Source organism: Vibrio orientalis CIP 102891 = ATCC 33934 (assembly GCF_000176235.1).
Classification (GTDB): Bacteria; Pseudomonadota; Gammaproteobacteria; order Enterobacterales; family Vibrionaceae; genus Vibrio; species Vibrio orientalis.
The window spans coordinates 115343-173013 of sequence record NZ_ACZV01000004.1 but is presented as its reverse complement, the minus strand read 5'-3'; the positions used below and the strand labels follow the sequence as shown (position 1 = coordinate 173013).

Annotated in this window: 49 protein-coding genes (2 of these 49 running past the window's edge); 18 read left to right on the top strand and 31 right to left on the bottom strand. The window is 45.1% G+C overall.

Features of this window, described 5'->3' with window-relative positions; translation table 11 throughout:
- From malG to malE, 3 genes are all read right to left on the bottom strand, one after another.
- A protein-coding gene (malG, locus tag VIA_RS04335) for a maltose ABC transporter permease MalG (RefSeq protein ID WP_004411345.1) crosses the window boundary here: on the bottom strand, positions 1-95 show its start. Its footprint begins 796 nt before the window's first position; only the first 95 of its 891 coding nucleotides appear in the window; the start codon lies at positions 93-95; the stop codon falls past the left edge of the window.
- Positions 96-107: 12 nt separating this feature from the next.
- Positions 108-1682, bottom strand: coding sequence for a maltose ABC transporter permease MalF (gene malF, locus VIA_RS04330; RefSeq protein WP_004417098.1), 1575 nt, complete (start codon positions 1680-1682; stop codon positions 108-110).
- A 74-nt stretch (positions 1683-1756) separates the two neighbouring features.
- Complete coding sequence (gene malE, locus VIA_RS04325; RefSeq protein ID WP_004411343.1) at positions 1757-2938, bottom strand: maltose/maltodextrin ABC transporter substrate-binding protein MalE; 1182 nt, start codon at positions 2936-2938, stop codon at positions 1757-1759.
- A gap of 650 nt (positions 2939-3588) precedes the next feature.
- Between malE and malK the strand changes: the two genes are divergently transcribed.
- A complete protein-coding gene (malK, locus tag VIA_RS04320) occupies positions 3589-4704 on the top strand; it encodes a maltose/maltodextrin ABC transporter ATP-binding protein MalK (RefSeq protein ID WP_004411342.1) in 1116 nt (371 codons plus the stop codon).
- Positions 4705-4751: 47 nt separating this feature from the next.
- Here malK and melR read toward each other — a convergent pair whose 3' ends face one another.
- On the bottom strand, positions 4752-5768 hold the full coding sequence (gene melR, locus VIA_RS04315; RefSeq protein WP_004411341.1) for a transcriptional regulator MelR: 1017 nt from the start codon (positions 5766-5768) through the stop codon (positions 4752-4754).
- Positions 5769-6072: 304 nt separating this feature from the next.
- On the opposite strand from melR, the gene melA reads away from it, so the two are divergent.
- The 3 genes from melA to VIA_RS04300 all read left to right on the top strand — a co-directional run bounded on the left by melA (position 6073) and on the right by VIA_RS04300 (position 11262).
- Positions 6073-7431: an alpha-glucosidase/alpha-galactosidase gene (gene melA / locus VIA_RS04310; protein WP_004411340.1), complete on the top strand. Its 1359-nt coding sequence runs from the start codon at positions 6073-6075 to the stop codon at positions 7429-7431.
- A 103-nt stretch (positions 7432-7534) separates the two neighbouring features.
- Positions 7535-8962, top strand: a complete 1428-nt coding sequence (gene melB, locus VIA_RS04305) for a melibiose:sodium transporter MelB (RefSeq protein ID WP_004411339.1) — start codon at positions 7535-7537, stop codon at positions 8960-8962.
- Between the two features lie 89 nt (positions 8963-9051).
- Entirely contained in the window at positions 9052-11262 is a 2211-nt protein-coding gene (locus tag VIA_RS04300) for a glucosidase family protein (RefSeq protein ID WP_004411338.1), read from the top strand.
- 61 nt (positions 11263-11323) lie between these two features.
- Here the strand turns inward: VIA_RS04300 and VIA_RS04295 are convergent, their stop codons facing one another.
- Genes VIA_RS04295 through VIA_RS04285 form a run of 3 tightly spaced genes read right to left on the bottom strand, consistent with a single transcriptional unit; the run spans position 11324 to position 13806 of the window.
- Positions 11324-12118, bottom strand: a complete 795-nt coding sequence (locus tag VIA_RS04295; RefSeq protein WP_004411337.1) for a slipin family protein — start codon at positions 12116-12118, stop codon at positions 11324-11326.
- 1 nt (position 12119) lies between these two features.
- Entirely contained in the window at positions 12120-13466 is a 1347-nt protein-coding gene (locus VIA_RS04290) for an NfeD family protein (protein ID WP_004411336.1), read from the bottom strand.
- A gap of 58 nt (positions 13467-13524) precedes the next feature.
- Positions 13525-13806: a DUF5522 domain-containing protein gene (locus tag VIA_RS04285; protein WP_004411335.1), complete on the bottom strand. Its 282-nt coding sequence runs from the start codon at positions 13804-13806 to the stop codon at positions 13525-13527.
- Positions 13807-13966: 160 nt separating this feature from the next.
- Between VIA_RS04285 and VIA_RS04280 the strand changes: the two genes are divergently transcribed.
- From VIA_RS04280 to VIA_RS04265, 4 genes are all read left to right on the top strand, one after another.
- The gene (locus tag VIA_RS04280; RefSeq protein ID WP_004411334.1) at positions 13967-14839 is read left to right on the top strand and encodes a sensor histidine kinase; all 873 of its coding nucleotides are present in this window, start codon (positions 13967-13969) and stop codon (positions 14837-14839) included.
- Between the two features lie 12 nt (positions 14840-14851).
- Positions 14852-16666 (top strand): MtaA/CmuA family methyltransferase, encoded by a 1815-nt coding sequence (locus VIA_RS04275; protein WP_004417100.1) that lies wholly within the window; start codon positions 14852-14854, stop codon positions 16664-16666.
- A gap of 90 nt (positions 16667-16756) precedes the next feature.
- Positions 16757-18277: a response regulator gene (locus VIA_RS04270; protein ID WP_004411332.1), complete on the top strand. Its 1521-nt coding sequence runs from the start codon at positions 16757-16759 to the stop codon at positions 18275-18277.
- The gene (locus VIA_RS04265) at positions 18261-19085 is read left to right on the top strand and encodes a sensor histidine kinase (RefSeq protein ID WP_004411331.1); all 825 of its coding nucleotides are present in this window, start codon (positions 18261-18263) and stop codon (positions 19083-19085) included. Before VIA_RS04270 ends, VIA_RS04265 begins: the two co-directional genes overlap by 17 nt.
- A 36-nt stretch (positions 19086-19121) precedes the next feature.
- Here the strand turns inward: VIA_RS04265 and VIA_RS04260 are convergent, their stop codons facing one another.
- Positions 19122-19943 (bottom strand): phosphate ABC transporter substrate-binding protein, encoded by an 822-nt coding sequence (locus tag VIA_RS04260; RefSeq protein ID WP_004411330.1) that lies wholly within the window; start codon positions 19941-19943, stop codon positions 19122-19124.
- A gap of 156 nt (positions 19944-20099) precedes the next feature.
- Here VIA_RS04260 and VIA_RS04255 point away from each other — a divergent pair, with 156 nt between their 5' ends.
- Positions 20100-20453 carry a DUF3024 domain-containing protein gene (locus VIA_RS04255; RefSeq protein ID WP_004411329.1) on the top strand — a complete coding sequence of 118 codons (354 nt, stop codon included), beginning with the start codon at positions 20100-20102 and terminating at the stop codon, positions 20451-20453.
- A gap of 66 nt (positions 20454-20519) precedes the next feature.
- On the opposite strand, the gene rnb is transcribed toward VIA_RS04255, so the two are convergent.
- On the bottom strand, positions 20520-22523 hold the full coding sequence (gene rnb, locus VIA_RS04250; RefSeq protein ID WP_004411328.1) for an exoribonuclease II: 2004 nt from the start codon (positions 22521-22523) through the stop codon (positions 20520-20522).
- A 443-nt stretch (positions 22524-22966) separates the two neighbouring features.
- On the opposite strand from rnb, the gene VIA_RS04245 reads away from it, so the two are divergent.
- Entirely contained in the window at positions 22967-24949 is a 1983-nt protein-coding gene (locus tag VIA_RS04245; RefSeq protein ID WP_004411327.1) for a DEAD/DEAH box helicase, read from the top strand.
- A gap of 81 nt (positions 24950-25030) precedes the next feature.
- On the opposite strand, the gene VIA_RS04240 is transcribed toward VIA_RS04245, so the two are convergent.
- Both VIA_RS04240 and VIA_RS04235 read right to left on the bottom strand, forming a co-directional pair.
- Positions 25031-26002 (bottom strand): chemotaxis protein, encoded by a 972-nt coding sequence (locus VIA_RS04240; protein ID WP_004411326.1) that lies wholly within the window; start codon positions 26000-26002, stop codon positions 25031-25033.
- A 119-nt stretch (positions 26003-26121) separates the two neighbouring features.
- Positions 26122-27090 carry an ABC transporter substrate-binding protein gene (locus tag VIA_RS04235; protein ID WP_004411325.1) on the bottom strand — a complete coding sequence of 323 codons (969 nt, stop codon included), beginning with the start codon at positions 27088-27090 and terminating at the stop codon, positions 26122-26124.
- A gap of 118 nt (positions 27091-27208) precedes the next feature.
- Here VIA_RS04235 and VIA_RS04230 point away from each other — a divergent pair, with 118 nt between their 5' ends.
- On the top strand, positions 27209-29158 hold the full coding sequence (locus VIA_RS04230; protein ID WP_004411324.1) for a sensor histidine kinase: 1950 nt from the start codon (positions 27209-27211) through the stop codon (positions 29156-29158).
- Here VIA_RS04230 and VIA_RS04225 read toward each other — a convergent pair.
- The 7 genes from VIA_RS04225 to rbsD all read right to left on the bottom strand — a co-directional run bounded on the left by VIA_RS04225 (position 29140) and on the right by rbsD (position 36784).
- On the bottom strand, positions 29140-30684 hold the full coding sequence (locus tag VIA_RS04225) for a DUF3369 domain-containing protein (protein WP_004411323.1): 1545 nt from the start codon (positions 30682-30684) through the stop codon (positions 29140-29142). The two genes, VIA_RS04230 and VIA_RS04225, sit on opposite strands and share 19 nt — an antisense overlap.
- Before the next feature lie 123 nt (positions 30685-30807).
- Positions 30808-31812, bottom strand: coding sequence for a substrate-binding domain-containing protein (locus VIA_RS04220; protein WP_004411322.1), 1005 nt, complete (start codon positions 31810-31812; stop codon positions 30808-30810).
- A gap of 28 nt (positions 31813-31840) precedes the next feature.
- A complete protein-coding gene (rbsK, locus tag VIA_RS04215; protein WP_004411321.1) occupies positions 31841-32761 on the bottom strand; it encodes a ribokinase in 921 nt (306 codons plus the stop codon).
- Between the two features lie 143 nt (positions 32762-32904).
- Positions 32905-33783, bottom strand: a complete 879-nt coding sequence (gene rbsB / locus VIA_RS04210) for a ribose ABC transporter substrate-binding protein RbsB (RefSeq protein WP_004411320.1) — start codon at positions 33781-33783, stop codon at positions 32905-32907.
- Between the two features lie 71 nt (positions 33784-33854).
- Positions 33855-34838 carry a ribose ABC transporter permease gene (gene rbsC, locus VIA_RS04205; RefSeq protein ID WP_004411319.1) on the bottom strand — a complete coding sequence of 328 codons (984 nt, stop codon included), beginning with the start codon at positions 34836-34838 and terminating at the stop codon, positions 33855-33857.
- Positions 34835-36340 (bottom strand): ribose ABC transporter ATP-binding protein RbsA, encoded by a 1506-nt coding sequence (gene rbsA / locus VIA_RS04200; protein WP_004411318.1) that lies wholly within the window; start codon positions 36338-36340, stop codon positions 34835-34837. The genes rbsC and rbsA overlap by 4 nt, the downstream gene beginning before the upstream one ends.
- 24 nt (positions 36341-36364) lie before the next feature.
- A complete protein-coding gene (rbsD, locus tag VIA_RS04195; protein ID WP_004411317.1) occupies positions 36365-36784 on the bottom strand; it encodes a D-ribose pyranase in 420 nt (139 codons plus the stop codon).
- A gap of 307 nt (positions 36785-37091) precedes the next feature.
- Here rbsD and VIA_RS04190 point away from each other — a divergent pair, with 307 nt between their 5' ends.
- Positions 37092-37355, top strand: coding sequence for a DUF3012 domain-containing protein (locus VIA_RS04190; protein WP_004411316.1), 264 nt, complete (start codon positions 37092-37094; stop codon positions 37353-37355).
- A gap of 60 nt (positions 37356-37415) precedes the next feature.
- On the opposite strand, the gene VIA_RS04185 is transcribed toward VIA_RS04190, so the two are convergent.
- The 5 genes from VIA_RS04185 to VIA_RS04165 form a co-directional block, all read right to left on the bottom strand.
- Positions 37416-38084 carry a LuxR C-terminal-related transcriptional regulator gene (locus VIA_RS04185; RefSeq protein WP_004411315.1) on the bottom strand — a complete coding sequence of 223 codons (669 nt, stop codon included), beginning with the start codon at positions 38082-38084 and terminating at the stop codon, positions 37416-37418.
- Positions 38085-38237: 153 nt separating this feature from the next.
- A complete protein-coding gene (locus VIA_RS04180) occupies positions 38238-39263 on the bottom strand; it encodes a S1 family peptidase (RefSeq protein ID WP_004411314.1) in 1026 nt (341 codons plus the stop codon).
- A gap of 63 nt (positions 39264-39326) precedes the next feature.
- Positions 39327-40310, bottom strand: coding sequence for a S1 family peptidase (locus VIA_RS04175; RefSeq protein ID WP_004411313.1), 984 nt, complete (start codon positions 40308-40310; stop codon positions 39327-39329).
- Positions 40311-40417: 107 nt separating this feature from the next.
- On the bottom strand, positions 40418-41536 hold the full coding sequence (gene gcvT, locus VIA_RS04170; RefSeq protein WP_004411312.1) for a glycine cleavage system aminomethyltransferase GcvT: 1119 nt from the start codon (positions 41534-41536) through the stop codon (positions 40418-40420).
- Positions 41537-41793: 257 nt separating this feature from the next.
- Entirely contained in the window at positions 41794-42417 is a 624-nt protein-coding gene (locus VIA_RS04165; protein WP_004411311.1) for a helix-turn-helix domain-containing protein, read from the bottom strand.
- Between the two features lie 370 nt (positions 42418-42787).
- Between VIA_RS04165 and VIA_RS04160 the strand changes: the two genes are divergently transcribed.
- The 5 genes from VIA_RS04160 (at position 42788) to VIA_RS04140 (ending at position 49950) form a co-directional block, all read left to right on the top strand.
- Positions 42788-44083, top strand: coding sequence for a serine hydroxymethyltransferase (locus VIA_RS04160; protein WP_004411310.1), 1296 nt, complete (start codon positions 42788-42790; stop codon positions 44081-44083).
- Between the two features lie 36 nt (positions 44084-44119).
- On the top strand, positions 44120-44500 hold the full coding sequence (gcvH, locus tag VIA_RS04155) for a glycine cleavage system protein GcvH (RefSeq protein ID WP_004411309.1): 381 nt from the start codon (positions 44120-44122) through the stop codon (positions 44498-44500).
- 121 nt (positions 44501-44621) lie between these two features.
- Entirely contained in the window at positions 44622-47486 is a 2865-nt protein-coding gene (gene gcvP, locus VIA_RS04150; RefSeq protein ID WP_004411308.1) for an aminomethyl-transferring glycine dehydrogenase, read from the top strand.
- 360 nt (positions 47487-47846) lie between these two features.
- Positions 47847-48437: a hypothetical protein gene (locus tag VIA_RS04145; RefSeq protein WP_004418467.1), complete on the top strand. Its 591-nt coding sequence runs from the start codon at positions 47847-47849 to the stop codon at positions 48435-48437.
- A gap of 16 nt (positions 48438-48453) precedes the next feature.
- Positions 48454-49950, top strand: coding sequence for a hypothetical protein (locus VIA_RS04140; RefSeq protein ID WP_412774859.1), 1497 nt, complete (start codon positions 48454-48456; stop codon positions 49948-49950).
- Positions 49951-50177: 227 nt separating this feature from the next.
- Here VIA_RS04140 and VIA_RS04135 read toward each other — a convergent pair whose 3' ends face one another.
- Positions 50178-50660: an Lrp/AsnC family transcriptional regulator gene (locus VIA_RS04135; RefSeq protein WP_004411304.1), complete on the bottom strand. Its 483-nt coding sequence runs from the start codon at positions 50658-50660 to the stop codon at positions 50178-50180.
- Positions 50661-50782: 122 nt separating this feature from the next.
- Between VIA_RS04135 and VIA_RS04130 the strand changes: the two genes are divergently transcribed.
- A complete protein-coding gene (locus tag VIA_RS04130; RefSeq protein ID WP_004411302.1) occupies positions 50783-51388 on the top strand; it encodes a LysE family translocator in 606 nt (201 codons plus the stop codon).
- A 61-nt stretch (positions 51389-51449) separates the two neighbouring features.
- Here the strand turns inward: VIA_RS04130 and VIA_RS04125 are convergent, their stop codons facing one another.
- The 7 genes from VIA_RS04125 to VIA_RS04095 form a co-directional block, all read right to left on the bottom strand.
- On the bottom strand, positions 51450-52196 hold the full coding sequence (locus VIA_RS04125; RefSeq protein WP_004411300.1) for a phosphatase: 747 nt from the start codon (positions 52194-52196) through the stop codon (positions 51450-51452).
- Between the two features lie 18 nt (positions 52197-52214).
- A complete protein-coding gene (locus VIA_RS04120) occupies positions 52215-52949 on the bottom strand; it encodes a nucleoside/nucleotide kinase family protein (protein WP_004411299.1) in 735 nt (244 codons plus the stop codon).
- A 10-nt stretch (positions 52950-52959) separates the two neighbouring features.
- On the bottom strand, positions 52960-53478 hold the full coding sequence (locus VIA_RS04115) for an MltR family transcriptional regulator (RefSeq protein ID WP_038211542.1): 519 nt from the start codon (positions 53476-53478) through the stop codon (positions 52960-52962).
- A 56-nt stretch (positions 53479-53534) separates the two neighbouring features.
- Complete coding sequence (locus VIA_RS04110) at positions 53535-54806, bottom strand: zinc-binding dehydrogenase (RefSeq protein ID WP_004411294.1); 1272 nt, start codon at positions 54804-54806, stop codon at positions 53535-53537.
- 49 nt (positions 54807-54855) lie between these two features.
- Entirely contained in the window at positions 54856-56262 is a 1407-nt protein-coding gene (locus VIA_RS04105) for a PTS mannitol transporter subunit IIBC (protein ID WP_004418471.1), read from the bottom strand.
- Between the two features lie 58 nt (positions 56263-56320).
- Positions 56321-56764 (bottom strand): PTS sugar transporter subunit IIA, encoded by a 444-nt coding sequence (locus VIA_RS04100; RefSeq protein ID WP_004411290.1) that lies wholly within the window; start codon positions 56762-56764, stop codon positions 56321-56323.
- A gap of 491 nt (positions 56765-57255) precedes the next feature.
- On the bottom strand, positions 57256-57671 hold the end of the coding sequence (locus VIA_RS04095; protein WP_004411288.1) for an SLC13 family permease. 973 nt of this gene lie beyond the right edge of the window; 416 of the gene's 1389 nt are visible here — the last part of the coding sequence; its start codon lies beyond the right edge, outside the window; the stop codon is at positions 57256-57258.

The following is a 57671-nucleotide window of genomic DNA, read 5'->3' as shown; positions in this document are numbered from 1 at the left end:
AACAATGGGAAGATGATTGACGCTAAGAACAACCACATCATGATATGCGTTGCCCATACACGGTATTTAAGTGATTTACCTTGTACCATTGCCATTGGAAACTCTCCTTAATCCTGAGACAACTTAGTGAAACGTAGGTTGATAAGCGCAAGCGCACCAACCAACAGGAAGATAAGTGTCGCAATCGCACTTGCCAAACCGAAGTCTTGGCCACCAGCACCTTCAAACGCAATGCGGTAGGTGTAGCTTACCAATAAGTCGGTGTAACCTGCAGGTTCAGAAGTACCAATCATATTCGGACCGCCTTGGGTCAACAGCTGAATCAGTACGAAGTTGTTAAAGTTAAATGCAAAGGCAGCAATCAATAACGGCGTTAGCGGTTTGATCATCAGCGGCATCGTAATCGTACGGAAGTTATCGATGAAGTTCGCACCATCAATCGCAGAAGCTTCATATAAATCTTCAGGAATCGCCTTAAGCAAGCCCATACATAGAATCATCATGTAAGGGAAGCCAAGCCAAACGTTCACGATAAGTACCATGGTTTTGGCTAAGATTGGCTCAGAGAACCACGCAGGACTGATACCAAACAGTGATTCAAGCACCATATTGATCTCACCAAAGCTTTGGTTAAACAAACCTTTAAAGATCAAAATAGAAATGAACGCAGGAACCGCATAAGGAAGAATCAACAGTACTCGGTAGATGGCACGCCCTTTCAGCTCTTCCCACTGCACGACACTCGCGAGAACAAGACCGATAACAACCGTTAAACCCACCGTTAAAGCAGAGAACACCACGGTCCAGATAAAAATACTGACAAACGGCTCTTTGATGCCTTCATCTTTCCACACACGTTCAAAGTTATGGGTGCCGATATCAACAATAAAGCCTGGTGAAACCGTAGAGCCGGTAAACTGACCATTGTCATCAACGGGCTGATAGAAGCCCACGTCCATATTTGGCTTGAGTAATTCACCAGTACGGTTGTTATAAAGTGACAGACCATCGTCTTGCAACGTATACAGCGGAACGACTGCGGCAAATTTACGTAAGCCACTCATGCGGATGTCATCACCCGAAGGTAAGTGCAGGTCAATAGCACCTAGTGTGACCTTGTTCTTGATGATGGTTTTGATTTTTTCTTTGTCGCCAGATACAGAGTCAACTCGACTTAGATCCATATCCGTTGCCGTTGTTGAAGCAATATCGAATTCTTGAGTCGCGAACAGTTGGTCGCCTTTTTTGATCGCTAATCGGTGACCATTGTCAGTTTTATAAAGGGTAAACGGGTAGCTGTCGCCACTTTGATAGGTGCGATCCATTAAGACGGTTTGCGCACGCTCATAAGAAAGTTGGTTTTTCGCACTGTAGTTTGTGAAGGCAAGACCAACGGTATACGCCAAAGGGAATAGGATAAACAGGATCATGCCTGCAATACCCGGGTAAATATAACGGTGGGCGTAAGTCTTTTTACTACCGAAAATGAATAATGCGAGTGCGGTTAAAATCAGGGTAAGTAGGGCAAATGCCAACTCACCACGAGAATACATTAGAATAGTCGCGTAACCATTAAGAATACCGATAGAGCCGAGCAGCCCCCACTTAATGAACACTTTCTTACTAGATGGCAAGCTCGCTGTTTGAGATGTCATAACATCTGTACCTTGAACTGACTGCATAAAAGAACCTGCTAACGATGATAGTACTTAGAAACGAAGGAGGGGTTACCCCCTCCTTAAAAGTGAGGAAAAAATTATTTAGTCATCTGTTTTTCAGCGTCAGCTAGAGCAGCGTCCACTGTTTGGCGACCATCAACGATGTTGATGATTGCATTTTTCGCGCTACCCCAGAAAGCGTTCATCTGAGGGATGTTTGGCATGATTTCGCCATTCATTGCGTTGTCCATTGTCGCTGCAATGCGCTTGTCTGCATCCAGTTCACGTTGGAATGAGTTCAGCGCTACCGCACCTAGTGGCTTGTCGTTATTTACTTTACGTAAACCATCGTTTGTTAGTAGGTAGTTCTCGATAAACTCAACCGCTAGATCTTTGTTTGGTGATGCTGTGCTGATACCCGCAGTCAATACGCCAACGAAAGGCTTAGAAGATTGACCATTAAACTTAGGCAGAGTCGTTACGCCGTAGTTGATACCAGACTTCTCGATGTTGCCCCACGCCCAAGGACCGTTGATCGTCATCGCTGTCTTACCTTGGTTAAACGCAGACTCAGACACTGAGTAGTCCATATCTGAAGAAATCACGCCTTTATCAACCAAACCTTTTACAAAGTTCATTGCGTCTTTAACGCCGTCAGCTGCGATACCAGCGTCTTTTACATCATAGCCAGCTGAGCCATATTTAAATGCATAACCACCGTCAGCAGCCATTAGAGGCCATGTGAAGTACGGTTCTTTCAGGTTCCACATGATTGCAGACTTGCCATCCGCTTTTAGCTTGGCATCCATCGCTGCCACTTCTTCCCAGCTTTTCGGTGGATTAGGAACAAGATCTTTGTTGTAGATAAGTGATAGTGATTCAACCGCAATTGGGTAACCAATCGTCTTACCATTGTATTTCACCGCGTCCCAAGCAAAATCAACAATGCCGTCTTTCAGCTCTTGTGAAGGGTTTACTTCAGCAAGTAGGCCAGCTTCTGCGTAACCACCGAAACGGTCGTGTGCCCAGAAAACAATATCAGGACCATCACCTGTAGCCGCTGTTTGTGGGAACTTGTCTTGAAGCGCATCAGGGTGAGCAACTGTCACTTTAATACCTGTGTCTTCTTCAAATTGCTTACCTACTTCTGCAAGTCCGTTATAGCCTTTATCGCCATTAATCCAGATCGTAAGTTGACCTTCTTCGATAGCAGCATTTGCACCAAATGAGCCAAGAGCAACAAGTGTTCCGAGCGCGACTGTGCTTAGGGCGTTTTTCATGTTTATATCCTTTTTATATTTGTGTTGTAGGGTTCGACCGGTGGTTTCGCCTTATTTCATCGCTTATTTTCAGCCAAACTGACAAATGACTCATCCTCCTACTCCCTACGCCCTTGCTATTATGTACTATTTTCGTGATCCTCATCGTGACGGGTTAGCGATTGGAGTCACAAAACCGCCCCCGAATGTGATTAACTTCACTTAGAAAGCGTAATTTTTTTTGAGCTCTGTCTCTCTACTCTCTCTACTCCTCCGCTCTGCTCCTCCCTAACTACTCCCCCTTTAAATTATTTAGCTAGGAGGATGTCGCGTCACGCCTATTTAAGCAGAATAAAGCTATCCAAGAGTGGATGGTAAGAACCCTTTCCAGTAGTACCCGTTTAAGGTAACTGGTTACAATGCCGCAGGGTTTGCACAGAGACATTGAGCGACGTAGGTAATTAGGTGACTGATTCTTTCGGGGGAGAAGCTCAATGGACACGGGGGAAGCAAACCTGAATTTGGCTTGATGGGTGTTGAAACAGTTCTTCACCCATATTTTCTTACTGTTTGGTAGAATCCAATCTCTTATCAAATTCCTACTATTATTGCCGCCAATACAATTCATATAATGAAGGGCAGTAAAATAACATCGATCGAGGGCGAGCTAGATGGCGAGTGTCACGTTAAAAAATGTATGTAAAGCATATGGCGACGTACTAATTTCTAAAAATGTAGATTTAGATATCCAGGAAGGTGAGTTTGTTGTCTTCGTCGGTCCATCAGGTTGTGGTAAGTCTACGCTATTGCGCTGTATTGCAGGTCTAGAAGATATTACTTCAGGCGACCTTTACATCGGCAATGAACGCATGAATGATGTTGAGCCCTCTAAACGCGGGGTTGGCATGGTATTCCAATCGTACGCGCTATACCCACACCTAAACCTATACGACAACATGTCGTTTGGCCTTAAACTGGCGAAAGCGGATAAGAAAGAGGTCGATCAACGCGTCGAACATGCCGCTGAAATTCTTCAGTTAAGCCACCTGTTAGAGCGTCAGCCTAAAGCCTTGTCTGGTGGACAGCGTCAACGTGTTGCAATCGGTCGTACACTGGTGTCGCAACCCAATGTATTCCTACTTGATGAGCCGCTTTCTAACCTAGATGCCGCACTTCGTGTACAGATGCGCTCAGAAATCACTAAGCTGCAACGCAAACTTGGCTGCACCATGATCTACGTTACGCACGATCAAGTAGAAGCGATGACCATGGCGGATAAGATTGTGGTTCTCGATGCTGGTTTCGTTTCACAAGTAGGCAAGCCGCTTGAGCTGTACCACTACCCGCAGAACCGCTTTGTTGCTGGCTTTATTGGTTCACCAAAGATGAACTTTATGAGTGTCTTTATCGAAGCAGTCGAAAAAGAACGCGTGATGGTTCAGCTCGCCAACGGCACGACTTTCTGGATTCCAGTTGATGGCACAACTGTTACCGCTGGGGAGCGTATGTCTCTTGGCGTACGTCCAGAACACCTATTACCGAAAAACGAAGGCGACGCAACCATTGAAGGTGAAGTGAATATCGTTGAGAAACTGGGTAATGAAACTCAAGTTTACATGCACATTGACGCCGCTGACGCAGACATGATTTACCGTCAGCCTGATACCCTTGCGGTTGAACCTGGAGACAAGCTATCTGTGGGCATCCCTGCCCATCGTTGTCACCTATTCCACAGCGATGGCAAAGCATGCCGTAGGCTCTATAAAGAAGCTGGTCTCGACAGCTAGTAACCTTATCTCTCAATATAAAAAAGCCCCTTTCAACGGGGCTTTTGTTATTTCTCGACGTAGTGATTTGTCACCCCAACAGGACGCTTACCATCACACGCCCCCTTTTCTAAATCATACAGCGGGCTGCTTCCGTGCAAGTTCCAGCGGTGGTCTTCTCTAGCGAGCTTGCGATATTGAGACGGTGTAACACCAATATAGGTCTGAAAGGTCTCGTAGAAGCGGCTGCTCGAATTAAAACCGACTGTCAGGGCAATATCTAAAATCGATCTGTCCGTGTCACTTAGCAGCGCTCTGGCGTGGTTGATTCTCATCGCAGTAATGTACTGCTTGATGGTCATCTGCATGGTGCGTTGAAACACATTCATAGCATAATTGGCGTGCAGACCGACATGCTCTGCTATCGCCTTTGTTGTGAGCGGCATGTTGTGGTGCGTCGCAATGTACTCAAGCATTTGACTAACATAAAACTGAGAATGTTTGGATACGCCCTTTTTGGCGGTTTTATCCGCCCGAGCGGCGACCAATTGTTTCCAGCCGTCGAGGCAAACCCGTCGCAGCATTAAACCAATTTCGTCCACTGCGAGCTGCTGACGGCTATCGATGTTGTCATTGATTTCCTTCGCCCACCTTGTCAACTCAAACTCACTTACCAACGTCTTAGATTTTGACTGTAGTACACAACCATGGGTGATTTGATTGACGAGCTCTCGGCTTAAAGGCCAAGACATAAATTGGTGAATGGGAATATTAATGATCCCCATATTATGACTTGAGCCAGGATTGGTTAGGCGATGCGGTACCGATGCCCAAAATAATCCAATCGCGCCACTTTCAATCACCACTGGAGAACCGTTGACGATATATTCGACGTCATCGCCAAATGGAATGTTTACCTCCACTTGTCCATGCCAGTGATAGCCGGGCATCGAATGGGGAGCTCGAATTTCAACATCAATCTTCTCATAGGACGAATACAATGAAAGTGGACTAACTAATACACTATCATCTGAGTATTCGTTGCGAGTCACGATATAGGTGGTATCCGTTGCGCTGTTTGTCATTCTCTGTTCCATCCCGATCCCGTGAAGTACTTTTAACAAATCTTTGCCTATAAAACGCAGAGGCTGATCATATCAATCCATACTGATTCCAACGCTAACTCCACCTAATCATTTTGCTTATCAATAAGTTATTCATCCCTCCCGTTTTATCAGCAATGAATCCCAAAAACTAAGATTTTTAAAACGCCAAATGGAAATATTAGGAAATAGGAGATTGCCGTTTTGAAGTGAGACGAATCTGTACTCGTCACGCGGGTAATGTGTACTCATCCAATCAAATACGTGATAGATGAGGAACAAACCAATGAACAGCCCTAAGATCACTTTTATCGGTGCAGGCTCAACCATTTTTGTCAAAAACATCCTTGGCGATGTGTTTCACAAGCCAGCTCTAAAAAACGCTCATATCGCCTTAATGGACATTGATGGAACTCGACTTGAAGAGTCTCATCTTGTGGTCAGTAAGTTGATGCAATCTTCTGGCGCAACAGGAACTATTAGCTGCCACTTAGAACAAAAAGAAGCCTTGGCGGATGCCGATTTTGTGGTTATCGCCTTCCAAATTGGCGGCTATGAACCTTGTACCGTCACCGATTTTGAGGTGTGTAAGAAACACGGGCTAGAGCAAACCATTGCAGATACGCTTGGACCAGGCGGCATTATGCGCTCCCTACGCACTATTCCTCACCTGTGGCAGGTGTGTGAAGACATGAGCGAAGTGTGCCCAAATGCGACCATGCTCAACTACGTAAACCCAATGGCGATGAATACTTGGGCTATGTATGAGAAGTACCCAAATATCAAACAAGTCGGTTTGTGCCATTCTGTTCAAGGGACTGCCGAAGAACTGGCTCGCGATCTTGCTCTCGACTACCAAGACTTACGCTATACCTGCGCTGGCATCAATCACATGGCCTACTACCTAACCCTTGAAAAGAAAAATGGTCAAGGCGAGTATGTTGATGTTTATCCTGATCTCCTCGCCGCATTTGAAAGTGGCCAAGCACCTAAACCCGGCCTACACCACAATGGCCGCTGTACCAACCTAGTCAGATACGAAATGTTTAAGAAGCTCGGCTATTTCGTCACTGAATCTTCTGAACATTTCTCGGAATACACCCCATATTTTATTAAGCCAAATCGCCCTGATTTGATTGAACGGTATAAAGTACCGCTTGATGAGTACCCGAAGCGCTGTGTCGAGCAAATTGCTGATTGGAAGAAAGATTTAGAAGCGTTTAAGGATGCAGATCAAATCACAGTCAAAGAGTCCCACGAATACGCAAGCACCATCATGAACTCGATTTGGACCGGAACACCGAGTGTTATCTACGGTAACGTCAAAAATGAAGCTCTGATTGATAACCTGCCACATGGGTGCTGTGTTGAAGTGGCTTGCCTTGTTGACGCTAATGGCATTCAGCCTGTTAAAGCGGGCCGACTACCAAATCACCTAGCTGCACTGATGCAAACAAACGTCAATGTACAAACGCTGCTGACAGAGGCCATCCTGACTGAAAATCGAGAGCGTATTTACCACGCAGCCATGTTAGACCCGCACACGGCTGCCGTGTTGGGAATAGAGGAGATTTACGCTCTAGTCGACGATTTGATTCAAGCTCACCAAGGTTGGTTACCTGACTGGGTTTATGAACAAGCTTAATTTCAAATAACAACAAGCTTTCTCATAACAACAATAGTCCTCATAACAAAAATATAACGTGAACAATATACGCCTCCTTAAGTGGGAGGCGTAAGGAGCATCCATGAGCATTTCAATGAACACCAAGCTAAGTTATGGCTTTGGGGCATTTGGTAAAGATTTTGCGATTACCATTGTCTATATGTATCTGATGTTTTACTACACGGACGTGGTCGGCATTTCAGCGGCCACTGTCGGTACCATCTTTCTCGTCGCACGTATCTGGGATGCGGTAAACGACCCGATAATGGGCTGGGTCGTCAATAATACCCGCAGTCGTTGGGGCAAATTTAAACCTTGGATTCTGATTGGCACGATTGCCAACTCTGTCGTCCTATTCATGCTTTTTAGCGCTCACCATATCGAAGGACCTTGGCTTATCGCCTACGCGGCAGTCACTTACATCTTATGGGGAATGACTTACACCTTGATGGATATCCCTTTCTGGTCGTTAGTCCCAACTTTAACGTTAGATAAACGTGAGCGTGAAGATCTTGTTCCCTACCCTAGATTCTTTGCTAGCCTCGCTTGGCTTGTCACTGCAGCGATCGCCATGCCGTTCGTTAACTACGTCGGCGGTGATGACAAAGGCTACGGCTTTCAAGTTTTCACCTTACTGCTTATCGCCTGTTTTGTGGTCTCTACCTACATCACATTAAGAAACGTCAAAGAGCGTTACTCGACCAACAATCTTGATGCCAGCCAACCGGAAGAGAGAGTCTCACTAAAATCGCTACTCAAGCTTATCTACAAGAATGACCAGCTGACCAGCGTCCTTTGCATGGCACTGTCTTACAACCTTGCGACCAATATCATTACTGCTTTTGCCGTCTACTACTTCACCTATGTCGTTGGCAACGAAGATTTGTTCCCTTACTACATGGCCTATGCGGGTATCGCCAACCTAATCACCCTTGTGCTTTTCCCAAAACTGGCTCAGATGTTTTCTCGCCGAGTGTTGTGGGCCTGCGCATCAAGCTTACCGATTCTGGGCAGTGCGGTACTTATCTATGTCGGCATGTATGACAAACAAAGTATCCTGCTTATTTCGACTGCTGGTGTGCTACTTCAAATCGGTACCGCTCTATTTTGGGTACTAAACGTCATTATGGTGGCAGACACCGTAGACTACGGCGAATTTAAACTCGGTCAACGCTGTGAAAGTATCGCGTACTCTGTTCAAACCTTGGTAGTGAAAGCGGGCTCTGCCTTCGCTGCGTTCTTTATTGGCCTTGCCTTAACTGCAGTCGACTATGTACCAAATGTTGAGCAAAGTCCTGAAACCGTCTTTGGCATGCAATGCATTATGGTTGGCCTACCCGCTATCTTCTTCGCAATTGCATTAGTGGTTTACTTCCGCTTCTACAAGCTCAACGGCCAGTACCATCAAAACATTCAAGATCAGCTAACAGAAAAATATCAACATATTACTGATAGCGACTCCTCGGTAAGAAACGAACCAAAACCTGCAAGCGCTACGCAAGCAATTTAATCAACTACGGGCAACTCGCCCGTAGATTTTTATAAAAATATGCCACGACGCTGTTGAGCACCCCTACAAAATTCAATAACGAGAAGACTATGAAGTACAACCTTATTACCTGCGCACTGTCTTGTGCACTCGCGATATCCGGAACGGCACATGCGAAACAACATGATAACTTACTCTCAAACCCAAGCTTTGAAGACAAAGGACTAGGCTGGAGCTATTGGTTTGCCAACATTAAAAATGACTCGGCTTACGAGGGAGAATATCGCGGCAGAATCGCCACTGGCGCTACCCATAGCATCAATCAGATCATTACTATTCCCGAAACTGGATTTTACGATCTCTCTGCTTATGTCATCAGCCCATCTAATGATGCGACGATAGCGATCACGAACCTGTATGATGAGCGACTCGTCAGCAAGTCCGTTAAACAAAGCCAAAGCTACAAAAAGAACACCCTTAAGCACATCGCATTAGAGCAAGGCGAGCAACTCAAAGTCTCCGTAACAGGCTCAAATCAAGGCGGTGTCAGCGTCGACAATATTAGCTTAACCAAAAGCAACAAAAACAAGCCGCTCAGCTTTAATCAGATTGTTCAGTTCAACGTCAACGATCAGTCCGGTGCTAGCAACATCAATCGTCGCCATAAACGAGTCGAGATCAATGTTCCGTTCGGCACGGATTTAACTCAAGTAACTGTCGACAACTTCATCATATCGAATGGCAGTAGCACTACGATTAGCCAAGGAGATGTACTTGATCTCACCCAGCCAATGACCATCACACTTAGTTCCGATGACCATCAGCCTGAGCAGTGGACGATTAACGCCAAAGAGCAACCTAAACAGATAGCAGTCACGTCATCCAATACCAAACTTCAGGACTCTTTCGCGTGGGCGATGGATAAAACCAAGCGTTTTGTGATGACTGGTCAACATGACCTCGTTAACCGCGATGAGAATAACAACGACGGTAGTGGTACCGCTGACTACATCCCTTCCTATTGGGCAGGATACTTTGACCGCACCGCTTTTTATTCTCGTGATTTTTTACACCAAGTCAGTGGCGCACAATTAGCCGGGCTAGCAGTAGAAAACTTCTCGATGTTTAAGACCTTTGCCAAGCACTCTACGGAATCGAGAAAATGGTACACCTTGTGGGCCGTCAATTTTGATGGGACCCCTCATACCATTGATTATGTCGACGACTCTTGGTTTGTACGCGAAGTGCCTGCACAATTCGAGTTTGTAGAAAAAGCATGGCAGCAATATCTATGGACCGGAGATGAGCGCTATATTGAAGACGAGGATCTATGGCGTTTCTACACCAAGGTTCTCACCGACTATATCGCCCTCCATGACGATCAAGATCCGAATGGAATTGCCGAAGGTTACGGGGGAATTTTCGAAGGCTCTGCTACCTACAATGAGCGTGGAGAATTCCCGATTGAAGCGGGGGACGCGATTGGGTCACAGTATCAAGCCACATTAGCGTACTCAAAGATGCTCGAAGCGCGTCAAGAGTATGGCCAAGCAGCCGTTTGGAGCGAGAAAGCACAACAACTTAAAGATTACTTTAACCAAGAGTGGAGTATTGCCAACCCTAACGAGCCACTTGGCAACTACGTCAACATTGTACAAAAAGATGGCCTACGTCTTAATGACTTTGGTAAGGAAAACAGTTGGTTTATGCCGATGAAACGTATCACCAACCCTGATAGACGTAACGACAAATACCTCGACTTTATTGCTGCCAATTTAGGTGATGGCATCGGCTCCACGCCCGAAGCGCCAAATAACATTGAAGCTTACACCTACATTCCAGAAACCTACTTCCCGTACAACCGCAATGAAGAAGCTTGGAAATGGATGCAATACATTATGGACACCAAAGATAACCCCCATGAGCGTCCAACCCAGGGAACCAACGGCGACTACCCAGAACTGTCGTTCACCTTCATTGCTAACACTATAGAAGGCTTGATGGGTATCAAACCGCAAGCATCGAAATCGACCATCATTACCGCTTCGCATCTTACACCGGACATCGACTGGCTAGAGGCAAAACATATACAGATGGGCGAGCACGAACTCACTATTCGTCATGACGGACTCGATCAAACAACCTTAACCAACACCTCGCAAACGACACTCGATTGGGAAGCATGGTTCTATGGTGATTTCGCTTCACTCACGGTTGACGGGCGAGCGGTGCAAACCAGTCAAAAGGAAATCAACGGGCAGTTGGTGAGTTACGTTGTCATTGCGGTCGAAGGGAAGCAAAGCCGAGTCGTTGCTAAGTAATTCTTTGTAATTCACTTCCAATATAGGCTCTCGGCCAATCCGAGAGCCTATTCATCACGCTTTATGATTTATTCTCTTTGTCTCCAGTTCCGTGCCTTTTAAACAGCCCCTCCATCAACTCCATCGGTAATGGAAATGCGATGGTCGAGCTTTTCTCGCCAGCAATCTCGGTCAAGGTTTGTAAGTAACGCAGTAGCATAGCGTTGGGTTGAGTGGCCATCTTACTCGCTGCCTCAACAAGCTTTTCTGATGCCTCCATCTCGCCCGAGGCATGAATCACCTTCGCCCTTCTCGCCCTTTCTGCTTCAGCCTGTTTAGCAATCGCCCGAATCATGCTTTCATTGAGGTCGACGTGTTTAATCTCAACATCCGACACCTTGATTCCCCATCCGTCAGAGCGCGCATCCAAAATGGTTTGAATATCCGTATTGAGCATGTCGCGATTAGCCAGCATTTCATCCAGTTCATGCTGACCCAATACAGAGCGAAGCGTGGTTTGGGCGAGTTGAGAAGTCGCAGCTAAATAATCTTCAACATTAATGATTGCCTTTTGCGCATCGACAACTCGAAAATAGATCACCGCATTCACGCGCACTGAGACATTATCACGGCTGATCACGTCTTGACTTGGAACATCCATCACCACAGTTCGCATATCGACTTTAACGATTTGTTGAATCATAGGGATGACGACAATTAACCCCGGGCCTTTGACCATTTGAAAGCGACCAAGGAAGAAAATTACCCCTCTTTCATATTCACGCAATACGCGAAATAAGCTAAAAGCAATTAACAGCACCAAACCAACCAAGATGACTGGTGTTAACATCCCACTAACGAGCAATTGTTCCAACATCTTAACCTCCTTGCTGTTTTTTAATTCTCAGCGTCAGTCCTTCGATATCTTCGATGACCACAACTTCGCCAGCCGAATAATGTTCATCACCTTGTGCTGCCCAACGTTCTCCATTTACCCTTACATAACCACACTGTTCAAACGTATTTTCAACCACAGCGTCACTGCCGATAAGATCTTCAATACCACTGACCACTTGGCTCTTTCTCAGCTGTAGCACTCTGCGCAAAACAAACATCACAAACGCGGCTGAAGTAAACGCGATGGAATAGATAAGGCTCATAGAGATACGCAGTTCAGGAATATCACTATCAAACAAAAATATTGAACCCAAGACGAAAGCCACCACGCCACCAAAGCCTAAAATACCAAAGCTAGGCACTAAGGATTCCGCCACCAGCAAACCTAGTCCTAACACGATCAGGCCAACCCCGACGTAGTTCACTGGCAACATTTGAAAAGCATAAGTAGCCACAAGCAAGCAGATCGCCCCCACAACTCCGGCAACACCAAATCCAGGGCTATAGAACTCAAGCAACAAGCCGTAAAAGCCAATAATCAGCAGTAAATAGGCAATGTTTGGGTTGGTGATGGTCGACATAAACTGATTTCGCCAATCGGGCTTCCGAGGCTCCAAATTAGCTGAAGAGAGGGCGAGCGTGGCTTGAGAATCACCAACTTTGATAGTAAGACCATCCAATAAAAGCAGCAGTTGCTCGGGAGAGTCAGCAATCAAATTGATGACATTTTTTTCTTTAGCCTCACTGGCCGACAAGGTCGCGGCATCACGCACAGCAGACTCTGCCCATTCAGCATTGCGCCCTCTTAGCTGCGCGAGAGAACGTATATAGGCAATGGAATCATTGAGCACTTTCTTTTCCATTGCTGTTGGGGTTTGCGGCTTTTCTTGGGGTTGATTAGGTGACCCACCCCCGCCAATACTGACTAGTGTTGCTGCGCCAAGTGTCGTTGCGGGCGCCATGGCAGCAATGTGACAGGCATAGAGAATAAAAGTACCAGCGCTGGCGGCTCTTGCTCCTTGCGGATGCACAAGGCAAAGAATGGGAATGTTAGACGCGAGTATGGTCTGGTTTATATCGCGTAAGCTACTGACTAGCCCACCCGGTGTATCAATAGTAATCATCAAGGCAGGTACATTGGGCTGCTGATTCGCTAGCTGGATTTGCTTGGTGACGTAGTCACCTACAGCAGGGCCGATAGCTCCGCTGATGGAAATGACCGGTACCGTTTGGTTAGGCGCATTATTCTTTTCTGCTTGAACAACACTGGCCGGCCACCACAAGATCAAAAAAGCATATAGGAGTGCTTTTATTCTCTGCAGGTACATTGCGTTATCCCACCGATACTGTTGATTTGAGTTTAGACTATCCCCACCAACACGGCGCTCATTTATAAGGGCAATACTTACAGTTTTCGTGGCAACATTGGCCTTGTTTAAGTAAATACCACTTAGTCGGATGCTGCTCTCCATTCACAAACATATAGTCTAAACCTTCGGTGTAGACATTGGCTTGCTTATGTTCAGCAGCGAACGCCACTAGCTCATCAGTCGTATGAGTTTGGTAGTAAGCGTTTAACGTTACATTGATCTGTTCTATTAAACACTTGCGACATAAACAGTCTTCTTTCCCGAGCGGTACTGTGGGAGCAATATTGGGCAAACTCATACACCAACACGCCTCCTCAGGTGGGTCGCACGTCAGCAGACTGCTGCAATTTGAGCAATATTTATAACCCATCTGCTTGTTCCATTTTGTCTTATACTCAAACCAAGCCTAGTCGCTTTTTAAGCGTTCAGAAAGCCTAAACTAAAAGGTGAGCCTTGCCGTGAATCTGAATGAAAGAGAGAATGGAACTACGCCAAATTCTCCCCTAGAAGAGCTGGAAACAGAGCGTAAACTGCGCCGAAAACTCGAAGCTGAGCTCGACGATCTTAAAGCTCAATTAAACCAGAGTATTGAAGAGGGACGAATGGCATCGATGGCGAAACTCATTTCAGGAGTCGCCCATGAAGCCAACACACCTATCGGAGTGTGCATTACCTCGTGCACACAGCTTTCTCAACAGACCAATCGAATTGCCACTGAATTTTCTAACGCAACACTTACCTCTTCTAGCTTTGAGTCGTTTGTCACCAAAGCTAAGCAATGTGAAGATCTTATCGACAAAAACTTACACCGATTAGCGCTACTGATAGAGACATTTAAAAAGTTAGGCGGTGAAAATCGCATCTTTGCCTTTTCTGATGTCGATATTACCCAAGAGGTCTCGTTGATCTTGCATGCTCATCAAAACGAATACTCACACTGTCAATTTGAATACTCGGTTGAACAAAGTGAGCCTTTCATTGCCCATACCTCGGTCAATTGCTGGCGAGAGATCCTCTCTCAGTTGGTCGAAAACTCCGTGGAGCATGGCTTCTCTGCGGAAACGGATAACCAAATCGATGTCTACATCCATAACAGTGATAACGATCTGACAATGATCATTAGAGACAACGGAACCGGAATGGACACAAAAGTGTGCGAAGAGATTTTTACGCCCTTTTTTACCACTTCCCAATACCAAAAAAATATCGGTTTAGGTATGCATTTAGTTTATACATACGTCACGCAGGTTCTTAAAGGGAGTATTTCTTTAACAAGTACATTGGGCAAGGGGTGCGAGTACATCATCATCGTCCCAATGAACAAAACTTAATGGAACTAAACCATGAACGGAAAGGAACGTATATTCGCCGCCGTATTAAACGAGCAACCCGATCAAGTCCCGGTTATCCCTATAATGATGACTCGTGCAATTCGCAACTTACCGGGCAATGTCAGTGCGAAAGATTGCCAAGTTAATGCCGAACTAATGGCGCAAGCCAAGATGACCACCTCAGCCAAATTTGGCGGTGATGCCATCATTGCGGGGACCGACCTGTTTCTTCCTGCGGAGAATCTGGGTGCCGGTATGGAATACTTAGATAAAGCCCAGCCGACTTTATTCCGTCACCCCTGCCCAACCAAAGCTGAATTCGATTTGATGCTGGAGCGGAGTGAGCACTTTGATCCCACTCGAGGGCGCGTACTCACCGTCGCAGAAGAGATCAAAATCTTACTCCAAAACGGCTTCGGTGATAGTCATCTGGTGTTGCTTCCTATTGGTGGACCAGCAACCACAGCGCAATTAATTACTGGTTCAGCGCGATTCTTAACTTTAATGGAGCAAGATCCGCAGTTTTGTCATCAAGTATTAAGAGTGGCCACCAACACCATTAAATCGATTAGCACTGTGATGGCGGAAGCCGGTGCCCACGCAATCAATATTTTGGACCCTTTCAGCTCTTCCGACATTCTCCCTCCGGAGCAATTTCGTGAATTTTCAAAACCTTATATCATTGAAATTTTTCAGCATATGCAATCGGTCGGTATCGCCCCAATTCTCCATATCTGTACCTTCACAGAACATATTTGGAACGACATGAAAGAAACAGGCGCGATTGCAATCAATGGTGACTTTTGGCCTGGCATCGATAGAGCTCGCCAAATTGTCGGAGATGATTACTGCTTAGTTGGCTCAGTAAACCCATTTACAACCATGCTCTCCGGCACCCCAGAGCAAGTAAGAAAAGAAACCTTAAAGTGCATTGTCACCGCAGGACTCAATGGCTCTTATATTTGTTCACCAGGCTGTGATTTGGACTGGAATGTTCCTGATGAAAACATCCACGCACTTATCCAAACTTGCGCTGCCGTTAAGTACCCTATCGACCTTGATCAAATTGAAGATCTTTCTGAAACCTTTATATCAGGGCACGCCAAACATAAAGCCAGTATTCAAAGAAAAGAAGTACGCACAGTTCACCCTAAACATAAAATTCTCAGCAAGAAAAACCAACTACTAGAAGATCTAGCCAATGCGGTTATTCAGCAAGACAGTGAACTGACCGTATCTTTGGTCAATACCGGGTTAAGTGAAAAAATATCAGCCCAGGCACTTCTTTTTGAGGGGATGGCCGTCGGCATGCAAATATGTGGCGAGATGTATGAACAAAATGACATCTTTGTCATCGATTTGATGCGCTCAGCCAAGGCAATGGATAGCGCCATGCCAATATTAATGCCACTCATCGAAAAAGATCGGGAATCTGGCGATCTTAACGACCGCATCTCTGTGGTTATTGGCCTGATTAGAGGGAACACTCAAGATATCGGTAAGAACCTTGTCGCTCTGATACTGACCGCTCACGGTTACGATGTATGTGATTTAGGCAAAAATGTCTCTCCCGAAGAGTTTATTGAACAAGCTCAGGCTAAAAATGCTCAAGTCATCGCCATCTCTGTTATGACTGACTCTTCCATTGTCTACATTGAGCGAGTGCTTAGCTTACTCAAGGAGCTAGGCGAGCGAGAAAAGTACTATGTAGTTTGTGGCGGAGCCGCGATGAACAGCCAACTTGCCAGTAAACTCGGTGTGCATTTTAGCCCAAACGCCAGTGCTGCCGCCAAGTTACTGAATGAACATTTCAAACCAGAGCAGTAGTTGAAATTGACTAAGTTGTAACCTAAAACTTAGTAAGTACATTGCACAGCAGTAATTGACACTTTTGCTTTATCAAACCAAGTGTATTGAATGAATATGAATGATAGCTTTTGTTTTGCCGACGAACCGTCCAACGACGAAGTAAGTCCCGATCGACACTGGGAAGTGCTAATCGTGGATGATGAGCAAGATGTTCACGATATCACTTGTATTGTTCTAAATAGTTTTCAATTCCTTGGCCGCGACCTTAGATTCACTCACGCCTACTCTGGTAAGCAAGCTCGCCAACTCATCGAACAAGCTGAGACTCCATTCGCTGTAATTTTGTTAGATGTAGTAATGGAAACACGCCAAGCGGGTTTAGAATTGGTGAGATGGATAAGGGATGAATACAACGATCATAACTGCCGAATCATTTTGCGAACGGGACAGCCGGGTGATGCGCCCGAAGAAGAGATCATTTTTAACTATGATATTAACGACTATAAGAATAAAACTGAGCTCAACTCAACCCGTCTAACCACATCAACGCTCTCAGCGATACGCGCTTATAATGACATCCGAACCATTGAGCAAACGCGAGCGGGCCTAAAATGCATTATCAATTCGACCTCCAATATTTTGACTGAAGACTCTAGCGCTGAATGGCTACAAGGAATCTTAGTTCAAGTAGTCGCTTTGCTGCGACTCGATGAAATGCATGCGGTTCACTTTGGTGCCGCCCCTCTCGATGGAGAATGGACCATTGTCGCTACCTCAAATACCTCTATGCGTCCACTTGGTAATAAGCTCTCCCAATATTGCGATTTGGGCACGCAGCAGTACGACTTCGGCAACCCTCAGATCTCCGAGTTTGATCATAGCACCTACGTACTTCCCGTCTCGGTCAATCACTGCCAAGGACTAATCTTCATTGAGTCCCCCGCAGAAGTCATCGAAAAACAGAGAGAGCTGATCGACATTTTCATCAATAGCGCGATTGCGGCGTACGATAAAACATTCCTTCTACGAGACATCGTCGAAACTCAGAAAGAGATCGCTTATCGATTAGGTGAAGTAGTAGAAACTCGCTCTAAAGAGTCAGGGAGCCATGTTAAGCGCCTCGCTATTCTCTCTAAAGTACTCGCCAAGCACATCGGACTATCAGACGAATATGCCAACAAGATCAAACTCGCCTCTCCCTTACATGATATCGGCAAAATCGCGATTCCCGATAGTATCTTGCACAAGCCGGGCAAACTGAGTTCTGAAGAGTGGGCAATCATGCAAACCCATGCCGAAATCGGCGAGGAGATTTTGTCTGGCTCCAACCTAGAAATTTTGCAGATCGCGGCAGTCATTGCTGGGAATCATCACGAAAAATGGGACGGTACGGGTTACCCTCGCCAACTCAATGGTGAAAACATCCCTATTGAAGGACGAATTACCGCCATTGTCGACGTTTTTGATGCTTTAGCATCCAAACGCAGCTATAAGGAGCCTTGGGAACCAGAAGCGATAAAGGACTATATTCGCTCGCAACGTGGGAAGCATTTTGACCCAGAGATCTGCGATGCTTTCTTATCGATATTCGACAAATGCCTCGAGATAAGAAATGCCTACCCAGACTGAGCCCAATTCACGTCACACCCTTGAAGAGTTACTACGCACGACTCAGCAACAGCTGTTAGAAGCGGAAAAAAAGGCCTCTATCGGACAGCTGGTCGCGGGGATTACACATGAGGTCAACACTCCTATCGGCAACAGTATTACCACTGCGAGCCACCTAGTTAAGCTAATTCAACAACTCGAAAGTCGAGTCCGCGAAAACAAACTCACTCGAAGCGAATTAGACCATTTCTTCGATTCGTCCGCCAATATCAATAGTATCTTGATGAGTAACCTTAATCGCTCTGCCGATATCATCAAAAGGCTTAAACGTTTATCAACCGACAACATTCATTCTTTGATTGAGAAGGTAAACATCGGCAACAAGATTCAAGACACCATCTTAGCGTTGCAGCCTAATTTACGTGGGGTCGAAATCAAGATGATCAATATTCAAAATGTTGAGGTAAAAACGGATACAGGCCTCATCTACCACGTCATTTCCAATCTGATTTTAAACGCCAAAAAGCACGCTTTTCACAACGTCTCACAACCAACGATTATCGTCAGCATGGACAACCATCAAGAAGATCGAGTCGTGATCAGTGTTGAAGACAATGGCATGGGAATGGATGAGCAGAAATTAAGCAAGATTTTTGAGGATTTCTATAGTACGGCTAAAGACAATGGCGGTACTGGTCTTGGATTGTCAATTGTGCAAAATGTGCTCTCCCGTGCTAATAGTACTATCGAGTGTCATAGCGTCGTCGGACAAGGAACCACATTTACAATTACGATACCCGGCCCAGCACTTTTAGTTGAGAATGAATAATGAAAAAGGCGGCTCACTGCCGCCTTTATTCGATCATTACTCGTCATCGAGTGGCGTGTAGCCATATTCTGCAATCAAAGCTTTGGCCTGTTTGCTCTTTAGGTAACCTAAGAACTCTTTCGAGTCTTGGTCGATATTATCTTTAGCGTACAAAACTAAAAACGGGCGAGAAAGTTCATATTCACCACTGCCGATCGTTTTACTATTCGCACTCACTCCTTCAAATTGAATAGCCTTAATCGAGTGGTCAACAGAGCCCGTTGAGATAAAGCCAATCGCTTGTTTATTGTGATTCACAATGGTTTTCACCATGCTATTGCTGTTTACTACTAAATTATCTGGGTTGATATCTGACACCAATCGGCCATTAACAATCTTAGTTAACCCCATCAAACTCTCGAAGCTATAACGCGAACCCGATGAGGCTTCACGTGTTACAACAGCGATCTTTTTATCTGCTCCGCCTAACTGCTTCCAGTTGGTGATCTTGCCTTTATAGATATCAAATAGCTGCTCACGGGTGACATTATTAACGGAATTTGATTGGTTAACCACAACCGCTAAACCATCGAATGCAATAGGAGAAACAGATAATGACTCATCTTGCTCACTATCGGTGAGGTAACGTGAGCTCATACCAATATCAGCCACACCTTTCTTAACCAGAGTAATACCTGCAGTAGAACCAATGCCTTGAACCGCTATATAAGTCTCAGAGTGGGTGCTATTAAAGTGTTCAGCCAAGACATCCATTACGCGAGCTACCGAAGTAGATCCTGAAACATTCACTTCCTTTGCTAAAGCGGGAGCCACTAGCAATGAAGTCGATAAAAGTGTTGCTAGTGCAACGCGAACCATAATTCTCTCCTAATCGAAAAAGGCATTAAATAATGTGCGTTATGGTATTTCGATTAGATGACAGTTTTGTGAAAACCCATACAGACAATCAAATAACTTACTCCTACTATGCTTAAAGCGAGTGTATTCTGCCAACCGTGCAAGGATGAGGAAAATATGGGATTAGTGAGTTTGTTACAGCGACAAGTTGAAAGCCGAGCGCAGCTGATCTGTAAGCAACGCAATCAAAGTACGCCTGCCGAACTGGGTAAAGCGAGCTATGAAACCATGAGTAATGGCGTCATTTTTATCAAGCAGCACTTTCTATTGGACTCAACGCACTGTGATTATATGAACCCTGTGGCCAAGGTCTCATGGAATGGAAAACTTAATCAATGGCAGCTTTTCTTACCTCACCACTCAGAAATCGACCGTTGGCTTCCTTATCCATTCTTGGCGCAAAGTAGTGACCTGACCGCAATAATGAGAGAGATCGATAAAGATCCTAAATCGATGTTTTGGTTAGACTAAATCGGAAATAGAAAGGGCGCTCGATGAGCGCCCTTTGATATTACTTACCTCAGTAGAGAGCAGAGATTACTCTGCCGCTTTTTCTACTTCTTCAACCGTTTTAACATCTTCAAAGATCTGAGTTGGTTTTGCCACCAAGTTACGGTTCTCTTGATTCACTTCAGTCAATACGATTTCAAGCACATCACCTAGTCGGTAGATCACTTCTTTATCGATAGAAACTGTTCCGTGATCTGCATTGCACTCTAAACGCTCTTTGTTCGCAAGAATCAATGAACCCGGAATAAACGCTGCGGCACCGTTTTCAACTAAACGCACACGCATACCCGCACGGTTAATATCAAAGATCTCACCGTTGAACTTGGTCTCTTTCGCTGGCTCTTCAGCCAATGTACGCGCGTATAACCAATCACCTACGTTACGCTCAGCAATCTTGTGGTGCTTACGGTGCAGCGCCAGCTCTTCACCAACCGTCTCATCAGCGGTTTGAATAGGCTCTTTACCTAGGATGTGCGCTTTCAGCATACGGTGGTTGATCATGTCACCATACTTACGAATTGGAGAAGTCCAAGTTGCGTAAATATCAAGACCCATCGCATAGTGTGGTAATGGTTGGTTACCAATTTCACTGTACGCTTGGAATTTACGAATACGGTTATCAAGGTAGCTTGACTCTTGCTTACCTAACCAGCGACGCAGCTCAGCGAAGCCTTCCAGTGTTACAACAGATTCAGCAGTGAACGGCAACTCACCTTCAGGGTTAACAAAGCCCAGTACATCAGCGATTTTCTCTGGTTTAAAACCAAGGTGCGTGTTGAATACACCTGAGTTAAACGTCGACTGTAGAGTACGGCCAGCACAAATATTCGCGGTAATCATTGCTTCTTCAACAAGACGGTTGGCACTGCGACGCATATCAGAGTGAATCGCGACAACATCGTTATCTTCACTCAGTTCAAATCGGTAGTCTGGGCGATCGGGGAACACCACCGCGTTCTGTTCACGCCACTCTGCACGCGCTAAAGAGAAGTCGTATAAGTCACGAACGATTTGTGCGATCTCTTCGTTTGGTTGCCACTCGGTTGATTCGCCATTTTCTAGCCAATCTGACACGTGATCATAAACAAGACGAGCGTGTGATTTAATGTTCGCAGCGAAGAACTTGATGTCATCGCCGATAACGCCGTCTTTAGCCACTGTTACTGTGCAGCAAAGTGCTGGGCGAACTTCGTCTTGCATTAGCGAGCACAGCTCATCCGCTAGGTCACGAGGCAGCATAGGGATGTTGCGACCTGGTAGATAAATCGTAAAGCCACGTTCACGCGCCACTTTATCCATTTCGCTATCTGGTGTGATGTAAGCCGTTGGATCAGCAATCGCAATCGTCAGCTCAAAATCACCAGATTCTGTTTTCTTAGCATACAGTGCGTCATCCATATCTTTGGTTGAGGCACCATCGATGGTTACGAATGGAACATGCGTCATATCAACACGTTCTAGATCCGCATCATCTTTGATTTCCCAGTTATCGATACCCGCAGGTTCGCTGTTAGGTAAATCATTTTGAGCCAGCGTTACCCACCAAGGCGCGATCTTATCATCGGTATCTGTGATCTTTTCGCTAATCTCAACAAAGAAGCCGTTATCACCCTTTAATGGGTGCTGCGTAAGATGAGCAACAACCCAATCGCCTTCTTTTAGATCATCGCTCTTGATGCCTTTGCGCGTCTTCGCCTTCAAAGATAACTTTTTAAGTTGAGGGTGATCTGGTGCTACGTTTAACTTGCCTTTAAACAGCTTAACGCGACCGATAAAACGGTGAACACCTTGTTCCAATAGCTCTTCTGGCTCTGCTTGCTCACGCTCTTTCTCTGTACGGATGATCGCTTTCACTTTGTCACCATGCATACATTTTTTCATGTACGGAGGCGGAATAAAGTAGCTTGTCTTGCTATCGACTTCTAAAAAACCAAAGCCTTTTTCAGTCGCTTTGATCGTGCCTTCTTTCTTAGGAAGGTTTTCTTGAATTTGCTGCTTGAGTTGAGCCAGTAGAGGGTTATCTTGAAACATCTATCTTGTTTTAACCAAATAAGTATCACACTGAAAATTGCGCACACTATATCACTCAGCCTATAGCCTAGCTACCTTCTCAGTATGACAATCTATCGTTCATAGGAGAATTCAATCAGTTAGCGAATTAATTGTATTGATGCTAATTCACCCAACAGATGGCTCAAGATGACGAATATGTGAACAAACAATCTCAATTCAGGAAAAAATTGTGATGAAATTCAATTTTTTCTAGCTTTTTTTATGCTTTTCAGGAATAATCCGCCCCCTTATATCGCTGCCTCCAAACTTATTGTTTCGGTATCGATTGTTTTACGTCCCTAGTGGCTTGATGCGATTTACGACTTTTCCGCATCTGAATGGAATCAGCTCTCATCTGGATTTGTATTGGAATTGGTAGAGCTCGTGGGACCTTTTATTGACTTATATATAGTAGGATCCCAATGACAGATTCTGTAATTCAGTTCAGCGATCTAGCGCTTAACGACTCTATCCTTTCAGCTCTTGACGGTATGGGTTTCGTTTCACCAACTCCAATTCAGGCTGCTGCTATCCCGCACCTATTGGCTGGTAAAGACGCACTAGGTAAAGCACAGACTGGTACTGGTAAAACTGCAGCTTTCTCTCTACCTCTTCTTAACAAGCTAGACCTTGCTCAGCGTAAGCCTCAAGCTATCATTCTTGCACCGACTCGCGAACTAGCGATTCAGGTAGCGGCAGAAGTTAAGAACCTAGGTAAAAACATCGCTGGTCTTAAAGTTCTAGAAATCTACGGCGGCGCATCAATCGTTGACCAAATGCGTGCACTTAAAAACGGTGCTCACATTGTTGTAGGTACTCCTGGCCGTGTTCAAGACCTTATCAACCGTGACCGTCTACACCTAGACGAAGTTCATACATTCGTGCTTGATGAAGCTGACGAAATGCTAAACATGGGCTTCGTTGATGACGTAACAGAAATCATGGAGCACGCTCCTTCTTCTGCACAACGTGTACTGTTCTCTGCAACTATGCCTCCAATGCTTAAGAGCATTGTTGAGCGCTTCCTGCGTGATCCAGAAACAATTGACGTTGCTGGTAAAAACCACACAGTAGACAAAGTAGAGCAGCAGTTCTGGGTTGTTAAAGGTGTAGAGAAAGACGAAGCAATGTCTCGTCTTCTAGAAACAGAAGAGACTGACGCATCAATCGTATTCGTACGTACTCGTCAAGACACTGAGCGTCTAGCTGATTGGCTATGTGCACGTGGCTTCAAAGCGTCTGCACTGCACGGTGATATTCCTCAGTCTCTACGTGAGCGTACTGTTGATCACATCAAACAAGGTGTTATCGATATCCTAGTTGCAACTGACGTTGTAGCACGTGGTCTTGACGTTCCACGTATCACTCACGTATTCAACTACGACATCCCATTCGATGTTGAGTCATACATCCACCGTATCGGTCGTACTGGCCGTGCTGGACGTAAAGGTAAAGCGATCCTTCTAGTTCGTACTAACCAACTACGTATGCTTCGCACTATCGAGCGTGTAACTAAGTCATCAATGGAAGAAATCCAACTTCCACACCGTGACAAAGTAGCAGAAGCTCGTCTAGCTAAGCTAGGTGCTGAACTAGAAACTGAAAAAGAACATAAAGCACTAGAGAAGTTCTCTGAGCTAGTTGAGAAACTACAAGAGTCTCTAGAGCTAGACGCAGCGACACTAGCAGCTATCCTGCTTAAGCGTCAGCAAGGCAAGCGCCCACTATTCTACATTGGCGAAGACCCAATGATTGAAGCAATTGAGCGTGATAAGCTTCGTCGTAAAGATCGTCGTGAAAATGGCCGTGACGGTCGCGATGGCCGTGATGGTCGCCGTGAAGGCGGTCGTAGCTTCAACACTCAAGACTGGGATACTTACCAGCTTCAAGTGGGTCGTGAGCAAGGCGTTCAAGTTAAAGACATCGTTGGTGCTCTTGCAAACGAACTTGGCCTAACTAAAGGTTCTATCGGTGCAATTAAACTAGCACAAGGCGAAACATACGTTCAGCTTCCAAAAGCAATGTCTTCTGAGACTGCAGGCAAGCTACAAAAACTACGTATCCGTCAGAAGCAAGTTGACGCTGTAGTATGTGACTTCAACGATTTCCGTGAACCTCGTCGTGGCGGTGGCCGTGATGGTGGTGGTCGTCGTGATGGTGGCTACCGTGGTAACCGCGACGGCAACCGTGAAGGCGGCTACCGTGGTAACCGCGATGGCAACCGTGAAGGTGGCTACCGTGGTAACCGTGATGGCAACCGTGAAGGCGGTCGTGATGGAAACCGTGAAGGTGGCCGTGCTCGTCGTGATGGTGAGCGTCGCTTTGACCGCAACCGTGGTGGCGATCACCGTGGTAACTTCCGTGGCGAACGTGGCCATGGTCGTGCTAACCGCAGCGAAGATTAATCAGCCGATTTAATCAAATAAAAAAAGGATACGCACTGCGTATCCTTTTTTGTATCTTATAAATAAATTCAAGCGTTGCTGCTAAAAAATATACTTATCCATCATTGCGACCATGCGACCAATCTCTGGCTTAGTGATCGTATCATTTGCCCCTAATGCCAGTGCTTTTGCCCTATTGTCTTCACTCATCAATGAAGAGAACATCACAATCGGAAGTTCTGCATACGCTTCACTATCGCGTAGGCGTTTGACTAAGTGCATCCCATCCATACGTGGCATTTCTACATCAGTCACAACCCCATCAATCAATTCACTGATTGGGAGGTTTTCTCGCTTAGCAACCTCGATCAAACTCATTAACTTCTCGTGCGCTTCTCCGCCATCTTTACACGCAATAATGTTATAGCCCGCAGAGCTCAATGTGTCTTGAATCATTGAACGAATGAAAGCGGAATCATCCACTACCATCACCGTTTTTGCATTACGCTTGGCAACCATACGCTGATTTAAATCCACACTTTTATCAAGAGTGACATCATACTTCTCCATGCTCAGCTCTGGGTTGATATCAGCAATGATCTTCTCAAAATCTAAAATCATGATCAGATTGCCATCTTTACGGACGACGGCAACCACACAATCTTGTTCACCCGCCTCTAAGAACTGGCTCGGAGACTCAACATCATTCCAAGAAATTCGGTGAATACGGCTAATCGAATCGATCAAGAAACCATTAGTCATATTGTTAAAGTCGGTGACAATAACAAACTTACGTTCAAGTTCACTATTGGTCGGCACGCCTAGCCAACCCGCTAAATCAACCAACGGTGTCAACACGTCACGTGATGAAAATACACCGATCATATGGGGTTGAGCATTCGGGTAGTCGGTCGTTTCCGGCACTTGAATGACCTCACGAACCTTCGCAACGTTGATACCGTAGTAACAGGTTTTTTTGCTACCATCAGGCATCTGTTTCACTAGGTGAAACTCGATAATCTCTAGTTCATTAGTACCACTTTCGGTCAGTATCGTACTACTTGATACACTCATATTTTTTTGGCCTACGCTCAATTTTAAGGGCTAGCGACTTTGTAACCGCTATTAAACTATTTGTAAATTCCATTTGAGAACATTAGCAAATATTGTGATTGATTCAACATCCAATTCATCTAATCAATAGGCTTCCAATGACTTGGAGCCGTCAAACCCCATTTCTCCATGGCCACCTGTGAGTAAATAGCGCTACCCTTGTTTCCGATCTGAATCGGCAAACTGCTAGCCGACTCCCCATTTACAATTTTGTTAACCAAGGAACCCGCTATTTCACCTTGACTGTATCCATACAGAACGATGCCTCCTGCTGCTTTATCCTCTCCCACAGCAAAATCCCAAAATGCAAAAATAGGCAAAGGTGAGTGCTCGCTTGTCCAATTGATCACTTGTAGGGCTGGTACGTTTTCACCAGACTCATCAACGAGTGTGTGATAGAGACCAACAATAATCACACTAACCCCTTCCTCTTTGGCATTCAAAACACTATTGCGCCACTCCTGGCGAGTACCAATGGCTAGAATCTCGGCATCAATACCTAAATTGTCTCTGATTAAACGGTATTGGTTGTCGATATGCTCTTTCGCGATCTGGGAAGTGACGCCAGAGTCAAACATCACCCTCACTTTGAAAGGCTCGTCAGGAAACATACTTCTTAGTTCACCAAGAGACTTAACAAATAACGGTCGTTCTAATACTCCGGTTATTTTTGCTTTGCCTTTATATTGGCGAAAGAGCTGTCTAGGATTCGAGTTGATACCCAAGAAAACAATCGATATATCTTCATCATAAAGTTTAGGCAACATGTAAGCTAACGCATTGTCGTCACCGAGTATGACGATCTCTGGTTTGAGTTGCTGATACGCTTCAAAGGCCTCATTTGCTTTCCGTTCAAATTCACTCTTAGGTAACCGCTTGGTGTTCATTTGAAACGTTTCAAGAGTCACCGAAGGCAGCATTGTTTGCTCTAGCCCTTTGACATAACTAACGTCCCACGGGTATTCAGCGTGATAGCTTTCGATAAGCATCACTTTCATCGCAAACGCGTTTGTCGTGACCACCAATAGCAAAACAACCAACAGACGCATAACTATCCTCCTCAAGGCTCTTTACTAAGTGTAGTTGCGCTCATTGCTATCTGCAGGCCGATTATCCCGCTTGTTCACCGACAAGCTATACTCAAAAATAAACTAATGATTGAATGCCATGAGTCGAACGAAACAGATAGAAGAAAGTCAGACTAACCCCTTCTATAGCCGAATCGGCAGAAGAATTATATTGATCATGGTTTTGCTAAGCGGTGCGATTACGTTACTCACGACACTATTACAGCTTTCATGGGACTATAAAAAAGAGTTTAATACCGTCAAACAGCGCCAAATCGAAGTACGAGATGTCCACGCCCCGTTAATCGCAACCCTACTCTGGGACTTCGACCTTATTGCACTTCAACAAGAAATCGATGGCCTTGTCAATTTACCTAGGGTTGATTATCTCAAAATCACAAGTGGTGACTATTCCTTTCAATCCGGTAAGGAAGTACTTACAAACTCAATATCAAAACAGTACCCACTAGTCTATCATCACCCCAACACAACTCGCTTTGAAGAGATCGGGCAAATACACATCCAATCCGACGCTCAAGAGATATACAACTACCTCATATGGCAAGCGATCTATACCTTAAGCTTAAACGCCGCTAAGACCTTCTTGGTCTGTTTTCTGATTTTGATTGTGTTCCATAAAAGCATCAATCGGCGCATCTTTTCTATTGCTCAGTATCTACGTGAATACAATCCAAGACATCCAGCCAAACCGATAAAGCTCGAGCACCTCACGTGGATTACTGAAAAGGAAGATGAACTTGACTGGCTGGCCGACGAAACGAATAAGATTACCCATAACGTCACCAAACTTTATGGCAACATAAAAAATGAACAAGAACGTTTAGCGGAGTTTGCGCATATATCATCAGACTGGTTATGGGAGACCGATGCTAGCGGCGCGCTAATATACTGTTCAGAAAGCATGCGCGCCGCGTTAAAAATCGCCACTAATACCAAACCTATGTTGGAAGAGATACCGGCATTGGCACAATGTAAATCTCTCTGTCGCCGGCTTCGAAACCATTACAACATCTCAATGTGCGAGGAGGCGATTACGCTCAACGATAAACAAGTTTTCCTGCTATTCAAGGCCAAGGCTCGCTTTGAAGGGGAGACATTTGTTGGCTTTCGTGGCACAGCAATTAACATTACAGAACTTAAGCTCACTCAAATTGAGATGGAGGAACTCAACGAAAACCTTGAAAAAACCGTTGCGATTCGTACTCAAGACCTTGAGCAAAGTATGCAACAGCTCAAACAGACCCAAGAGCAATTGATTGAATCTGAAAAGCTGGCCGCTCTGGGCGGTTTAGTGGCCGGGGTCGCCCATGAAGTGAACACCCCTCTGGGCATCGCGGTAACGGCAACTTCGGTTATTCAAGATGTGGTCGGTGAAGCAAACCAAGCATTTACCTCTCAGACACTGACGTCAGAGCAATTTCGCGACCTGTTAGACAGCTTGACAGAAAGCGGTACGATGCTTGAGAACAATCTCAATCGAGCCGCTAAACTCATCAAGGACTTTAAGCAAACCGCAGTGGACCAAGTGTCTGAGAGTCGTAGCCAGTTTAACGTTCACCAAGTTCTTGAAGCTTTGATCACGAGTCTTCACCCAGAAACACGGAAAGTGCCCGTTATCCCCTTACTCGAAGGTGATGCATCATTGGCGATGAACAGCCTTCCAGGCGTACTGACTCAAGTGATATCAAACCTTATCATGAATAGTATCAATCACGCCTTTGACGACGTGACTGAGGCAAAAATCATCATTCATTTTAAACAAGATCAAAACAACATCATTCTAGAGTATCGAGACAATGGCGCTGGCATTGATGCGACATTTCACCAGAAGATTTTTGAGCCTTTCTACACCACTAAACGCGGCAAGGGTGGCTCAGGGTTGGGATTGAACTTGGTGTTTAACCTTGTCAAACAAAAGCTCAAAGGAGAACTCGCCTTTGAGTCTGAGTTAGGGAGCGGAGTGTTATTCCAATTAATCCTGCCGAAAGAGTTGCCTTTAGAGTTACCGAATCAGTCCGGCAACGACTGACGTACCTCGATAAACTCTTCCCAGTGCTCTAGTAACAAGTCCACCAGCTTAGGTTCGAAGTGTTTACCCTTTTGGCTAACGATCTCTTGCTTGATTTGTTCATCACCCCAAGGCTCTTTATAGCTGCGCTTAGAGCCCAGTGCATCGAACACATCCGCTAGAGCTGCAATCCTGCCGCTAATTGGGATGCCTTCACCAGCTAACGCGTTTGGATAGCCACTACCGTCCCACTTTTCATGGTGGAAAGCAGCAATCTCTTTCGCTTTAACAATCAAGCGACGTGTTGAGCGATCTAAGATCTCGACGCCATAATCGACATGCTTTTTCATTTCTTCCCATTCACGGGCATCTAATTTTCCGGGTTTATGAAGAATGGAATCCGGCACGGCCACTTTGCCCACATCATGGAGCGGTGCAGCATGTTTGATCATGTTGGCCTCTTCAGAGCTAAGGCCATACAGCAACGCAAGTTTCTCACAAAAAATGGAGACCCGTTGCACGTGCGCGCCCGTCTCACGGCTACGCGCTTCTACCGCATTGGCGAGGCTATAAACCAGCTCTTTAGAGGTTTCACGAATATCTAACATCAAGTTTAAATTCTCAAACGTCAGTCCAATGTTTTGCATGTAGATTTCGAGCAGTTGGATGTCTAGCTCAGATAAGACTTGATGAAAGTTAACGTATAACAAGCTATCGACGGCCTGTTCATCATGGGCGTAAAAAACAAATGCATCACCAAAATGCTGTGAACGGCGCTCCTCTAAGACCGTTTGACAGCGACTCGCGACCTCTTCAGGTAGCTTTTCAATCGCACATTCGCTATAGCAATCAACATAGTCACCCGTTGCGGCTAAGGTAAGGGCGCGAGAAGGTTCACCATCAGGTCGAGGTTTTACCACGCAGTAAAATGCAGATCTCTCCAACTGCAACAACGAGGTCAGTTGCTCCAACACTGAGGTCGCATATGCTTGAAGTGTTGTCGTGTTTTGCACCTTAGCAGACGACTCAATCACTTTCTTCAAGCCTGTTTTTTGCGCATCAATTAAGCATAAGTCTCGATACGCTCTCAACATCGAGTAAAGCAGCGTTTTTAGTTTCTGGATTGTGAGCTCGGTTTTCTCTTTATAGTCATCAATCTCATATTCGCGGATGACCACATCTTCGGGTGCCTGCCCTGCTTGCCCAGTCCGAAGAACCACGCGGATTAGCCTATCTTGAACCTCTTCTCTCAAGTACTTTACCAGTTCAAGTCCAGCGTGATCGCTCTCCATAACCACATCAACCAACGCAAGGGCAATACCCGTGTGTTGATGATAGGTTTCTTTGGCTTCTTGTGCGGAAAAGGCAGAAATAAGCTGTAATGGACGACCGTCGAAAGTGAAGCCCGACAGTGCTAATCGGGTAATTTGATGCACCTGTTCATCGTCATCAACAAGTAGAACAATCCAAGGCTCAACTGGCTTGCTCTGACTTGTAGTCGGTTCAGTATTACTCTCATTCTTATCGTAGTCTGCAAACAATTCCATTTGCTCATCCAATCGGTTTATTAGCCCTATCTTAGGTTTAGCACAGTTACAACCATTTAGAGGATTCGCAGATTAACGCTTGAGAGCCACTCGTCACTATTTCTCAGTATGTTAATGAAAGGGTTAGTTAAGAGTGAGTACTGTTGAACGCTCGACAAGTGTCGGCTCTAATTGAACCACTTGAGCGTCGGTAGAGCCACCTTCAACCTTATTAAGTAGAGCTTCTACTGCGGCCTTACCTAGGCGATATTTAGGTTGGTGGATAGTGGTAAGCGAGGGAGTCATGAACTTGGCAATATGAATGTCATCATAACCAATTATGGAGAGGTCTTGCGGAATATGAACACCTTTTTCATGGGCAGCGTTAATCACGCCCATCGCCATCATATCGTTACAGACGAAGATAGCACTTGGTAGTTTGCCTTTGGCATAGATGCGATTAAAGGCGTCATAGCCACCTTCACATTCAAAGTCAGACTCGACAATCCAATCTGCATTGAATGTCAATCCTGCTTCGTTGATGGCGCGTTTATAGCCTTCATAACGCATCTGGGCTTGATGCTTGACTAATGGACCAGTGATACAACCAATCTGCTTGTGTCCACAATCAATTAAGTGCTTTGCCGCTAGGTAACCGCCACGCAATGAATTATCTTGAATCTTGTCACTGGTGAACAGCATAGGCCCCCAGTCCATCACAACAACCGGGATGTCAGGGTACTGCTCAAAGACATCAATGCGCTCGCCTTCAAGCGAAGAACACATCAAGATCAATCCGTCGACACGCTTTTGCAAAAGAGTATCAATCGAACCGCGCATGCGCTCATTATCCCCTTCGGTATTGCACAAGATCAGGTTATAACCTTGATGGTAACAACTGCGCTCGACACCTTTAACTACCTCACCAAAGAACGGGTTAGTTGAAGTAGTCACCAACATACCAATGGTTTTAGTGCGATTCACTTTAAGGCTGCGAGCAAGTGCGGAAGGACGGTAATTGAGCTCTCGTGCCGCGTTGTTGACGCGCTCAGAGATCTCTTCACTGACGTATCGAGATTTGTTAATGACATGGCTAACTGTAGAAGTCGATACTCCGGCCAGTTTGGCAATATCCTTCATTGTCGCCATGTCATTCTCTCCATACGTGGGTCTTGAGTTAGATTTGTTGTTCTAGAAATGCATCCACTTCATCACGTGTCGGAATCGAGGTTTGAGCACCAAATCGAGTCACTGAGATAGCTGCAGCTGCATGAGCAAACTTAATCGCTGATTCTAAAGGCAAATCTTCTAATAGACCAGTGACCAATGCCCCATTAAAAGTATCTCCCGCCGCTGTGGTGTCAGTCGCATCCACTTTGAAGCCAGGAATGAGTTCACCGCGCCCATTTTGACTCAGCCACACGCCCTTAGCCCCTAAGGTGATCATAACGATCTCAATACCTTTACGATGCAGTGCATTAGCTGCTTCTTGAGCACTATCGTTATCCGTCACGGTCACACCCGTCAGCACTTCCGCTTCAGTCTCATTTGGGGTGATCACATCCACACACGCAAGCAGTGAATCTGGTAGTTCACGTGCTGGTGCTGGGTTCAAAATCACATTGGTGCGAGCATCTTTTGCTACTTGCGCTGCTTTTTCAATACCACACATAGGTGTTTCTAGCTGCATCAACAAGTAGTTTGCTTGACGAATACGTTCAAGATCAGGCTCAATCGCTTCAGCGGTTAATTTGGCGTTTGCCTCTGCTGAAATGCAAATACTGTTTTCACCACTGTCTGACACTTGGATCATCGCAATACCTGTCGGGCAATTTGGCTGCATTTTCACACCCGTGATATTGATATTATCCATCTTGAAGTTTTCACGAATATTAATACCAAACGCATCATCACCCACACAGGCGATAAAACCGGTGTCTGCTTTCAAGCGGGCAGCCGCCACAGCTTGGTTTGCCCCTTTACCACCAGGAATAACTTGATAGTTTCGACCATGCAACGTCTCGCCAGGGCGAGGAAAAGAAGGCACTTGAAGAACATGGTCAGCGTTAACACTACCTAAAACCACTAACTTATTCATACGGTTATCCTCGGTTCTTTGTGAACCTTTTATACAATTTGAACAGGAGTAATAAGTTTGCGCTCTTAGATAGAAAGAAAGAACGCAAGCTTATTCGCCCTCCCTCCCATACGACAGATAAAATGGGAAGGAAGGCAAAATCACTACTTAGTAATGACTTTCAGAGGTACTGGGATGTAGTGTTCAACAGTCGTACCTTTCAACACTTTGTCCGCAGTTTCGATACCTAGTGCACCAATCAGATCTGGCTGCTGTGCAATCGTTGCTGATAGCTTGCCACGGTTAACGGCTGCAATGCCATCATCTGTGCCATCAAAGCCAACGATCATGACGTCTTTACCAGATGCCTGAACAGCACGTAGTGCACCAAGTGCCATTTCGTCATTCTGAGCAAATACCGCTTGCACATCAGGGTTAGCCGCCAGTAGGTTTTCCATTACGTTTAGGCCTTTAGTGCGGTCAAAATCAGCGGGCTGACTCGCTAGTACGTTCATGTCACTACCTTTCACAGCATTCATGAAACCTTCGCCACGCTCACGCGCCGCTGATGTACCCGCAATACCCTCTAGTTGGATAACCTTCGCTTTCATACCCACTTTTTCGACAATGTAGTTACCAGCCATCTCGCCGCCTACCACGTTATCAGAAGCAATGTGGCTCACAACTTCACCACGGCTCGCACCACGGTCAAGTGTCAGCACTGGAATGTTAGAACGGTTAGCCATACGAATCGCATTCGAAACCGCATCAGAATCAGTTGGGTTAATCAGGATCGCTTTCACGCCACGGATAGTAAGATCTTCAATGTTTGAAAGCTCTTTACTTGGATCATTCTGCGAATCGAGAACAATCAGGTCGTAGCCAAGCTCTTTTGCTTTCGCTTCCGCACCATCTTTCATCGTGACAAAAAATGGGTTGTTCAGTGTCGACAGTACGATTGCCATCGTGTCTTGTGCCTGCGCTGAAACAGAAACGGTTGATGAAAGAAGTGCAGCAGAAATAAGAGTTGCGAGTTTTTTCATTGTGTTAGTCCTTGTGTAGGGTGGTCCGGAGTCCTTTCCTCCGAACCTGTTATAAATTAGGTATTTATTAGTTACTTATTTTTGTTATCCACCAGTACCGCAAGCAGGATTACCACTGCTTTAGCAATCATTTGGTAGTAAGAAGAAACATCAAGTAGGTTCAGAGCGTTATTCAAGAAACCGATGATCAGTGCACCAATTAAGGTTCCCATAATACGGCCTTTACCACCCATCAAACTGGTACCGCCGAGTACAACTGCAGCAATCGCATCTAGCTCGTAACCCATACCAGCGGTCGGCTGCGCAGAAGAGAGACGAGAAGTAACGATAATGCCTGCAAGCGCTGCCAGAAGACCACAGATTGCGTACACGCCAATCTTCACTCGATCAACGTTAATGCCTGAAAGGCGAGTCGCCGATTCATTACCGCCGAGAGCGTAGACATAGCGGCCAAAACGAGTGTGGTTAAGTACATACCAAACGGAAGCAAATACAATCACCATCAGCCATACAGGAACAGGAATACCCAATGCGTAACCTGTACCAAACCAAGCGAATGCGTCTGCTGTGTCAGTAAAGCCAGTAGAGATTGGTCGACCGTCGGTGTAGACCATTGTGACACCACGCAATAACGTCATCGTCACCAACGTTGCAATAAATGCCTGCACTTTACCTTTGGCAATGATCACGCCGCTAATCGCACCGAGCGCGGCACCAGCAAATAGCGCTGTCGGTACTGCAATCAGCACTGGCACTTCCATCGCAATCAAACTCGCGGCAAACGCGCCACAAAGAGCAAGGACGGACCCGACACTTAAGTCGATACCAGCGGTTAAAATAACCAGCGTCATACCAACGGCAATAATCGCGTTAATTGATGTTTGGCGTAAGATATTTAGAATATTGTCGACGGTGAAAAAGTTAGGGTTTAAAAACGACACCACGACGATTAAAAACAATAGTGCGATCAGTGACTTTTGCTCAATCAGCCAATCTTTGCTCAGCAGCTTCTTGCTGTGTGTATCGGTTGGTTTGCTCATGGTATTAGTACTCATGCTGCTTCCTCATTAATCTTTTTGCCTACGGCACAGGCGAGTAGTTTTTCTTGATCGGTGTCTTTGGCATCAAACTCGCCACTAATACGACCTTCATGCATCACTAGAATGCGGTCACTCATGCCCAACACTTCTGGCATCTCTGATGAGACTAAGATGATGCTCATACCGTCGGCTTTAAATTTGTTGATCAGTTGGTAGATCTCTTTCTTCGCACCGACATCGACACCACGAGTTGGTTCGTCAAGGATCAGTACTTTAGGTTTGGTCATTAGCCCTTTAGCAATAGCGACTTTTTGTTGATTACCGCCTGATAGGTTGCCAATGATCTGATCTCGTGTTGGGGTTTTGATGTTGAATAGCTTGATGAAGTCTTCAACGGCCACCACTTCGTCACCGTGTTGAATACGGCCACCTTTGGTCAATTTATCTAGAGCGCATAAAGACATGTTCTCTTTTACTGAAAGCCCAAGGACTAACCCATCGCCTTTACGGTCTTCAGAGATATACGCAATACCATTGATTAAGCCATCTTGAGGACTAACTGGATTGATGGTTTTATTATCAAGATTAATAACACCACGTTCACTAGGTAACGCACCATAGATTACTTTCATCAGCTCTGTACGCCCTGCGCCCATTAAGCCTGAAATACCTAAGATCTCGCCACGCTTCAGGGTAAAGCTCACGTCATTGACGCCAGAGCCGGTTAGACCAATGACTTCAAGGCAGGTCTCACCGTGAGTCACATCAATGCGTGGGTATTGCTCATCAAGCTTACGGCCCACCATCATCTCAATCAGACCATCTTCATCGGTTTCTGAAACTTGGCATTGACCAATAAACTTACCGTCACGTAGCACGGTAATGTCATCACAGATTTCAAAAATTTCTTTTAGGCGATGAGAGATGTAAACAATGCCGCAGCCTTGTTCACGTAGCTCATTGATCACTTTAAACAGAGATTCAGTCTCAGTGTCAGTCAACGCATCCGTCGGCTCATCCATGATGATGACTTTGGATTCAAACGATAGTGCTTTAGCGATCTCTACCATTTGCTGCTCGCCCAAACTTAAATCACCGAGCAAGGTTTTTGAACTATGTTTGACGTTAAGACGTGCTAGCAACTTGTCCGCTTCATCATACATTTTGCCCCATTGAATCCCACCAAATGCGCTGGTGAACTCTCTACCGAGAAAGATATTCTCTGCAATGGTCAGCTCAGGGATTAAATTGAGCTCTTGGTGGATAATGCTGATGCCCGCTTGCTGTGAGTCTCGCGGACCTTTAAATGCCGCGGGTTCACCTTGATAGTGAATTGACCCAGCATCCATAGAGTAGATACCAGTTAGCACTTTCATTAAGGTCGATTTGCCTGCGCCATTTTCTCCCATCAGCGCCATCACGCGCCCCGGATACACATTTAGGCTGGCCTTATCGAGCGCTTTCACACCCGGAAAAGCCTTTTCAATCGAACTCAGCTGTAAGATGGCTTGAGTCATAATTCTTCCTTTCCGTTACGGGCGCTAAAAAACCACACCAGCTTGAAATATCACGTTCGCATAAGGTGTGCATTCACCAGTACGAACCACCGCACGACTATTCGCCGTACGAGATTTGAATTCTTCATGAGAAACATAAGTCACTGAGATTGATTTTCCGCTCGCTTCGCTTTCCGCTTTGATCTGCTCTACAAGCGCATCGTGATGGTTGGGGCTTACCGTGACAAACTCGTCAGCAATAATCACGCCCTCAACTTGTGATTCACTCATGATCACTTTAACTGTTTCTAGAAATGAAGGGACGCCATGAGTAAGCGCTAAATCGATACGCTGAACTTCATCGGGAATAGGCAAACCAGCATCACAAATAGTGATTTCATCAGTGTGGCCCAATGTAGCCACTAAGTAGGAAAGCTCAGAATTTATTAGGGTACTTTTTTTCATTTCATCGACCTATCGAGTACACGTTCAAACCAGCGTGAGTTTCGTCGTTTTTATCGCTCTTGTTATTGAGAGAAAACTCATCGAAACGTTTCGATAGAATATTAATCGCTCACTCAAGAATTACGAGAGTGCAATTTATAGAGTGTGAATTTGATCCGCTTTGACGCCGGAGATCAGCTAAGCAAAGTGACCTACCTCACCCATCGAAACGTTTCGATGGGTTGTTTTTCGCTGTTTTAATCTTTTACTTACACACATTTTTTGCTTTTTAGGTATAGTTGCGCCGAACAGTATTAGGGAAATTGAGATGAAGAAAATTACGTTAGCTTTATTTACGTTATTAGCTTTGAGTGCATGTAAAGATGAAGTCGGTACACAGGCTTGGTGCGATAACATGGCGGATACGCCAAAGAGTGAATGGAACGCGCAAAGCGCGGTTGATTACGCGAAACACTGCGTGCTACAAGATGCTGTCGGTAGTGAAGCTTGGTGTAATGATCTTGAAGAAACACCTAAAGGTGACTGGAGCGCTAATGACGCAGCCAGCTACACCAAGCACTGTGTATTCTAAATAAAAAAGGTCTGATAGCGATATCAGACCTTTTTAGAATCGAGATTTTACAGGTTGACGCTAAACGCGCTCTTCCAAGGCAATATTATTGTTGGCCCACAGCAGTGCTTGAAGGCGATTCTTTGCATTGATTTTCTTGAAGATGTTGTGTAGATGAGTTTTCACCGTGTTTTCACTGACAAACAACTCATCAGCAATTTGCACGTTAGATGCCCCATGACCAAGTAAGCGCATTATTTCCTTTTCACGTTTAGTCAGGTTGGCATAGGCTTGTGACGTGGTCACCGTATTGGCACAGCGGAAATGCTCGATATAGTCCTGAGCAACCTTACGCGATAACCACATCTCGTCATTCATGATCTTGTCCATGCCTTTCAATAACAATGACACATCATCATCGATATAAAACACGCCGACTAAGTTGCGCCACTTAAAGAGCTGACTAGAAGGAGCTTCAACTGGGCAGTTAAACACAATTTCCTTAATCGTTGCTTTGCTTTGAGTCTTAGCGCTGTTGTAGTACTCGAACTTTTCATCATCTAAATAATGGAAATCAATCAAGACTAGCTCATCGATTTTCCCACCGTTGGAGTCAATCGCCCTCAACGCGTCAGAAGAAACGATATTAACCTGAATAGGGAGACCTTTCTCCAATGAGTCCTTCAGCAGTTTCGACTGCATACTGATATCAGAAATAAGGGTAATTTGGTAAACATCATTGTTCGTCATAGCGGAAACCTCAACGCATCTCTATCGGTGACTTAAAACTATCGTTTAGACACAAATAGTCAACATGTGGTTTAACTACGCCTTATGTTTAAATCATGAAACATTCATAATATTCATACAGTTGTAGTGCAATTCTTATTTGTGAGAAACATGTTAACTAGACTCATTTCGGCCTAATGCGACTGGATGCTTGACTAAAAGTAGTAGTGCTAAAATAAGTGTACTCAATAATCCAAACGCTCCACCACTCGACTCACTACCCTGACTTGGTGTCGATTCGGCTTCTACCCTTGAGCTAGAATCATTATTAATCAGCGTTCGCACACCACCGGAGGTGACGACATAAGCCTTTGGTACTTCTTGGCCATTAATCACTCGTCCAATCCATGCTTGGTAGTCATGTATATCAGTAAACACAGAGGTCACATTAACACTAGTATCACCGCAAGAGGCCGGACCAAAACTGGTGATCCCAATTTGAATATACTGGCTACCGTTATACCAATACACCGGGCCGCCTGAGTCTCCATTACAAGTAGAGTTACGATACCCCCCCTGAATCGGTCCGGTAAAACACAAGTGGCTTGACGTTAAGGCATTGCCATAAATGGACTGACAAGATTGTGTGCTGATGTAGGTAAGGTCTGTCTCTAGTAACAAAGTGCCGCCCGCAACATTACCTTCGATGTAACCGTGACCAACCGCCTTGTACTCGTCACTGTCTGAGAAAGCGTTATTGATTGTGGTGTTCAGTATCGAAGTGTAATCAGACACCGCCAGCGCCGTTTCTAGCTCGATGATGGCGATATCGTCTCGCCACAAAGCACTCGCAGAATCAACGTAGCTGTCGAGGTAATAAAACGCTTTCGCTTTTGCTTGTTGGGAGGAAAGAAAATTGCTTTCATCTTCCAGTTGAGGCGCGACTACGGTGTGTAGCATTAGATTGTCATCACCGTAGATACAGTGGGCAGCCGTCAAAACATACCGAGAATTGATCATGGTCGCACCGCAATATGACGACGTACTGTAGACGCTATCAGAACGATAAAAGAGACTAGAAAATGAGGGGTAGTTTACGATATTCGCGTTAGTGCCATTGACAATATATGGCTGAATTTCAACAGCATAATTACAAGAGGAGTATATCAACAACCATAAAGACCAATACAACTTAGGCATAACATCGAATCCATGATGAACTGATCTTTAGTTTAGTTGATAACTCCTATTTTATAGATTTAATTACTTAAAGTTCGACGAGTTAAGTCTACGTCTCCAGCCAAGCAAACCGAGCGCAGATAAAACAAATATGCCCAACGAACCACCGCCGCCACCTGAATCAGTTGGTGTTGTAATACCTAATGCTGTATTTCTTTGCGCATCAGTAACCGTTACTATTGGTGCTTCATTGCCACTTAGTACAGAGTTAATCCAATCTTTGTGCTTCGTAAGCGCAACTTCAGTGAACACAGAGTTTGCGGTTACAGCGGGGTTACCACATGTTTGTGGACCAAAACTGGTAATACCGACTTGTTTACCATTCCAATAAAGTGGCCCCCCAGAGTCACCCTGACACGTTGCATTGTCATACGTTACAGTTGCTGCGCCATCCATACATAGATTCTCGCTGGCATCGGTCGTATAGTTAGCATCGCATGTAGTGTTATCAACCCATTTCAACTTCGTTCGTTGTAGTTCTTTCGTTGAATCATAATTGCTTTCGGTATTGCCATGCCCAACTGCATAAAAATCTTCTGATGTCTGGCGGTAAGTCCCACGTTCACTGTCATCTGCAAGAGCAACATAAGTGTTTACAGCCGTAATTGGGCTAGCTAGCTTTACGATGGCAATATCATCGTAAAGGGTGGAGTCATTGTAAGTACTTGGGTAGTAGTACTCATTGACCATAACCCGTTGCTGAACGGAGTTAGGAAAATCACTTTCATTCTGTAACTGTGGCACCACAGAGGTAAATAACTGGTAGTTGGAGTCCCCGTAAATACAGTGTGCCGCAGTCAACACATGTTGTTCATCCAATAACGTACCACCACAGTAAGGCCCTTTGCCATACAAGCCATCGTAGTTTATACGGTCATAAAAAAGACTGACAAAATCTGGGTAACTGGACGCACTGATATCGGTCCCGTTAACGATATAAGGGGTTACTTCTGCACTATGAGCACTAAATGCCAATAAAGAAGAAGCTAAAACAGAAATACTTCTCATAATTACTACCTTTTATAAAATCCGTTTTATTGTACGAGAAAAGCCATACAAAAAAACCTCTCCTAAGAGAGGTTTTAGCACACAAAGCAATGGTTCGTCACATTTGATTAACCGCGGAAGTATCTCTGTGGCACAAATGGCATTTTTTCTACCGTCATTGCCAACTTTTTACCACGTACATCGGCGTAAACTTCTGTACCAATTGCCGCCAGATCTGCACGAACATAAGCCATTGAAACAGGCTTGCCTGCATTTGGCCCAGCGGTACCACTGGTTACAACGCCAATTTTGTTATCATCCGCATCGAACAGCTCAGCACCTTCACGCACTGGCGCTTTCGTTTGGCCTACTAGACCAACACGCTTACGAGAAACATCTTTAGTTTCAAGCTGCTTAAGAATGATATCTGCACCAGGGAAGCCGCCTTCGCGCTCACCGCCAGTACGACGAATCTTTTGAATGCCCCACAGTAGGCTCGCTTCTACTGGCGTCGTTGTTGTGTCTAGGTCATGACCGTATAGACACAGGCCACACTCTAAGCGCAGTGAATCACGTGCACCCAAGCCAATCCACTCTACTTCCTTTTCTGAAGTTAACTTTTGTGCTAACTCTTCAGCGTGTGAGTTTGGTACAGAGATTTCGTAACCATCTTCACCAGTGTAGCCACTACGGCTCACGATACATTCAACGCCAAGAATATTAAGCTTCTTCACATCCATAAAGACCATGTCAGCCACTTGAGCATTAAAGCGCTTAAGCACGTCTACCGCTTTAGGACCTTGCAAGGCTAACAATGCGCGATCATCAATGATCTCTAACTCCACACCTGAAGGGAGGTGCGCTTCAAGGTGATTGATATCTTGCTCTTTACATGCCGCGTTGACTACCACGAATAGGTGGTCATCAAGGTTTGCTACCATAAGGTCATCCATGATGCCGCCCTCTTCATTAGTAAAGAAAGCATAGCGCTGGTTGCCTTTAGGTAAGTCAATAATGTCTACAGGAACTAATGATTCAAGAAACGCTGCCGCACCTTCACCGTGTAGACGAAGCTGGCCCATATGGGATACATCAAAAAGACCTGCTGCATCACGCGTATGCAAGTGCTCTTTCTTCACGCCGAGTTTGTATTGAACAGGCATATCGTAGCCTGCGAATGGAACCATCTTGGCGCCAGCCTCTACATGAAGAGCATGTAAAGGTGTTTTCAGTAATTCTTGAGTCATCATTGTCTCCGTTTAATCAGGTTCGTTTTCCATACAGGAAACCTTGTTTCCAATAATAAACACGAGTGGAGGAATTTTGCACTATTAACAATGAGAGAACAGTTCAAAATGTGACATTTAACATCATATTCACATTGGGTAGATAAAATAATAGCGCCATCTTGAACGGTTCTTCGTCAAGATGGCGCTATTGTACTCTTCTAAAAACCAAAGACAAACGTTTGCCTTTACTATAAGAAATTTACATCATCATTACTTTACTTGGCAGTAACCCAAAGAATATGAGCATCTTGTTCACTGGTCGAGATAAGCATATGACCCATGTTGGCATCATAATAAACGCTGTCGCCTTCACTCAATTCAACGGGTTCATAGAACTCAGAATAGAACATCACCGAGCCAGAAAGTATCAATAGGAACTCTTCACCATCATGGCGTACCCAGTCTCCGTACTCTTCAAAATTGCGCGCATGAACCTGACTCTTGAACGGCATCATTTTCTTATTGGAAAGCTGAGTGGCTAGAAGTTCATGTTCATACGTTGGGGTTGGGTGTGGTTTTCCTTGGTTAGCTTTGGTGATATCGCGGCGCCCTGTGGCGACTTTTTTTCTAGGCGGTTCAAATAGTTGCGGCATATCTATTTGAAGTCCCATCGCCAGTTTTTGCATCGCTTGGAAGGTTGGAGAGATCTGTTCGTTCTCTATTTTACTCAGGGTTGAACGCGCTAAGCCGGTACGCTGACTCGCTTCTTCAAGTGTGATCCCCAGCTTGCCGCGAATGGTTTTAATCCGCTCGCCCAACTTAAGTGGCTCAATATTTTCATCGACTGACTCTTTAGATAATGTCAGCGATGGATACTCATCATAGATATCTTCGGGCATGCTTCCCTCTTAATGCGTTTGCTACTTCCTGTGTCATTTTCATTGTGCCCGAAGCGTTTAATAGAGGAAAGGTGCGGACAAGAAATAAACCGTGCTCTTGTTAACAAAAATAGAAACCTTGTTTCCAATAGGAAATTTTTGGTTGATTGTTCCTTCGACAACCGCTATGTTACCAGCTTGTTAGTTGTAGAGATGTTATTTCCGAATTCAATGATTGATAGATTTAACAATTGAACTCGTTTTTCCCCACTATTTAGGGGCATGGAAATTCACCCTGTTCTAAAGACAAAGAACAGTAATAAACAAGAAACTGGCGAGTACCAATACCCTACATAATAAACTCGCTGGCACGAATGGAAGGTCATCTGCCATGAACAAACCGTTTCAAAACCACAGCCTAGAGAACTTTTTCTCTACTAACCTTGCTGCTACAGACGATGCCGTATTTGCTGGAATTCAAGCGGAAAACACGCGTCAAAACGAACAAATCGAGCTTATCGCTTCAGAGAACATTGTTTCTAAAGCGGTAATGCAGGCACAAGGCACTTGCCTAACCAACAAGTATGCAGAAGGCTATCCAGGTCGCCGTTACTACGGTGGTTGTGAACATGTCGACACGGTAGAGGCAATTGCTATCGAGCGCGCTAAACAATTGTTTAAGTGCGAATACGCAAACGTTCAACCTCATTCTGGTGCTCAGGCTAACGGTGCCGTTAAGCTTGCACTACTTCAACCGGGCGATACGATTCTTGGTATGTCTCTTGATGCAGGTGGTCACCTAACTCACGGTGCTCGCCCAGCTCTTTCTGGTAAGTGGTTCAACGCAGTTCAATATGGCGTGGATCGTGAAACGCTAGAAATCAACTACGAAGATGTTCGCGAGCTTGCGCTTGAGCATAAACCAAAAATGATCATCGCAGGTGGTAGTGCTATTCCACGTACTATCGACTTTGCGAAATTCCGCGAAATTGCCGATGAAGTTGATGCGATCCTAATGGTCGATATGGCACACATCGCAGGTCTTATCGCAACAGGCGCACATCCTAGCCCGCTTCCACACGCTCATGTCGTGACAACGACAACACACAAAACATTGCGTGGCCCACGTGGTGGCATGATCCTGACCAACCACAAAGACATCATCAAAAAGATCAATTCAGCGGTATTCCCTGGCCTACAAGGTGGCCCACTCATGCATGTTATCGCTTCTAAAGCGGTCGCATTTGGTGAAGCGTTAGGCCCAGAATTTTCAACTTATATCGATTCAGTGATCGATAACGCAAAAGTTCTAGCAGAAGTATTGCAAACTCGCGGTTGTGACATTGTGACTGGCGGTACAGACACGCACCTAATGCTGGTTGACCTTCGCCCTAAAGGCTTGAAAGGTAACAAAGCAGAAGAAGCTCTGGAACGTGCCGGAATCACATGTAACAAAAACGGCATCCCATTCGACTCTGAGAAGCCTATGATTACATCGGGCATCCGTTTGGGAACCCCTGCGGGGACAAGCCGCGGCTTTGGCGCAGAAGAATTCAAACTCATCGGTAATTGGATTGGCGATGTACTCGACGGGTTGGTTGAAAACCCTGAAGGTAACGCTGAAGTGGAACAACGTGTACGCAAAGAAGTGAAAACACTTTGTGGCCGTTTCCCTCTTTACCAATAAACAATTTTTATCAAATTCATATTTGGAGATTAAGCAATGGACAAGACACTGAAGTTTGCAGAGAGCCACGAGTGGGTACGTGACAACGGTGACGGTACAGTAACTATCGGTATTTCTGACCACGCACAAGGTTTGTTAGGTGACGTAGTATTCGTAGACCTACCAGAAGTAGAAGCTGAAATCGAAGCAGGTGAATCTTTCTCTCTTGTTGAGTCTGTAAAAGCAGCGTCTGATATCTACGCGCCTATCACTGGTGAAATCGTTGAAATCAACGAAGAGCTAGAAGACAGCCCTGAGCTTATCAACGAAGAACCGTACGAAGGCGGTTGGATCGTGAAAGTGAAAATGTCTGACGCGTCAGAGCTAGATAATCTTAAAGATGCAGAAGAGTACGAAAACTCAGTCGAAGACGAGTAATTAGGACACATTAAGAAGCTGCCTCCGCCTCGGATGGCAGCTTTTTTTCTAAGTTCGGGCATATAATTAAATGTATCAGTAATGGTACCCATTACCCGAACTCCGGAGTAGGTAAAGGACAATGACTGAATTACTTCAAAGCCTCAGCACACAAAATGAGTTCGTTGCACGCCACAACGGCCCAAACAAATCTGACCAACAAAAAATGTTGGACGCGATCAACGTTGCAAACCTTGACGCATTAATCGACGAAACCGTTCCTGCGCAAATTCGCCTAGAACAGCCAATGACACTTGCGGAAGCGAAAAGCGAAGCAGATATGTTGGCTGCAATGCGCGAGTTTGCCGATCAAAACCAGGTAAAACGCACATTCATCGGCCAAGGTTACTACAACACCTTCACGCCGAACGTTATTTTACGTAACGTGCTTGAAAACCCAGGCTGGTACACAGCGTACACACCTTATCAACCTGAGATTTCTCAAGGCCGCCTAGAAGCGCTACTTAACTACCAACAGATGGTGATGGACCTAACAGCAATGGACATTGCTAATGCGTCACTACTGGATGAAGCAACCGCTGCTGGCGAAGCAATGACGCTATGTAAGCGTGCAGGTAAGAGCAAGAGTAAAGTATTCTTTGTGGCTGACGATGTGCACCCACAAACACTAGAAGTGGTTAAGACTCGCGCGAAATACATCGGCTTTGATGTACAAGTGGGGTCTTTAGAATCTCTGCCTGAACAAGATGTATTTGGTGCACTAGTACAGTACCCAGGCACAACAGGTGAAGTACGCGACCTAACGGACATCATCGCAAAAGCGCAAGCAAACAAAACGCTAGTTACTGTTGCAACAGACCTACTTGCCTCTGCTCTGCTTAAACCAGCAGGTGAAATGGGCGCTGACGTTGTTATCGGCTCTGCACAACGCTTCGGCGTACCGATGGGCTACGGTGGTCCACACGCTGCATTTATGGCAACACGTGACAAGCACAAGCGTACCATGCCAGGTCGTGTTATCGGTGTTTCTATCGATACCAACGGTAACCAAGCACTTCGCATGGCAATGCAAACTCGTGAGCAGCACATCCGCCGCGAAAAAGCGACCTCGAACATCTGTACTGCTCAGGCGCTACTAGCAAACATGGCTTCTTTCTACGCTGTTTACCACGGTGCTGAAGGTCTGCGCACGATTGCTCGTCGTACTCACCACATGACAGCTATTCTTGCTGCTGGTCTGACTAAATCTGGTTTCGAACTGGCTCACAACAGCTTCTTCGACACCATCACAATCAATACAGCTGGTAACACTGAAGATCTATACGCAAAAGCGCAAGCGGCTGACCTCAACCTACGTAAGCTAGATGGCAAACTAGGTATCAGCTGTGACGAAACAACCACAACCGCTGATATTGAAGCACTATTTGCTGTATTTGGCGTGAAAGATGAAGTTAACGCACTATCATCTGAAATCGCTGGTAACGAATTTGCGGCGATTCCAGAAGCACTACGTCGTACATCTGAATACCTAACTCACCCTGTATTCAACACGCACCACAGCGAAACGCAGATGATGCGTTACCTGAAGCAGCTTGAGAACAAAGACTTCTCGCTGACTCACGGTATGATCCCGCTAGGTAGCTGTACGATGAAGCTAAACGCAGCTGCTGAAATGATCCCTGTAACTTGGCCTGAGTTTGGTTCTATCCACCCATTCGCGCCAATGGAGCAAGCAGCGGGTTACTCTGCACTTGCGAAAGACCTAAAAGAGAAGCTATGTGAAATCACAGGCTACGACGCATTCTCACTGCAGCCTAATTCAGGTGCATCAGGTGAGTACGCAGGTCTAATCGCAATTCAACGCTACCACGACAGCCGCGGTGAAGGTCACCGTAACGTTTGTTTGATCCCAAGTTCTGCGCACGGAACTAACCCTGCAACAGCTTCAATGGTGTCAATGAAAGTGGTTGTGGTGAAGTGTGATGAAGATGGCAACATCGACATGACAGACCTAGCAGCGAAAATTGAAAAGCACGCTGAAAACCTATCAAGCATCATGATCACTTACCCTTCTACGCACGGCGTATATGAAGAGCAAGTGAAAGAAGTGTGCGAAATGGTCCACGCAGCAGGCGGTCAGGTTTACCTAGACGGCGCAAACATGAATGCACAGGTTGGTCTAACATCTCCAGGCTTTATTGGCTCTGACGTTTCGCACCTAAACCTACACAAAACGTTCTGTATTCCACACGGTGGTGGTGGTCCAGGCATGGGTCCTATCGGTGTTAAGTCGCACCTAGCACCTTTCCTACCAGGTCACATTGAAAACGGTGTAGAGGGCGATGATTACGCTATTTCAGCGGCAGACCTAGGTAGTGCTTCTATCCTTCCAATCTCGTGGGCTTACATCGCGATGATGGGCGAAGCTGGCCTGACGGACGCGACGAAAGTAGCAATCCTAAACGCAAACTACGTGATGGAGCGTCTACGCCCTCACTACCCTGTTCTTTACCGTGGTACTAACGGCCGCGTAGCGCACGAATGTATTATCGATATTCGTCCACTAAAAGAAGAGACAGGCATCAGCGAAGAAGATATCGCGAAGCGTCTAATGGACTACGGTTTCCACGCACCAACCATGTCGTTCCCTGTGGCGGGCACGCTAATGGTTGAACCAACGGAATCGGAAGATCTAGAAGAGCTTGACCGCTTCTGTGAGGCGATGATCGCAATCCGCGAAGAGATGGCAAAAGTGAAAAATGGTGAATGGCCACTAGAGAACAACCCTCTAGTCAACGCACCTCACACTCAAGTTGATCTTTCAAAAGATGAATGGGATCGCCCATACTCTCGCGAACTAGGCTGCTTCCCATCACCAGCGACGAAGTCTTGGAAATACTGGCCAACAGTAAACCGTGTAGACAACGTATATGGTGACCGCAACCTGATCTGTTCATGCCCAAGCATCGACAACTACGAAGATTAATTTTGTAGTATCGAAATAGACAAAGGCGAACCCATTGGTTCGCCTTTTTGTTTTTGGGTTAGTTAGACTTGACTAGTTATTGGACATAAATGAGCTTCAGGAATTCTAACATTAGCAATTCATGAATAAGTAAAAGTATGGAAAGTCACTAAGCTTGATGTCTAGGGCTGGTCTTTTTGACAATGAACGTGATTAAAACTGCTCGATAAGTACTTGCAATTCTTGTTCTTGGTTCATGCTCGCTTACAATTCATTGCGCCTATCACCACTCCTTATATCACTATGCAAATTCTTTATTATTCAGCACCTTAGTTTATCAGTATTCTCTAGTATTTATTTGAAATACTAGGGGAAACAGAAATGAAAAATTGGTTAGTTTGCACTATATCGGTGATATTAATTGTAGGCTGCAATGAATCAAATGAAAGTTCTGCGGAGCAACTAGTTGTTATATCAAACATAGAGAAAACCCCAGAGCTAGTCGCAGAGTTAAAGGCGCAAGAGACCATTGATGATCAGCTAAGGCTGCTATATGACAGATTTGAACCCTTGCTCGATCGAAGCGAATCTCTTACTGGTACTGATGTAAATAACGATGGTATCCGCGATGACATTGAGGCATTTATCGATGCGTTAGAAGTCACTGAACCAGTTCGCAAGGCCTTAAAACAAGAGGCTCGGCAAGCACAAGAAAGTCTTTATCACGACTGGGCTGAAAAGACCGATGCGAACATCAGAAAAGCTTTAGGTATTGCGGATAGATACGGCAAAGTACTCGCTTGTAAAGAGTTTGTTGGTATTCCTGTAAGAGATAGAACTAATACAGCAAGTACCTTAGATGCGCTAACTTACAACACCAAAGCCCGCACTATGGCTTATTTGGCTTATAATCACCTACTAGATGGTTCCGTAAGCACACTCCTAGATGCAGAGGCACATTATTGTGAATAGGCAAACAATATCACTCATGATTGCCGCTCTGCTGCCATTTAATGCAATCGCCAACTCATGCAAAATTGAAGGTTACACCATCGGTTTCTTCAATGGCGTTGCAACAACTCAAAAGCAAGCCAGAGCAGGGATGGATGAAATAAAATCCACTCTAGGTATCAGCCAGTACAACGGGGAGCCTGTTGAATACCAGCTTTTCTACAACGATTCTTATATTGACGGAAGCGGTCTTAACGTATTGGCCGATTTCGCTGAAACCTTTGACCAAAGAACTCATGAGCTAGAGCAGAAACAATTTGACCGGTGGGAGGCGTTTTGGGACATCATTAATGGTAGAGCGAACAGCTCTATCGTCCAAAAAATTAGTGCTGTCTTTTCTTGGTTTGGGGGATTTGTTAGGGACTCCATCAGTCAAACTCTGAACGCACAAATCCGTGAGTTCCTAAAGGCACTGACACTATTAGTTGATGCTCCCGACACCGACCAAACGAGGATGCAGCATCATCTTATCAACGACTCTCAGACGTGGACAGGGAAAAAACTAATATACATCGCCCATTCGCAAGGAAACTTATGGGTGAATGAATCATACAAGCATGTGACATCTCAGCGCGGCTACGGTACCGATAACATTCACGTCGTTCACATCGCTCCCGCGTCACCAACTCTCAGCCCAAACAGTGATTATATTTTATCAACCTCAGACCTTGTGATTAATGGACTTCAATTTACAGGGATAGGCAGCGTTCCAACACCCAATACCACTATAGCACCTAGTAATTTAGACATCGCGGGACACGGACTCATTCCGATTTACCTCACTCACCCTAAATCCATTGGAAAAATCAAAGCCTCTGTCGATAAAGCGTTCTCATCTATCACTAAACCCGAGATGCAGGATTTTCTGTTTAAAATTGAGTTCAACTATAGCGCGAGCTACGACTCACTTCATGACAATTCTGTTTATGACATTGTTGATGCAGCTGAAATCGATGACATCAATGGCCTACGCTTTCCCTCTTTTTACCTTAGTCCTAGGGGTGACTCTTGGCGGAAGAAAAATGTAGATTCTTATATAACAGATGAAGATAAACTACAGTTTAGGGTCGAGGATAATAACGTGGTGGTATTTGATACCTGTACAAGCCCGAATGAAGTAATGAATGATATTGCGTCGCTCCCCCAAAAAGATGTTTTCATGTTCATACAATGGCGAGATTTGAAGAGATTTGAGCGAGGTACGGCGGAAAATATTTGGAGGTCAAGAAAGATGACCGATAGGTATGGACTGATAGATGAAAACCCTGTTGCCTTTCCAGGCACTGACGATGAATATTTCATATGCGCCGGTGACGGTGAAGCAATTGAGCTAGAGGCAACACAACACTTTTATAATGAGCAGCAACGGAAGTATTTAGCTACCCATCATTTGTCAGGACGCTATGATGTATCGGCACGTTATAAGACACCTTATCCAAGTTTTCTACCTACTACTCTCTGCGTGGGTCATTGATCATTAGCTTTAAACAGCTAATCAATGCTTTAGTAAAAATGTACATAAATCAATCGGAAAATGAATAAGGAAAAACAGCATTCGCAAAATACTGAAGAGTATCAACTCTAAATGAGAATGGGACAAAACCAATTTAGGGCAATCTGTCAGCTCTAGCCCCATTTAGGAAAGAAAACTAACAGATTGCATTTAGACTAATGCAAATAAAACAGTACAACGGAACAGCGTTACTCCAGCGGCAACTGAAGCGTCCCTTTAATCTCCTTGACCGAGACATTAGATTGAATCGAGCTGACCCCTTTTACGCGTCTCATCGAGCTGATGCGTTCAAAGTACTCATCAAGATCTTTAGCGACAACTTGGACAATGTAGTCAGCGCCACCAGCAATACAATGACACATTAAAATCCAGTCAGATTCAGCAACAAAATCTTCAAATGGATCGGTGTTTTCAACCTCATGGCTGCCCAAAGTCACTAAGGTAAAACCAGAGACCTGATAACCCATTTTCTTACGATTCAGCTTAGCTTGATAGCCTTCTATATATCCCTCTTCTTCCATTTTCTTCCAACGGCGCCAGCAAGGTGTTTCGCTCAAATTGACCTTTTCGGCCAACTTACTGTTGCTGATCCGACCGTCATTCTGGATATGTCGTAAAATGGTTAAATCTGTATCATCCAATACATTATTGGTGGATTCTTTCTGTTTCATGACAAGTATAGAAATAGTCTGCTCAAAGTTGTTTTAACTTTAACCCATTTAGCAATTTTATTCCTAGCTGATTCGATAGACTGATCCCACATCAAAAATAATCACTATCTGAGGAAGATTTAATGAGCGCTCAACTCATGACGGCTTTTATGCTGTTTGCCGTTTCTATTTCCATTGTTCCTGGAGCGGGGAATATCGCCTTGCTGGGGCTATCAAGTCGCTATGGCTTCAATGCAACCATTCCTTTTATGCTTGGCTGCGCTGTCGGCGTCATCATTCTGTTAGTTGGGTCTAGCATTGGTCTGGTGGGGCTGTTTAGCCTTTATCCTGAACTTTACACTGTAATGAAATGGTTAGGAGCGGGTTATTTACTTTATATGGCTTGGGGCATTGCCAATACTAAGCTCGATACCAACCAAGCAGTTAAAAAGTCTGGCTTTGCTTCAGGGGTACTGGTACAGATACTCAATCCGAAGAGTTGGGTCGCTTCGCTAACGGTTTTTGCACAATTTATCTCTCCCAACGAGAGTTATCTGCTGCAAGCCGTGATCATAATCAGTGGTATGGTCATTACTGGCATGATTGGTATGGCGATTTGGGCTTACTTCGGCACCATGCTCAATCAACTGATCCAATCACCCAAGAAGCTCGCCATCGTCAATCGTTGCTTTGGTGGCAGCCTCGCTTTAGTCGCTGTATTTGTCTTGTCTCAACCGAGCGTGATTTAAAAATAAAAGCCCTAGTGGTATTGCACACTAGGGCTTTCGTCATGAAATAGGAAGTCATCAATTAATAGAGCTCTTCAAACTCCTCAATACGCTCTTTACCGCGTAAAAGTAAGAAGTTGAGGAACCTCGATGTGGAGGTCGAAATGATCTTATCTTCATCAACATCATGCTTCTCTAACAGTGCTTTCGCCAAGTCTAGACGAGCGATTTCCTCACAAAAATGTGCGTCGGAGCCCGTGGTAAAAAAGACACCGACTTCTTTGCCTATCTCAACAATTTTCGAGCAATGTACATCACTTCCTTTGCGGCTTTTACCCGTCAAAGAGGTATTGTTAACTTCAATCGCTACATTGTATTCCCTCGCCCATTCCATCACTGCGCGGATATCAAATGGGTAATTGGGATTGCCTAGGTGACCTAACACATCCACTTTGCCACTCTTAATCACATTGATTAACGCTTGTGTATGGTCGGCTTCCGTAGAGGGTGGAAAAACGGGTTCATGAAAACTCGCGATGATCCAATCTAGATGTTGGTAGGATGATGGAGGTAAATCGAGTTCCCCATCTAAGTTTAAGGTATTGGCTTCACAGCCGCGCAAAATACCAACATCATGAAGAAAGCGGGGTAAGATCCTTTGATTATTGAAAAACCAGTAGTGGGGGGCGCCTGGCATTTCAGGAGCATGATCCGTGGTACAAAGAAGCTTCAACCCCTTAGCTTTGGAGGCTTGTGCATTTTCAATTATGGTGCTGTAAGCATGCCCGCTGGCAATCGTATGAGTATGACTATCGACAACGATTTCCATCGTGCCTCCTAAATTCAGTTAGTTAATTTCAAATGAACCATCTTGATTCATGTAAAGCGTCAAATCAGCTGAAATTGAATGGTTCAGTACTTTGTCGACGTTCTTTGAATCGGACTGCTCATAAAAACGTTGGGCTTCTTCTGGAGAAGTGCCTCCACGGATCTTACGATTTACTAGCCTCTCTTCAAGGTATTTCGGGGCAGTGTCGATAAAAATCGTAAAATCTGCCAGCTCTTTCAGCCCATTCCATACCGGTTCGTTAAGTAGTAACCAGTTGCCCTCAATAACAACAATATCTTGCTCGACTGAAATCGCATCATCCACCGGATCGTGTAAGTTACGATCATAATATGGCCAAGTCGGGTCCTTTACCGTAAGTTGCTTCAACTTGTCGATAAGAGCGGTCAAATTGAACGTTTGGTACGCCCCTTTGATGGAGCGTAAAGTGATGCTCTCCCCATCCTGCTCAATCGAGTTGTTATCAAGGATCTCATTTGGATAGTGGAAGCCATCAAAAGGCAATACCTGAAGAGGCTTCACATTAGGTAAAGTTTTAGATAGGTGTTCCCAAAATGCCGCGAGGGTTGATTTACCACTGCCCGGAGGCGCAGCAAGAAAAATCACTGTACGCTGCTGTTTTTCATGAAATAGGCGTGAGAATTTATGTACCAATGGCTCGTGGATTTGCTCGACATCTTTATCAGGGAAAATGGCCTCTGTTTCAAAACCACTGACATTCAAGGTTACTTTCATACGAAATGCCCTAGTTGAGTATTTCGTTCTCTACTGTTTCCAATAGCCCTTCGCAACAAAGCTTGAGTACCGTTTTAATTAACGCTTCATAACGGGCCTGAGAAAAGGAATCAAAGGACGAATACTTTAATTGATTGATTGAATCTAAATAGATACTACCTTCGGCCTTGGCAAGATTGGATTGATTACTGATGAAGTCATACACCATATCATCGCCAAAAGAGATCTCTTCTGGCTGCTGGCGTACGTACTCATACATTTGGTCAAACAAACCAATATCGGCATAGGTTTCCATCGAAATCTTGCCCATTGCAAACATTAGCTTAGAGACCACATCAATCTCGACGAGCGGGCCATCCTCTTTCAAAAGGGGCGTTACCGCATATTCAATAACGAGAGGATCTTGTACAAAAACTCTCGGAAGCAGTTTCTGTAGTTCTATTTTGATTAGTTTATGAGACGTTTTGATAAAACAACTTGCTGATTCGCAACGCTCTAACTCGTCTACTAATTCTTCTTGCACTGAAATAGTTAATCCCTCAAAGATTGTGGTAGCCAATCGGCCACCACAATACCAGATGACGACTAAGCCGTTAAACTTACACCATAAAATTCTAACAGTGCTTGCTCTGCCAACTCATTCCATACGTAGTTATTTTCTTTGAGAATTCTATCTAGCTCGCCAAAAAACGGCTCTTTCTCTGCTAATTTGTGAAACTCATCAATCGCCGTTAAAGGCAAATCGATGTGTGGGTAGATAAGCTTCTTACCACCTGGAATATCTAGCTGGTTCAAAATCGTGTGTGGCGCTGCTTCTAGACCGCCAACATGCGTCAGCATAAACGATGGATTGATTTTGCCTGCTTCCGATAACTCAATCGATTCAACCATGTCACCGGTCGAGCCGCCTGACGTGCCGACAATGTGCGTCGCTTCGTAATGCACGTTGTAGAAATTGAAAGGAACTTTGAAGTTTTTGTCTGTTGGGCCAGCAAAGAAGTTCAAGCAGCCATCGTTGCCGAGTAGTTCGTCTGCTTGCTCTAGCACCTGTGCGACCGCGGCGTAAACCATCACATCATCGTAACCGTTACCGCCGTTAAGCTCTTTTAAGTAAGCCACTGGGTCTGCCACTTCCGCCGTGTTCACATAATGCAACTCAATGCCATTTTCCGCCGCTTTCGAAACTGGAATTAGACTCTCTGCGCGCGTTAGGCGTGATTCATCAATATCAGTCACTACGATTCGACTTGGTCTAACAGGGCCATTAATCGCATAGTCGATTGCGCCGATACCCATTGGGCCTGCGCACGCTAGTAGAGCTAAAGAACCCCCCTCTTTAATGCCCATTTCATGCTCATAGACATACTGTTTAGTATGGTAGCTCGCATGGAACGCGCCGATGATGCAAGACATTGGCTCAGCCAAAGAAGCATTAGCATAGTAAGAGCTCTTGTACGGTAGAACGCAGTCTAAATCGATCGCTACTTTAGGGATGATTGAGTAAGTCGCGTTGCCACCAAAAGTCTCGTAGCTGTAGCCCGCAGAGTAGCCAGTCGGAAGGCCCATCGCAGGTTGTAGAACGAAAGGTTCACCTGGCTTAAACTTGTCTTGTAAGTTAGCACCTACTTCAACAATCACACCTGCATATTCGTGGCCTGTCATTACAGGGATGTCAGCAATGTTTTCTGGTACACGTTTGTGTTTCGAACCTAATAGCGCTGCTTTGTATGTCGATAGGCAGATGCTATTTGAAATGTTTTTAACTAGAAGCTCATCATCAGAAATTTTCGGTAAATCGAACGTTCTTAGTTGAACATCTTTCTCACCACAAATTACAGCAGCTGTTGTTTGAACCATAGTTTTCTCTCCGAAAGTGGGGCCAGTGGCTGGCCCCTGAAATTTGAATTTAAGCTTGTTGACCAATCGTATCCATTAGGTTGTCTAGCGCTGGGTCATGCAGGAAGTTCTTAATCGTGATAACGGGTAGTCCGGTTGCTTTTACTGCTCGGCTTTCTAAGCTTTCGTGTGTGACCACCACGTCTGCATCACTTGGGACTTTCTCGATGGCAAAGTTCTTCACTTCGACGTTGTAGCCGGCTTTTTCGAGTTTACGCTTGAAGGTTGACGCCCCCATCGCACTTGAGCCCATGCCTGCATCACAAGCGAATGCCACAAACTTGATCTCTTTTGATGTTGCTTGAGTTGCTGCCTGCGCTGGCGCTTTTGCTACTGCCCCTTCTGCTTTCATATCTTTCATGTCAGTGATTGATTGTTCGAATTCATCTTGTGACTCTTCTTTCTTACTCACTTTCAGAATGGCGCTTGCCACTAAGAATGAAACGATGGTTGCCGTTGTCACACCTGCGATAGTCGCGATGAAGCTGCCTTTAGGCGTTAGAGCTAAGTAAGAGAAGATTGAACCTGGACTTGGACCTGCAACCAAACCACCATCGAGTAGGTTGAACGTTGCGATACCTGTCGCTGCACCAGCGATCATCGCTAGAATCATGATTGGTTTCATTAGTACGTACGGGAAGTACAGCTCATGGATACCACCGAAGAAGTGGATAATGATGGCACTCGGCGCTGATTTCTTACTTAGACCTTGGCCAAATTTTGCGTAAGCCAGCAGCATACCTAAACCAGGACCTGGGTTAGACGCCACCATGAAGAAGATAGACTTGCCCGTTTCCGCTGCCGCCTGTAGACCCAGTGGGTAGTAGATACCTTGGTCAATGGCGTTATTCAGGAACAGAACTTTTGCTGGTTCGTTAATAATGGCGAGTAAAGGAAGGAAACCAGTCGCAACAAGTGCTTCGATGCCTGACTTAACAAAAAGGTTTGCCGCAGTTACAGCAGGGCCAACAATCGCGTAAGCAAACAGACACATGATCATGCCGAAGATGCCTAACGAGAAGTTGTTCACCACCATCTCAAAACCGGACGGGATCTTATCGTGCAAGCGTTTATCGATTTGAACAATTACCCAACCACTTAGAGGGCCCATAATCATTGCACCGACAAACATTGGTATTTCAGCGCCAGCGATCACGCCCATCGTACCGATCGCACCAGCAACCGCACCACGTTTATCACCGACAATCTGACCCCCCGTGTAACCAATTAGCAGCGGCAATAAATAAGTAATCATTGGACCAACAAGTTCGCCAAAATAAGCATTTGGCACCCAACCTGTTGGAATAAATAGTGCGGTAATAAAGCCCCAAGCGATAAAGGCTCCGATATTTGGCAATACCATCGCGGTCAAATGACCACCGAAGGCTTGCACTTTTGCTCTTACATTTGTACTCACGTTATGTTCCTTCTAACAAGGTTATTGTTGTGTAGCTCATAAACAGTGGAATTGGGTCTTAGTAATGTTTAATAATATCTAAGACTTCTTGTTTTGAAGCAGATGCTGAAAGCTTCGCTATATTTTCTTCATCCACTAACATTTCGCTAAGCGCTTGAATCACTTCGATATGTGTATCGGAATCTTTCGCAGCAAGCGTTAGTAAAACATTAGCTGGGCCCATGTCAGAGCCGAAGTCGACTGGAGATTTAAATACGTGAATACCAAGACCTGTTTTTAATACGCCTGCTTCCGGTCTTGCGTGAGGCATTGCAATTCCTGGACAAAGCACGTAATAAGGGCCATTATCGTGAGTTGATTGGATAATCGCATCGGCGTAATCTGCGGTAACATAACCTTTATCTTGAAGGTAGCGCGTTGTCTCTTTCACTGCGTCTTCCCATTGATAGTCAGAGTGGTTGATGACATCAATTAGGTCGTGGTCAATAAGGTCATAAAGCATAATAAACCCCAGAGGTTCATGTTCGTTGTTGTTGGGTTTATTATTGATAGAAATATTGCGGCTGAGAAGTAGGAACGTTTCGTGGCACAAGTCACTAAAACTATTCAGTCAATCGATATTTATTGCCTCGCCTCACAATTAGCAACTGAAAGTTATTTTCACATTTTGTTTTAACTACATTTCAATACCCTTAATGTGATGAAATACAAAATAGTGGCAAATAATTAAAATCAAACAAATTAGATTCAGATCATATTATTGGTATTGACCAGATCATTTTCGTGATATTTATCTCTATCATATTTAGAGAAACAGCACGACTCACGCTTTTCATATGTGATTAGCCTCCCACTTGAACAATTCAGAAAGCACATCTGTAATTTAATTCCTCAAATTAGGCCATAGTCGCCAACGAACTATGACTTAATACAAGTGCACAAAAAAAGCCCTACTCAATGAGTAGGGCTTCGGTTTGTTTATTTGGTAGGGCGCTATGCCCAGAATGTAAGTGCAATAAACGTAAGAGCACCGATACACGCTAGGTTCAAGATGATACCGACACGCATCATCTCACTTTGTTTGATATGCCCCGAGCCAAATACAATCGCATTTGGTGGTGTCGCCACTGGCAGCATAAAGGCACAAGACGCCGCAACAGCAATGAGTACCGATAAGATCACCGGCGACATACCAAACGCTTCTGCAACGCTGGCAAATACTGGGATAAGTAGCGCAGCACTGGCAGTGTTACTAGCAAACTCAGTTAAGAACACCACGAAGATAGCAATAACAGCAATAATGAAGAAGATGCCGAGGTGAGCAATCATGTCACTCAAAGCGTTAGCAAGAAATACACTGGTTCCAGTTGCTTTAAGAACGTTACTTAAACAGATACCACCGCCGAATA

Bases quoted from the DNA above. Each gene is read 5' to 3' on its own strand.
- VIA_RS04265 (WP_004411331.1), top strand. From the start codon at position 18,261: ATGCCTACCCAGACTGAGCCCAATTCACGTCACACCCTTGAAGAGTTA.
- VIA_RS04240 (WP_004411326.1), bottom strand. From the start codon at position 26,002: ATGAGTGTATCAAGTAGTACGATACTGACCGAAAGTGGTACTAATGAA.
- rbsK (WP_004411321.1), bottom strand. From the start codon at position 32,761: ATGAATAAGTTAGTGGTTTTAGGTAGTGTTAACGCTGACCATGTTCTT.
- rbsD (WP_004411317.1), bottom strand. From the start codon at position 36,784: ATGAAAAAAAGTACCCTAATAAATTCTGAGCTTTCCTACTTAGTGGCT.
- rnb (WP_004411328.1), bottom strand. From the start codon at position 22,523: ATGTTTCAAGATAACCCTCTACTGGCTCAACTCAAGCAGCAAATTCAA.
- VIA_RS04225 (WP_004411323.1), bottom strand. From the start codon at position 30,684: ATGGAATTGTTTGCAGACTACGATAAGAATGAGAGTAATACTGAACCG.
- VIA_RS04290 (WP_004411336.1), bottom strand. From the start codon at position 13,466: ATGTACCTGCAGAGAATAAAAGCACTCCTATATGCTTTTTTGATCTTG.
- VIA_RS04190 (WP_004411316.1), top strand. From the start codon at position 37,092: ATGAAGAAAATTACGTTAGCTTTATTTACGTTATTAGCTTTGAGTGCA.
- gcvT (WP_004411312.1), bottom strand. From the start codon at position 41,536: ATGACTCAAGAATTACTGAAAACACCTTTACATGCTCTTCATGTAGAG.
- VIA_RS04145 (WP_004418467.1), top strand. From the start codon at position 47,847: ATGAAAAATTGGTTAGTTTGCACTATATCGGTGATATTAATTGTAGGC.
- VIA_RS04275 (WP_004417100.1), top strand. From the start codon at position 14,852: ATGAACGGAAAGGAACGTATATTCGCCGCCGTATTAAACGAGCAACCC.
- VIA_RS04165 (WP_004411311.1), bottom strand. From the start codon at position 42,417: ATGCCCGAAGATATCTATGATGAGTATCCATCGCTGACATTATCTAAA.
- VIA_RS04120 (WP_004411299.1), bottom strand. From the start codon at position 52,949: ATGAAAGTAACCTTGAATGTCAGTGGTTTTGAAACAGAGGCCATTTTC.
- VIA_RS04135 (WP_004411304.1), bottom strand. From the start codon at position 50,660: ATGAAACAGAAAGAATCCACCAATAATGTATTGGATGATACAGATTTA.
- VIA_RS04125 (WP_004411300.1), bottom strand. From the start codon at position 52,196: ATGGAAATCGTTGTCGATAGTCATACTCATACGATTGCCAGCGGGCAT.
- rbsA (WP_004411318.1), bottom strand. From the start codon at position 36,340: ATGACTCAAGCCATCTTACAGCTGAGTTCGATTGAAAAGGCTTTTCCG.
- gcvP (WP_004411308.1), top strand. From the start codon at position 44,622: ATGACTGAATTACTTCAAAGCCTCAGCACACAAAATGAGTTCGTTGCA.
- melB (WP_004411339.1), top strand. From the start codon at position 7,535: ATGAGCATTTCAATGAACACCAAGCTAAGTTATGGCTTTGGGGCATTT.
- malK (WP_004411342.1), top strand. From the start codon at position 3,589: ATGGCGAGTGTCACGTTAAAAAATGTATGTAAAGCATATGGCGACGTA.
- rbsB (WP_004411320.1), bottom strand. From the start codon at position 33,783: ATGAAAAAACTCGCAACTCTTATTTCTGCTGCACTTCTTTCATCAACC.
- VIA_RS04160 (WP_004411310.1), top strand. From the start codon at position 42,788: ATGAACAAACCGTTTCAAAACCACAGCCTAGAGAACTTTTTCTCTACT.
- VIA_RS04285 (WP_004411335.1), bottom strand. From the start codon at position 13,806: ATGAGTTTGCCCAATATTGCTCCCACAGTACCGCTCGGGAAAGAAGAC.
- VIA_RS04100 (WP_004411290.1), bottom strand. From the start codon at position 56,764: ATGCTTTATGACCTTATTGACCACGACCTAATTGATGTCATCAACCAC.
- VIA_RS04140 (WP_412774859.1), top strand. From the start codon at position 48,454: ATGATTGCCGCTCTGCTGCCATTTAATGCAATCGCCAACTCATGCAAA.
- VIA_RS04270 (WP_004411332.1), top strand. From the start codon at position 16,757: ATGAATATGAATGATAGCTTTTGTTTTGCCGACGAACCGTCCAACGAC.
- VIA_RS04175 (WP_004411313.1), bottom strand. From the start codon at position 40,310: ATGAGAAGTATTTCTGTTTTAGCTTCTTCTTTATTGGCATTTAGTGCT.
- VIA_RS04230 (WP_004411324.1), top strand. From the start codon at position 27,209: ATGAGTCGAACGAAACAGATAGAAGAAAGTCAGACTAACCCCTTCTAT.
- VIA_RS04260 (WP_004411330.1), bottom strand. From the start codon at position 19,943: ATGGTTCGCGTTGCACTAGCAACACTTTTATCGACTTCATTGCTAGTG.
- VIA_RS04245 (WP_004411327.1), top strand. From the start codon at position 22,967: ATGACAGATTCTGTAATTCAGTTCAGCGATCTAGCGCTTAACGACTCT.
- VIA_RS04295 (WP_004411337.1), bottom strand. From the start codon at position 12,118: ATGTTGGAACAATTGCTCGTTAGTGGGATGTTAACACCAGTCATCTTG.
- malE (WP_004411343.1), bottom strand. From the start codon at position 2,938: ATGAAAAACGCCCTAAGCACAGTCGCGCTCGGAACACTTGTTGCTCTT.
- VIA_RS04300 (WP_004411338.1), top strand. From the start codon at position 9,052: ATGAAGTACAACCTTATTACCTGCGCACTGTCTTGTGCACTCGCGATA.
- VIA_RS04110 (WP_004411294.1), bottom strand. From the start codon at position 54,806: ATGGTTCAAACAACAGCTGCTGTAATTTGTGGTGAGAAAGATGTTCAA.
- VIA_RS04130 (WP_004411302.1), top strand. From the start codon at position 50,783: ATGAGCGCTCAACTCATGACGGCTTTTATGCTGTTTGCCGTTTCTATT.
- VIA_RS04235 (WP_004411325.1), bottom strand. From the start codon at position 27,090: ATGCGTCTGTTGGTTGTTTTGCTATTGGTGGTCACGACAAACGCGTTT.
- VIA_RS04185 (WP_004411315.1), bottom strand. From the start codon at position 38,084: ATGACGAACAATGATGTTTACCAAATTACCCTTATTTCTGATATCAGT.
- rbsC (WP_004411319.1), bottom strand. From the start codon at position 34,838: ATGAGTACTAATACCATGAGCAAACCAACCGATACACACAGCAAGAAG.
- gcvH (WP_004411309.1), top strand. From the start codon at position 44,120: ATGGACAAGACACTGAAGTTTGCAGAGAGCCACGAGTGGGTACGTGAC.
- melR (WP_004411341.1), bottom strand. From the start codon at position 5,768: ATGACAAACAGCGCAACGGATACCACCTATATCGTGACTCGCAACGAA.
- melA (WP_004411340.1), top strand. From the start codon at position 6,073: ATGAACAGCCCTAAGATCACTTTTATCGGTGCAGGCTCAACCATTTTT.
- VIA_RS04255 (WP_004411329.1), top strand. From the start codon at position 20,100: ATGGGATTAGTGAGTTTGTTACAGCGACAAGTTGAAAGCCGAGCGCAG.
- VIA_RS04220 (WP_004411322.1), bottom strand. From the start codon at position 31,812: ATGGCGACAATGAAGGATATTGCCAAACTGGCCGGAGTATCGACTTCT.
- VIA_RS04180 (WP_004411314.1), bottom strand. From the start codon at position 39,263: ATGCCTAAGTTGTATTGGTCTTTATGGTTGTTGATATACTCCTCTTGT.
- malF (WP_004417098.1), bottom strand. From the start codon at position 1,682: ATGCAGTCAGTTCAAGGTACAGATGTTATGACATCTCAAACAGCGAGC.